Origin of the sequence: Pseudoalteromonas lipolytica (assembly GCF_900116435.1) — a bacterium.
Classification (GTDB): domain Bacteria; phylum Pseudomonadota; class Gammaproteobacteria; order Enterobacterales; family Alteromonadaceae; genus Pseudoalteromonas; species Pseudoalteromonas lipolytica.
The window spans coordinates 1-57,671 of the sequence record NZ_FPAZ01000022.1; the positions used below are offsets into that span (position 1 = coordinate 1).

Sequence of the window (57,671 nt, forward strand, 5' to 3'; positions counted from 1 at the left end):
TGCGTATAATACATCCTTAATTTTTCGAGTCAACACTTAATTTTAAACTTTCTTTCGAAGACTTAAAACCGAAGTTTTACTTAACTCTCTGCTACTTTTACTTAACTCTCTGCTACGTTGTTCAGCGTCTTTCGTTGCTGCCCGCCGTGTCAGTGGATGCGCATTATAGGGATTATCTGGAGGCCGTCAACGCTTTATTTCAGTTTTATTTAATTAATTTCAATTTTGTACAATAACCATACAAATTAAGGGCTGCAGGAGTGTTTCAGCTCAAAAATCAGTCACTTTTATGTTCATTAAAAGGCAAATGAAAAAGCGATATACTTTAAAATCAGTCTATCGCTTTTATTTTACTAGTTGGATTACTTAGTGGAAATTTCCCACACAGCGATTGAGCCCGAGATTTCATTACCTACGACAAGTAATGCTTCATTCGTTGCACTTTGTTCTGCAGGTATAAATGCCATCCCCTCAGGGGCAAGATCACCGGTTATTTCTGCATCGGCTTCTAAGCCACGGTTAAAAAAGTAATCTTGGAATGTCACATTGTATGGATTTGTTATATCAAACAACATAATGCCACCCATACGCTCTAAACCAATAAATGCAAATGTACGCTCACCAATAGTACCCAGTGCTAATGCTTCAGGTTCAGCCCCTTTGTCATCTGAGCGGGTATCACCGGCATTTTCATCTTCATTATTGTTAAATGCTTCGCCGTGAACTGATGCGGTAATACGTGAAATTTGGTCACCAGAATCAAAAACCACCATGCCATTACTATCCCAAATAGAAAATGAGCGGGCTCCGTATGCATAGAGTGACTCGTATTCACCATCATTATCTTCATCACCTTTAACTGTGGTCACTTTTAGGCGGCCAATATCAGTGTTGTCGTTGTTCAGGTAATCAAAATTGCTTGCCAGCGTTAAGTCTTTAGCTCTAGTTTCATCTATATAAGATAAGCAGCCATCATCTTCATCATAGTCAAGACCACCTTTTGCTATACAATCAGCTTCGTCGGCTGTGTCAAAGAAGTATTCTCGTGCATCGCCTTCGTTAGCTGTAACGATGAAATTTGCACCTTTCCAGCTGAAACTAGCGATAGTATCGGGTTGATACATACCATATAAGCCTGGGTATGATTTAAAGTTCACCCCTCCATCTTTATCTGATGCATCAATGAGTAAATTAGACCAGTCTTTGAAGCCTAACCCTTTTAGCTCTAAGCTATTATTTTCCAAATTAACGATAGCCAGGGCATTATTTTCTTGTAGTGAAACGTAGGCAAACTTATTGTCTTTAGAGATGCTGATGTACTCAGGCTCTAAATCCATAGCTACGGTTGTATTAATTAGCTTGCCGTTGATTGTACGACCTGTCGGATTAGCAAAAACAATCCCTAATTCTTCAAGCTCTGCTTGTTTATCGTTATAGGCTGCGAAGGTGATGCTAATAGCAGTGTCAGCAATCACGCCATCATTGATGTTAATGATGCTAATTGAGCCTTCAGGATCAATACTGTAATCCCCATTCGGTTCGCCTTCGTTTGCAACCAGTACTTTATTACCATCATGGCTAAAGGTAACCATGTCGGGCAGGGCGCCTACAGATACATTCTTAATAAACTGAGGCTCGTCGCCACTAATATCATAAAATGCGATAAGCCCTGCATCACCCGTTGTTTTTGCAGCCATAGCTACAGCAAGTAATTCGTTATTTTCATCGATGGCGATACTGTTTGCATCACCCGCACTGTGCTCATTAAGAGACACGGTAATTGCAGAGGCCAAATTAGTGCCGTTTACAACGCCTTCGTTATCCTTTACGAGCGCAGCTCTGTCAAAGCTATCAGCCGGAATGATATTAACCACAGCAGAATCACCCGAACTATTAATTGCAAAAATTCTTTTTTTAGCCGCTTGATAGGCCACAATCTCTGCGGCACCTTCTGGGCTTTGTGCATTTAATACTGCACGGCCAATAAGATGAATATTTAAAGCTGAATGTGCATTAGTGCCATTAACACCATCTTGCCCTGCGGGACCTTGCTCACCTTGTAAACCATCTTTTCCATCATCTCCCTCTAATGAGCAACCCGTAAGAATAGACAACAGTGACAGAGCAAGCATTGATCTTTTTAACATTATTATTTTTCCTTTGTGTTGTATTTACTACATAACAACACACAGGCATGACAACAATATGGCATTTTTATGTGGACAAAATCCGGGCATAAAAAAAGCGAGTGTGAACTCGCCTTTTTCAATTAGGTATAATGCAGCTTACTGTTTTTTAACAGGGCGCTTCCAACCACTGAGATTACGCTGTTTACCACGCGCTACCGCCAGTTGTTCATCTTCAACAGTATTAGTGATCACAGAGCCCGCACCAATTGTTGCTGTTGAACCAATATTCACAGGAGCGACAAGCGATGAGTTTGAACCAATAAAGGCGTTATCACCGATGATGGTTTTTGATTTATTTACACCGTCGTAGTTACAGGTAATGGTACCCGCACCAATATTTACCTTTTCGCCGATTTCAGCATCACCTAAATAAGTAAGGTGGTTTGCTTTTGAGCCCTTACCTAAGCGGGTCTTTTTCATTTCGACAAAATTACCAATGTGAGAATCTTCTTCCATAATGGCACCAGGACGCAGTCGTGCAAATGGACCTAAAGTACATTTAGTCGCAACAGTTGCTTCTTCGACTAATGAATTGGCTTTAATAATAACGTTATCACCAATGGTGCAGTCTTTAAGTACGCAATTAGGACCTATTTGTACATTATTACCCAGTGTTACTTTACCTTCAAAAATAACATTAACATCAATAAGTACATCTTCACCCGTTGTTACTTCACCGCGTACATCAATGCGTGCTGGGTCGGCAAGGGTGGCACCGTTTAACATCAGCTCCTCGGCTTGCCATGCTTGATAAGCACGCTCAAGTGCCGCTAGTTGTACACGGTTGTTTGCGCCTTCAACTTCCATTGGATGCTCAGGTTGTGCAGAGGTGATTTCAACGCCTTCACTGTGAGCCATGGCAACAATATCTGTTAGGTAGTATTCACCTTGAGCATTGTTATTCGATAGGTTACTTAACCAACGTTTCAGTAATTCACCATTGGCAGCCATAATGCCAGTGTTGATTTCTTTAATCGCTAATTGCTCAGCGGTCGCATCTTTTTGCTCAATAATACCGACTAATTTGCCATTTTCACGCAGCATACGCCCATAACCAGATGGGTCGTCTAATGTTACTGTTAATACTGCAAGTCCGTTTTTAGGCGTAACAGCAAGTAACTTTTCTAACGTCGCACGTTTTGTAAGGGGAACATCACCGTATAAAATCAACACGGTATCATCATCAGCGATATGCTCTTTAGCGACCGCGACAGCATGGCCAGTACCAAGCTGTTCTTCTTGTAGCACCCAATTTACTTGATTATGAGAAAGGGCGGCTTGTAATTGATCGCGACCGTGGCCATAAACTAAGTTGGTCTCACGTGCACCTAAGGCCGTGGCATTATCAATTACATGTTGCACCATCGGCTTTCCAGCCACTTTATGAAGCACCTTTGGGAGTGCTGAACGCATACGAGTACCTTTACCCGCAGCGAGAATAACGGTTGTCAGAGACATTAAAACAATATCCTTCTTTCTTTGTTTTAGTTGAGCTGTTAATGAGTGTAATAAGTAAGTCAACCTTGGTTAGGTAAGTCACGTCATGTGCAAATACTCAATCCTAATAAAGAGGACTGAACCTTAGATGAAATACTTATTCACATTTAATACACCACATTGTAACGGGCTTTGATGAAGGATATAAGTACTAAACGAAGAATAGGGCGCTTTAAACGAGTTTGCTTATACCATTGTGCTTAATTAAGTGGTCTATAATAATACTTAATCACTCAAAATGATTCAGTATTATTGCGGATTGATATTACATAAATGTTGAGTAAATTACAGGCACAAAAAAGCCCACATTAAGTGGGCTTTTACAAAACCGAGTAGGCTTACTTTTTGCGTAATTGTTGAATTACGCGAAGTTGAGCGATTGCTTCAGCAAGTTGCACTGCAGCTTGTTGATAATCTAACTCAGCAGTTGACGTATTCGCCATTTGCTCTTCAGCATCACGTTTCGCTTTTTCAGCCGCTTGCTCGTCCAGATCTTCACCACGTACTGCTGTATCAGCAAGAATCGTAATACGATCAGGTTGAACTTCTAGCGTACCGCCAGCAACATACATCACGTCTTCGTGACCAAATTGCTTAACTAAACGTACCATACCAGGTTTTAGGGCAGTTAATAATGGAGCGTGGCCATAGTTAACACCAAGGTCACCTTCACTACCACTTACTTGAATCGATTCAACCAGACCAGAGAACAAGCTCTCTTCTGCGCTTACTACGTCAAGATGTACAGTCATAGCCGCCATACTACCCTCCTAATTACATGCTTTTGGCTTTTTCTTGAGCTTCTTCAATAGAGCCAACCATGTAGAACGCTTGCTCTGGCATATCATCAAACTCACCGTTTAAGATACCTTTGAAGCCAGCAATTGTGTCTTTAAGTGACACGTATTTACCAGGCGCGCCTGTAAATACCTCAGCAACGAAGAACGGCTGAGATAAGAAACGCTGGATTTTACGTGCACGAGATACAACTTGCTTATCTTCGTCAGAAAGCTCGTCCATACCTAGGATTGCGATGATGTCTTTCAGTTCTTTATAACGTTGAAGAACTGTTTGAACGCCACGCGCTGTATCGTAGTGCTCTTGACCAATTACTAATGGGTCAAGTTGACGTGAAGATGAATCAAGTGGGTCTACCGCAGGGTAGATACCAAGTGACGCGATATCACGAGAAAGTACTACTGTTGCATCTAAGTGGGCAAACGTTGTTGCTGGAGATGGGTCAGTTAAGTCATCCGCAGGTACGTATACCGCTTGGATTGATGTGATTGAACCCGTCTTAGTTGATGCGATACGCTCTTGAAGTACACCCATTTCTTCAGCAAGTGTAGGCTGGTAACCTACCGCTGATGGCATACGACCTAGAAGTGCTGATACCTCTGTACCCGCTAGTGTATAACGGTAGATGTTATCAACGAAGAAAAGTACGTCACGACCTTCGTCACGGAACTTCTCTGCCATCGTAAGACCTGTTAACGCTACGCGTAAACGGTTACCCGGTGGCTCATTCATTTGACCGTATACTAGTGATACTTTATCTAGTACGTTTGAGTCGTTCATCTCATGGTAGAAGTCATTACCCTCACGTGTACGCTCACCAACACCTGCGAATACTGAGTAGCCGCTGTGCTCGATTGCGATGTTACGGATAAGTTCCATCATGTTTACGGTTTTACCTACACCGGCACCACCGAATAGACCAACTTTACCACCTTTAGCGAATGGACATACAAGGTCGATTACCTTGATACCCGTCTCTAAAAGTTCAACTGAACTTGATTGTTCTTCATAAGAAGGCGCTGCACGGTGAATAGACATACGCTCTTCTTCACCAATTGGACCAGCTTCATCAATAGGGTTACCAAGTACGTCCATGATACGACCTAGTGTCTTCGTACCTACTGGAACGTGGATTGGCTGACCTGTACCTTCTACTGATGTACCACGACGTAAACCGTCAGTAGTACCAAGTGCGATACCACGTACCACACCGCCACCTAGCTGTTGTTGAACTTCTAAAGTTAAACCCGCTAAGTCGCCATCTGTTACTTTTAGTGCGTCATATACGGCTGGCACGTTGTCTTGTGGAAATTCGATATCCACAACGGCGCCGATAATTTGGACGACCTTACCTAAACTCATGTCTATTCCTCTCATTAAACTTTGCCGAAGCGTTAAACTGCTGCCGAGCCGCCAACAATCTCACTGATTTCTTGTGTGATTGCAGCTTGACGAGCCTTGTTATAAACAAGCTGTAACTCATCCATAAGGTCGCCAGCATTATCAGTTGCAGCTTTCATTGCAACCATACGGGCAGCCTGTTCAGAGGCAGCGTTCTCAACTACACCTTGGTATACTTGAGACTCAATAAAGCGTACTAACAGAGCTTCTAAGATAGCTTCTGGGTTTGGCTCATATAAGTAATCCCAAGAATGTTGAGATACTTCTTCTTCAGCTTTTGGCAAAGGGAGTAACTGATCGATTGTTGGCTCTTGCTTCATCGTATTAACAAACTTGTTAAATACGACGTATAAGCGGTCAATTTTGCCTTCAGAGTATGCATCTAGCATCGTTTTTACAGGACCAATAACGTCTTGTAATGAAGGTGTATCTCCTAAGTTCGCCTTTTTAGCGACTAACTTACCGCCGAAACGTTGGAAAAAGCCTGCTGCTTTGCTACCTAAAGTAGTAAATTCAGCATCAACGCCTTTTTCTTTCCACGCTTTCACATCTAGGGCAACTTTTTTGAACTCGTTAGAGTTCAAGCCACCACATAGACCACGGTCAGTAGAGATAACAATATAACCAACTCGTTTTACTTCACGCTCTTCTAAAAAAGGGTGAGTAAAATCAAGATTTGCTTGAGCAACACGACCAATCACTTTGCGTAAGTTTTCAGCGTATGGACGGCTTGATGCCACACGTTCTTGCGCCTTTTTCATTTTAGACGCAGCAACCATTTCCATTGCGCTGGTGATCTTTTGAGTATTCTTGATACTCCCGATCTTGCTTTTAATCTCTTTTCCGCTGGCCATGACTCTCTCTCCGAATCAGGTGGGCTTTAGTTGCCTAAAGCTCACCATTCATAACTAAATTACCAAGTTTGCGTCGACTTGAACTTCTCTAGAAGTTCTTTAAGTTGCGCTTCAATCTCAGCGTTGTAGTTACCAGTTTCATTGATTTGAGCCATTAGCTCTGCGTATGTGCTGTTTGCATAAGAAATTAAGCCCGCTTCAAAGTCACCGATTTTCGCGATTTCGATGTCTTTTAGGTAGCCTTTTTCAGCTGCGAATAGCGACAGAGACATTTCAGCAACAGACATTGGTGCGTACTGTTTCTGCTTCATTAGCTCTGTTACGCGCTCACCATGCTCTAATTGAGAACGTGTTGCATCGTCAAGGTCAGACGCGAACTGCGAGAACGCAGCTAATTCACGGTACTGAGCTAACGCTAGACGGATACCACCACCTAGTTTCTTAACGATTTTAGTTTGCGCTGCACCACCAACACGCGATACCGAGATACCAGCGTTAACAGCTGGACGGATACCTGAGTTGAATAAATCAGTTTCTAAGAAGATCTGACCATCGGTGATAGAGATAACGTTTGTCGGTACGAACGCAGAAACGTCGCCGCCTTGAGTTTCAATGATTGGCAATGCCGTCAGTGAACCTGTTTTACCTTTCACTTCACCATTAGTGAACTTCTCAACGTAATCAGCATTTACACGTGATGCACGCTCTAGAAGACGAGAGTGAAGGTAGAATACGTCACCTGGGTATGCTTCACGGCCTGGTGGACGCTTAAGTAGCAATGAGATTTGACGGTAAGCAACAGCTTGCTTAGATAAATCATCATATACGATTAATGCGTCTTCACCACGGTCACGGAAGTATTCACCCATAGTACAACCAGCAAATGGTGCTAGGTACTGAAGTGCCGCAGATTCAGAAGCCGATGCAACCACAATAATTGTGTTTTCAAGTGCACCGTGCTCTTCTAATTTACGTACTACGTTAGCAATTGTAGATGCTTTTTGACCAACCGCTACGTACACACACTTAACGCCTGTGTTCTTTTGGTTGATGATTGCATCGATAGCTAAAGCAGTTTTACCTGTTTGGCGGTCACCGATTACAAGCTCACGCTGACCACGACCAACTGGGATCATCGCATCGATAGATTTATAACCAGTTTGAACTGGCTCATCTACTGATTGACGCTCGATTACGCCTGGTGCGATTTTCTCAACAGGTTCAAAACCGTCGTTATCTAAAGCGCCTTTACCATCGATAGGGGCACCTAGAGTGTTAACAACACGACCAAGTAGACCACGACCAACAGGAACTTCTAAAATACGACCAGTTGATTTAACTTTTACGCCTTCTTTAAGGTCTGCGTATGGACCCATAACTACTGCACCTACTGAGTCACGCTCAAGGTTTAGTGCGATAGCATAACGGTTGCCAGGAAGCTCAACCATCTCACCTTGCATACAGTCAGCTAGACCGTGGATGCGGATGATACCGTCAGTAACAGATACGATAGTACCTTCGTTACGAGCTTCACTTACAACTTCGAACTGCTCAATACGTTGTTTGATCAGATCTGAAATTTCAGTGGAATTAAGTTGCATGCTCTTTTTCCCAATTACGATTGTAGTGATGTAGCTAAGCGGGCTAACTTGCCGCGTACTGAGCCGTCAATTACAGTGTCACCCGCCTTAATAATAAGGCCGCCAACAACTGTAGCGTCTTCACTACAATTCAGCTTAACTTTGCGTGCGAAACGTTTTTCAAGTGCCGCTACCAATGTTGCTTGCTGCTCAGCAGAAAGCGGTGTTGCAGAAACCACGTCTACGTCGGTTTCTTTATCGTAATCCGCTTTTAATTCAGCGAATAACTCTGCAACAGCAGGCAGTGCAACTAAACGACCATTTTCAGCCATTACCTTAACTAGGTTTTGGCCTTGTTCGTTGAGCTGCTCTGCACAGATCTTAATAAAAAGACCTGCTTTTTCAGTAGCAGTAGGCAATCCAGCTAGCGCAGCAGCGGCTTGCTCGTTGCTGGCAACTTGGCCAGCAAAGAACAGCATGTCGTTCCAACTTTCAACAGTGCCTTTTTCAACAGCAAGTTCAAAAGCCGCTTTAGCGTATGGGCGAGCGATAGTAGCCAATTCAGACATGCTCATACCCTCCTAATTACAGCTCAGCGACAAGTTTTTCAACGATGTCACTGTGTGCGGCTTGATTGATTTCGCGCTCTAGAATCTTCTCAGCACCAACCACGGCCAGAGTTGCTACTTTCTTACGTAGCTCTTCTGTTACACGGTTACGCTCTGCTTCGATTTCAGAGTGCCCTTGAGCAATAATTTTTTCACGCTCTTGTTGACCACGAACAGTTTCTTCGTCAACGATAAGCGTGGCACGCTTTTTAGCTTGTTCAATGATATCAGCCGCTTGAGCTTTTGCCTCTTTAAGCTGCTCAGCAGCTTTCTTTTGCGCAAGTTCTAAGTCTTTTTCGGCTCTATCAGAGGCAGCTAAACCATCTTCGATTTTCTTCTGGCGAGCTTCAATTGCACCATTTAGTGGTGGCCATACGTATTTCATACAGAAAAGTACGAATACCGTAAATGCAATTAATTCACCGATAAGAGTGGCTGTTAAGTTCACGACCGCTCCTCCTTAAAATAGTAAGCTGTTCAAAAAATAATATTAAAGTACGAACAACAATACCATTGCGATACCAACACCGATCATAGCTACGGCATCGATTAGACCAGCAAGGATGAACATCTTAACTTGTAGTGAAGGTGCAAGCTCTGGTTGACGCGCACATGCTTCTAGGAATTTACCACCCATGTTACCGAAGCCGATAGCAGTACCGATTGCACCGAAGCCGATAAGTAGAGCAACAGCGATATACTTAAGACCTAATACTAGTTCCATTTTTTTCTCCAAAGTTTCAATTGTAAATTAAAATTAAATTTTAAAAGTGTAAAAATTAGTGATTATCTGAGCTTGCCATGCTTAGGTAAACGATTGTAAGCATCATAAATACGAATGCTTGTAGCACGATTACTAAGATGTGGAATGCGGCCCAAATAAAGTGCAACGGTAGTTGCATTAAACCAACAGCGCCGATCAAGATGAAAATCAACTCACCAGCATATAAGTTACCGAATAAACGCAGTGCTAACGAGAACGGCTTAGCAACTAAAGCGATTGTTTCTAGTAATAAGTTACATGGGATTAAGAACACCATCATCAGCTTGTTTTTAGAGCTAAATGGGTGCAGTGTTAGTTCCGCTAAGAAACCGCCAATCCCTTTGATTTTAATTGCGTAACCGATCATCAGAATGAATACACCAATAGCAAGTGCAGCAGTCATATTGATGTCTGTTGTCGGTACAATTTTCATGTATACGTCGTGAGAGTCCATACCAAATGCTTGCTCACCAACGAAGCCAGCGAATGCAGGTAGGAAATCAACCGGGATCAAGTCCATTAAGTTCATTAAGAACACCCAAACGAAAATCGTTAGAGCTAATGGAGCAATTAAACTACTTTTGCCGTGGTAAGTATCGCGTACGTTGTCGCCAACGAATTCAACGATCATTTCAATGAAGCATTGAAATTTACCAGGTACACCGGTATTTGCTTTTTTAGCGGCACTACGGAAGATCCATAAAAATACAAGACCTAAACCGATTGACCATGCGAGGGTATCTATGTTCCATGTCCAGAAGCCACTGTCCGCACACGCTTTATTGAAGGCTAGACCAGCGTCGGTCGAGCACATCTTAGCATTGGTTAAGTGGTGCTGAATATGGCTTGATAGAGTTACTTCTTCTGCAGCCATGTTATATCCCAAAAGTTAATGATTAAAAAAAACGGGTGCGAACAATCCGCTAAATAACACCAATACATACACACAAAAAAACGGTAATAAAACGACCGTGTAAGACTTCAGTATCAGTGCAAACAACACAATTGTTAGCATAAATTTTAATCCGTTGCCGCGCTTTAGCGAGGCATACACTTGATTTGTCCGACTTGCACCCATATATCTGAATGCATAAACGACAAATACAAAATTAGGGAGTAGTGCAACAGCTCCGCCAGCAAGCGCTGACTGGCCGGCATTGACTCCCCAACCTACAAAAACAATTACTGCAGCGATTATCGCTACGATACCCTGAAGACAAATTAATTTAAATGCGGCAAGCCTATATGGCTTTGCTAACCTATTAGTCACGTTTTATTAACCTTAAGAACGTTCATATTGTCAGGGTATGAAAACTGGCGAAATTATACTGATTCCTACCAGTTTTGCAACTTGAGTCGACCCTTTGTAGCGCAAAAACACCACAAATGTCTCTTTTTGGACATGTTATTAATTAATGACGGGAATAGTCTTAATTTATACGGCTTAAAATGCCATCTAACTCATCAAAGCTTGTGTACGAAATAACCAGCTTGCCTTTGCCTTTTTTGTTGTAGTTAATTTCTACTTTAGCCCCTAAATTCTCGGCAAGTTTTTGCTCTAACTGTTTGACATCTGGATCTTTTTCGAGCACTTCTTTTTGAGGTGCGGGCTCTAAAATTGAACGAACAAGCTTTTCAGTTTCACGCACAGTTAACGCTTTTGCGACAGCTAATCGCGCCGCATCTGACTGCGCTTCACCTTCAAGTGCTAATAAACAACGTGCATGACCCATTTCAATGTCGCCATGCTCTAACAGTATTTTAACATCTTCGTTAAGATTATTTAGGCGTAGTAAATTAGTCACTGTGGTACGAGATTTACCAACAGCTTCGGCCACTTGCTGATGAGTAAGCTCAAACTCATTCAATAAACGATTAAGTGCAATGGCTTCTTCCATTGCATTTAAATCTTCGCGTTGAATATTTTCAATAAGTGCAATAGCAACAGCCGCTTCATCAGGTACGTCTTTGATAATACAAGGTACGCTATCTAATTTAGCTAATTGAGCAGCACGCCAACGACGTTCACCAGCAATAATTTCGTATTTATTTGCACCAATAGGGCGCACAACAATAGGTTGAATTATGCCTTGCGCACGAATCGAGCTTGCAAGCTCTTCCAATGCTTCTTCAGACATGTCTTTACGTGGTTGATATTTACCTGACTGTAAAAACTCAATCGCTAATTTTTGCAGTTCACCTTTATTTTGCTCTGCCACAGCATCTGATACAGGCTCTGTTGTTACTGCATTTTGTTGCTGATTATCTGCACTTGGGGCAGGTTTTGATGAACTTAATAAAGCGTCGAGTCCTCGGCCTAAACCGCGTTTTTTAGCAGACATGTTATTTTTTTACCTCAAAGTTAGGCTACTGCTGAAGATGTTTTCTCTTTTCTACGTAACATTTCACCGGCAAGGGCTAAGTATGCTTTTGCACCACTTGATGCGCGGTCATAATACATGGCAGGGGCACCAAAGCTCGGCGCTTCTGCTAAACGGACATTACGTGGGATAACGGTACGATAAACTTTATCGCCAAAATGTTGTTTTAATTGTTCAGATACGTCATTTGCAAGGCGATTACGCGGATCATACATGGTGCGTAAAATACCTTCAATTGTTAACGCCGGATTGACCAACTTCGACAGCTGAGTAATGGTGTCCATTAATGCAGTTAAACCTTCAAGGGCATAATACTCACATTGCATAGGCACTAAAATAGAATCAGCTGCTGCCATCGCATTAACCGTTAGCATATTCAGTGAAGGTGGGCAGTCAATAAAAATGAAGTCGTATTGGTCTTGCACTTTTTCAAGGGCATTACGTAAACGCACTTCACGGGCAAATAATTCCATCAATTTAACTTCAGCTGCTGTGACATCGCCATTAGCTGCAATTAAATGATATTCACCTGACGTTTCTTTATTGATTACTTCTTCGATTGGGGTTTCTTCTATCAATAAGTCATAAATAGTTGCAACGTCACCGTATTTATCGACACCGCTGCCCATGGTCGCGTTCCCTTGTGGGTCAAGATCGATTAATAACACTTTACGCTTTGTCGCGGCCATAGAAGCCGCAAGATTTACAGCGGTGGTTGTTTTACCAACCCCCCCTTTTTGGTTTGCTAATGCGATGACTTTTGCCACAGTGCTCTGATCCCTAGTCTTTAGATAGAATAATTAAATGCCTTTGCGCATCTAACTCAGGTACTTCCAAGCTAATTTTTTCGTCAAACTTTATACCCGCTGGTAATGAGTCAAGTTCGTCGCTCGGAAATACACCTTTTAAGGCGATAAATTTACCCGAATGATCAATCAAGTGCGAACACCAGTCAACCATATCTTGCAAAGAGGCGAATGCACGACTTAATACACCATCTAATTTAACACTTGGTTGATATTCTTCAACTCTAGACTGTACTGGGGTTACATTTTCAAGACCCAGTGCGTGTTTTACCTGCATCAAAAAGCGTACTCGCTTACCTAAACTATCTAACAAAATAAATTGTGTGTCAGGTAAAGCAATGGCTAATACGATACCCGGTAAACCCGGACCGGTGCCAACATCAATGTAATGTTTGCCTTTTAGGTGTGGCGCAACAACTAAGCTATCCATAATATGCTTAATCATCATCTCTTCAGGTAAGCGCACCGATGTTAAATTGTACGCTTTATTCCACTTGTCTAATAATTCAACATACTGAACGAGTTGCTGCTGTTGTTTTTCTGTTAGCGCAATATCAGTTTGCGCTAACAGTGACGTTAATTGTTGTTGTAACACTGTATTCCTTACCAACTACGCAGTCTTACGTAGTAAGCCTTGCTTTTTCAGATATACTAATAATAGCGAAATAGCAGCAGGGGTGATACCTGAAATACGTGACGCTTGACCAATCGTGTCTGGACGACTATCTGTTAATTTAGCAACAACTTCATTTGATAAACCAGAAACCGTTGAGTAATCAAAGTCTTTTGGTAATACAGTTTGCTCATGACGCAATTGTTTATTGATCTCGTCTTGCTGACGAGCAATGTAGCCTGCGTATTTTGTATGGATCTCAACTTGCTCAAGCGCAGCTTGGTTATTAAATTCAGATCCTAATCCTTCAATGGCCATTAAATCGTTATAACGAATTTCAGGGCGACGGATCAGATCCTCTAAACTCGCTTCACGTGTCAGTGGCGTTTTTAATAATGCGTTTACTTGATCAACCGCAACATGATCCTTATGGATCCACGTTTCTTTTAGGCGTTGCGATTCTTTCTCGATAATCTCCATTTTTTCATTAAATGCAGCCCAACGAGCATCATCAACCAAGCCTAATTCACGGCCTTTTGCAGTTAAACGAATATCAGCATTATCTTCGCGAAGTAATAATCGGTATTCAGCACGGCTAGTAAACATACGGTAGGGTTCTTTTGTACCTAGCGTCGCTAAATCGTCAATTAATACCCCTGTGTATGCTTCATCACGACGCGGAGTCCAAGGCTCTTTACCTTGTACTTGCAATGCGGCGTTCATACCAGCAATCAACCCTTGAGCACCCGCTTCTTCATAGCCCGTGGTGCCATTAATTTGGCCAGCAAAGAATAACCCGTTGATAAATTTAGTTTCTAATGATTGTTTCAAATCACGAGGGTCAAAGAAGTCATATTCAATTGCGTAACCAGGACGACAAATATGTGCATTCTCAAAGCCAGTAATTGATTGCACAATTTCAAGCTGAACATCAAACGGTAAACTGGTAGAAATACCATTTGGGTATAATTCGTATGATGTTAAACCTTCAGGTTCAACAAAAATTTGGTGTTTGTCTTTATCAGCAAAACGAACAATTTTATCTTCAATAGAAGGGCAGTAACGTGGGCCAATACCTTCAATAACACCTGAATACATAGGTGAACGATGTAAGTTATTACGGATCACGTCATGCGTTTTTTCATTCGTATAAGTGATATAACACGGGATCTGCTGTGGATGATCCGATTGCTTACCCATAAATGAAAACACGGGTATTGGTGTATCACCTGGTTGTTCTTGCATTTTACTGAAATCAACAGTACGCGCATCAATACGTGGAGGTGTCCCCGTTTTTAAACGATCGACTCTAAAAGGTAATTCACGTAAACGTTGTGCCAGTGCAATTGATGGTGGATCACCTGCGCGACCCCCTTTAAAGTTTTCTAAACCGATGTGGATCTGGCCACCTAAGAAAGTGCCCACTGTAAGCACAACAGTAGGGGCGCTGAAGCGAAGTCCCATTTGGGTAACAACACCGAGTACACGTTCACCTTCAACAATAAGATCATCACATGATTGCTGGAAGATCTTTAAATTTTCTTGGTGTTGTAAAGTATGTTGAATAGCCGCTTTATACAAAGCACGATCAGCTTGTGCACGAGTTGCTCTAACCGCAGGGCCTTTTGATGAATTTAAAGTACGGAATTGAATACCGCCTTTGTCAATGGCTTGTGCCATTGCACCACCGAGTGCATCAATTTCTTTAACCAAATGACCTTTGCCAATGCCCCCAATAGCTGGATTGCATGACATTTGACCAAGGGTATCCATATTATGTGTTAGCAATAGGGTATTCATACCCATGCGAGCAGAGGCTAATGCGGCTTCAGTACCTGCATGTCCACCACCGACAACAATAACATCAAAACTTTCGTGAAAAATCATTTATGGATCCTACTTAATCGACCAGCAAAACTTTGTAAAGGGAGCGTATTCTACCTAGAAATTTAGAGAAGATAAATGATTAAACAGTGCTCAAGATCTAAGTGGGTGATCTCTAATAATATAAAGGATCTTTTAAAGAGATCTTTTATTACTCTTACTACTACTGAAGCGGTTTTCTGTTGATAATGTTTAGTTCTATATTTAAAACATGATCTTAAGTCAGATCCAAAGGTGTTAATATGATCGGATCTAACCGCTAACAAGCTCTGATCAAAAGACCTATTTATACACAGGGCAATATCGAATGGATCTTATCCAATGGATAAACTAGGTTAAAAACGCAGGTAAATCAGTGTTTATCCACAATCTGATCTAAATTATCAGTAAATTGTGGGTAACTTTTTTAATAGATCTTGCCACTCTATACTTTAAAGACCCACAGACTTGATCCAGCTGGGTAGCCAGGCTAAGGCCGTATCTTCTGGCAGTTGTTCATCTAATATATTTAGCTCTAAACGTTCTGCTACGCGGCTTGCGCCTTTACTTATAAATAAATCATCAATATGACGGCCTGCGTAGTTATATGTGTCGTAACTGGTGTCACCTAAACCTATAACACTGTACTTTAATCCTTTTAAATCAATTTGTTGGTTAACTGATTCAATAAAAGGAAGTAAGTTTTCAGGGTAATCACCGGCACCATAAGTCGATGTGCATAATAGCCAGATAGTGTCTTGTTGATCGATATCATTGAAAACGGGTTGTTCATGAAGCTTTACTTGAATCCCTTGTTGTTCAAGGGATTCAGCGAGCTGCTCTGCAACATATTCGGCAGATCCCATTTGACTACCCACAATGATATTTACTGATTGCATGTCGTTGATCGTGTAATGAGTTAAGTGGGCACATAATAACGAACTTGTAGTGTGAGTAAAGTGTTGAATTACGATCTGAATAAGTTTTTATGTTCAAAAATCACTCTTTAATTTTTATTTTGTTTTAAGTTTTTGATTTATAATGTTTTTAATTTATTTCGCTAATTTAAAGTCGTTGATCAAGCTGTTAGTAAATTTGGGGAAAGTTCTGATCAAGGCTATTTTCTAGACGTGCATAACTTTGCTAAGTGATTGATCTTTAAATATCTGAATTGAAAGAATCGCTCAGATCGGGGGGAGGTATTTGGTGAGATCGTTTTGTGGATAGATCGCTTGTTGATAACGATCGAATTGTATTTTTCGATCGGTAAATTCGATCGAAAAAAACGAAAAATAAACGAAAAAATTAGTTTTTAAAGGTAAAAACCTCTAAAAAACTGCCATATTTACTCTGAATAACAAAAATGACAGTGATAAATAGTGATCGTTTAGCTGTTTAGATCTAAAAACAGGCCAAATGTGGATAACATTTTTACCAATCGCCGATCTAAATTGTATTTAAGATCAGCTTTATGGCTGGTGGCTCGTTATTTCCAAGCTGTGTTAAGTGTTTTTTTAGCGTTTCACCAACAAGATCATATAGAGAATTCCCCAAAGAAAATCGTTTAACCCCACCAGCAAATGCTATTTTTGGGCAGTTAAAATCTGCCATTGCCATCACATTTATTGGAATATTAAGTGCGTTAACCAGCATTTTTATCTGTTCAATTTTGCAAAGTCCAGGTACAAACACACCGTCTGCTCCTGCATTTTCATAGGCTTTTGCTCGTGCTAATGTCAGCTCATAGGGATCTTTTTCTATTAAATATGTGTCGGTTCTGGCATTAATAAAGAGCTTTTCGAAGCCATTTTCATCCAGAGTTTGCTTTATTTTCTCTATAATAGTGCACTGTTGATCAAGCGATCTTAACTGTGATGTTACTTTGTCAGAGTCTTCTATATTTATACCTACAACCCCTAACTTGGCTAAGCTAAGTACATGCTGGCTAATTACGTGTGCGTCGTTACTATAGCCTGACTCAATGTCTACAGATAAAGGGATAGTGAGGTGATTGATGAGTGTTTTGACCAGCGATAGTAGGTAACTAAATGGGATCTTCTCACCATCTTGTAAGCCATAACTTGCGGCAATTCCCCAACTTGTTGTTGCAAGGGCTTTTGCTCCTGAAGCTTGAATAAATTGCGCTGAGCTTAGATCCCATGCATTAGGTAATACAAAGCCTGTTTGTTGCTTATGTAATTGATGAAAAATGTGATATTTATCCATGATGTCCTCCTATAAATGACATCAATAGATTAATGAGTGTAAGATTTATTGCTGGCTGTATTCGGCACTGAACCTGTTAATGAAAGTGCTGTTTATGAACAAGAAAAGAGTCTTGCGACTCTTTTCTAATAATGATGACCGGCGTTTATTTACCGATACAGAACGAGCTAAATATTTTGCCGAGCAAATCATCAGACGTGAATTCACCTGTAATTTCATTTAGGAACTGCTGAGTTAAGCGTAACTCTTCAGCTAATATTTCACCGGCAATATGCTGTTCAAGTTGCTCTTTACCTGTATGCAGATGATGCGCTGCATGGTGTAGTGCATCGAGATGACGACGACGGGCCATAAAGCCACCTTCGGTTGCGCCTTGAAAACCGATACATGCTTTTAAGTGAGTACGAACTAACTCTATACCTTCAGCATTTTTGGCGCTTAATCGAATGACAGGGTATTGATCATGTTCATCCATACCGACATTTTCACCCGAAATATCGGCTTTATTTCGGATCACCGTGACGCCCATGCCTTGTGGTAACTTAGACATAAACTCTGGCCAGATAGCATGTGGATCTGTAGCGTCGGTGTCGGTGCCATCTAACATAAATAACACGCGATCGGCTTGATTAATTTCTTCCCAGGCGCGTTCAATACCAATTTGCTCTACCTTGTCTGGACTTTCTCGAAGGCCGGCTGTGTCGATAATGTGAAGCGGCATACCATCTATATGAATATGTTCTCGCAGTACGTCTCGTGTGGTGCCGGCTATGTCGGTAACAATGGCTGCATCACGACCCGCTAACGCATTTAATAAACTTGATTTACCCGCATTCGGTCGACCTGCAATGACTACACGCATACCTTCGCGCATTATCGTCCCTTGCTTTGCTTGTTGCGTGACATTATCAAGTTGTTGAATGATGGCATCGAGATCATTTGCTACTTTTCCATCTGTCAGAAAATCGATTTCTTCATCTGGAAAATCTATGGCTGCTTCAACATACATACGTAAATGAATGACTTTTTCCACCAGCATCTCTATGTGTTTTGAGAACTCACCTTGAAGAGATTGCAGGGCGCTTTTTGCAGCTTGCTCACTGGTTGCGTTAATGAGGTCGGCAATTGCTTCGGCTTGTGTTAAATCAAGCTTGTCATTCATGAATGCACGTTCTGAGAATTCCCCTGGTTTTGCTAACCGTACACCTTCAATATGGCTAATTTCTTTTAATAGCATATCGAGTACAACAGGACCGCCATGTCCTTGTAGTTCAAGTACATCTTCACCGGTAAAAGAATTTGGTCCTTGGAAGAAAAGGGCAATACCTTGATCTAGCTGTGCGCCGTCTAAGCTCTTAAAAGGCACATAGTCTGCGTAACGTGTTTTAGGACAGCGACCAATAATATGCTCTGCTACCGTTTTGGCTAAGCTGCCAGAAACGCGAATAATACCAACGCCACCTCGTCCGGGTGCGGTCGCTTGCGCTGCAATTGTATCTTGATTAATCATGCTTTTAGTATTGCCAATATTGAAAATGATGCTGGTTTGTATTGTAACCTATGGCTTAATTTCATGCGAATAGCGGTGTATAAAAATACCAACTTAGTCGTTGCTATTAGTTTTACTTTATTCAACATTAATAAATAATAAACACTAATTGCAAATGATAATTATATTCATTAAGGTATTTGCATCTTACTTTATAATTTAAAAATATATGCGCTATTCTCCTTTATTATTAGCTGTTCTCGCGAGTTTTTCTGGTTTTTCAGTTGCTGAGAATCAACAAACGTCAGATCAAAATGAAATCGAAAAAATCGATGTAATAGGGCGTGCTTTTTCTTTATATCGACCAACCGAGTCAAGCTTCGGGACCCGCACTAATACGCCGATTGAAAAGATCCCACAGTCTATTCAAATTTTGCCACAGGAGCTGATTAACGATCAGGCTGCCCGACAGATTACCGATTTATACAGTAATATTGCCGGTGTAAATGGTTTTAGTTATTCAGGTGTAACATTTCGTGGTTTTCGCCAAGATGAAATTTTATATGATGGTGTCAAAGGCGATCCATTCAACGGCTTTGCTGTTCCACAATTATTTAATATTGAACAAGTTGCGGTGTTAAAAGGGCCTGCGGGTGCTATATACGGTAGCGGTAATCCAGGTGGTATTATTAATTATGTAACCAAGAAGCCAACCTTTACTGAAAAGCACAGTATTGAAGTTGAGCTTGGTAATGATGACTTTATTAGTGGCGCATTAGAAAGTACAGGGCCCTTGAGTGACTCATTAGATAATCATGCTTATCGTGTTGGTTTGTATCGTGATTCAGAAAAGCCATTTCGCGCTAATACCAGCAGTGATAATACGATTGTTGATCTTGGTTATACTTGGCTGATAAGCAGCGCAACAGAGCTTACAACGCAATATACGTATATAGAGCAAGAATTAGGAGGAGCACGCCTTCGTGGGGTGCCTGCTGATGATAATGGGCATTTTATTACGGATATTAGCTGGAATCATAATGAAGCGACTGATTTCCAAAATGTTGAGGCGCATGTTTATCAAGCTATTTTAAAACACGACATTAATGATGTATGGCGTACGGATATTACAGCACGTTATTTTGATAATAAAGAAGTGCAAAATTACCATGAGCCGAGAGGGCTTGTGGATACCAATGGCGATGGCATTGTTGATTGGAGTCACCGCGAATTTCGTGATCAACTTCGTGAAAATACAGGGTTTAGCTTAACCGCTAATGCGGTAGCTGAGTTTATATTTGTTAATATGCAACACCAAGTCTTATTTGGTAGTGATTGGTATGAGCATGATTTCGAAAGTGTTTACCGCACAGCTACGCAACAAAGTAAAGGAGGGCCTGTCCCTGGGCTTGACCTTCAAGATCCCGAGTATGGTTTAACGTCTCGCGATGATTATGATCTCAATGCTATTACACCCAGACTTGGCAGTACTCATAGCACACGCTTTGGTGCTTATGTGCAAGACCAACTTGATGTCACTGCCAACTGGAGCATAACCGCGGGGTTAAGATACGATCGCTTTGAAGACAAAGATGAGTTAAATCAGACCGAGTTTTCTGATAGCGATGTCACTTATCGTGTCGGCACCAGTTACAATATTAATGATACTTTCTTTCCTTACGCCTTATATGGTACTGGTTTTGTACCACAAAGTGCCAGCGATCAAGAAACAGCCAAGGGCGGACCTTTTGCTCCTGAAACAAGTCGTATAAATGAGGTGGGCTTAAGAACGAAGCTTGTTGATGATAGCTTAGCTGTAAATATGGCCGCTTATGACATTGTGCGCAAAAATATTCTGCAACCCAGTTTGTTGGGTGATGTTGCAGGCGATGGGGTTGATGATTTAGTGGCCGTCGGCGAAGTGCAAAGTAAAGGGTTTGAACTCGAAGTGGTTGGTGATATTACCGAGCGTTGGGTTGTGACAGCAAGTTATGCCTATAATGATACCCGTATCACTAAAGCCAATGACAGCATACGTAATCAAATTCCTAACAGTGATAAGTTTGCCAATGCGCCGCAAAATACCCTGGGTATTTGGACACGCTATGAACTACCTCGCGTATCGTCATCTATTTCTGCAGGTTTAGACTATGTTGATGAGCAGCTTAGCTTGGGCGGACAACGTGTTCAACCTTACACTATCTACAATATGGCATGGCAAACGACCTTAAATAACTGGCAATGGCAGCTATCAGTTAAAAATGTGTTTGATAAAGAATATGCAAGCAGTGGCTTTATTGAACGTACGGGGCATTTTCCCGGTGAGCCACGCCGTGTTTATTTAAGTGCTAAATACAGCTTTTAATGGTGGCGTGTGAGCGCTAAGCAGTGGTTTAACTTACATTCGTGGGCAGGACTCGTTGTTGGGGTCCTGCTTTTTGTTATTTGTGTGTCCGGTACGTTAGCAACCCTTAGTCACGAGATAGAGTACCTGACTGGAAGTAAATATCGTGCTTTAAGCTCTTCACCCATGACTAACTATCCCGCGATAGAATCCAGTCTTAATAAGCATTATCCCAATGCACAAGTACTGTATATCCATCGTCATAAGCAAGATTATTTAGCCACAGAAGTTGCGCTAAAAATTAATGATACATTTCGGTTTGTTTATCTTGATGCTGCCTCAGGAGAAGTATTAGGAGAAGGAGAGTGGGCACGAATATCGCGGTTTTTACGTAACTGGCATATGAATTTATCCATGGGCTGGACTGGTAAGTTGATTGTGACAAGCTTAAGTATCTTAGTACTTATATTACTGGTCTCGAGCTTTTTTGTTTACCGACGCTGGTGGCAAGGCTTTCTTAAAAAGCCAGCCCCACTTTTATTGCATAAACGCAATGGTTGGGCAGACTGGCATAAGCTTGTAGGACTTTGGAGTACGTGGTTTATTGCTGTTATGGCGGTAACGGGTCTTTGGTATCTGATAGAGCATGGATTGCAAACAGCCAAAGTAGATCATTATGTTGCAGAACCTACAAAGGTTATTGCGCTAAAACAAAGCGCGTCGACAAGTAATATGATGCCAATATCTTTAACGGCCGCATACGAAGCAGCACAACAGGCTTTTCCTAGTTTAGATATTCGTTATATTGGTTACGGACAAAAAGCAGCACAGCCTATCGAAGTTCGTGGCTATAATAACGATATTTTACTACGCCTACGCGCTAATCGCGTCTATATAAATGCAAGCACAGGGGCCGTGTTAGGCATTCAAAAAGGGCAAGACTTGCCGTTTGTTCCACGTATAAAAGACACCGCTGATCCACTGCATTTTGGAAACTTTGCAGGTCTAGGCACAAAGTTTATTTGGGCTATTTTTGGTAGCTTGATGAGCGGTGTTAGTGGTGTTGGAATTTACATGAGCTGGCTGAGAGTTAAACGCAAAGCAACCGTTTCTAGCTGGTTAGGTGTATCAGGTTATATAGCCATAGGCTTGGTTATAGGCTCTGTGGTAATAACAAGCGTTAGCGTTAGTGAACGTAGCGTGCCAAAGCAGCTTTATGCACCTGTACTCGGTTAAAAATAACTGGGCATTAAAAAAGGCGACCTAAGTCGCCTTTTTTGTGCGTAAGGGTTTTAGCCTCTTACTTTAATGCCTTTTTTCTCCATTCCACGGTAGATGATAAGCATCTGCGCGATAGAGATAAGGTTCGATACTAACCAGTAAAGTACAAGGCCAGATGGGAACCATAAGAAGAATACAGAGAAGATTACCGGCATAAACGTCATCATTTTTTGCTGCATTGGATCTTGAACCGTCATCGGTTGCAGCTTTTGTGTGATGAACATACTTGCACCAAATAAAATTGGTAATACGTAGTATGGGTCTTTCGCTGATAAGTCAGTTAACCATAATACAAACTCAGCATGGCGTAATTCTGTTGATTCTAAGAATACGTAGAATAGTGCTAAGAAGATTGGCATTTGTAGTAAAAGCGGTAAGCAGCCACCCATCGGGTTTACTTTCTCTTTGCGGTACATTTCCATCATAGCTTGACCGAACTTTTGACGATCATCGCCAAATTTCTCTTTTAGTGCAGCCATTTTAGGTTGTAATGCGCGCATTTTCGCCATTGACGTGTATTGTGCTTTTGTCAGTGGGTACATTGCAGATTTAACAATGACAGTAATAGCGATGATAGCTAGACCCCAGTTACCTAGGATACTGTGCAACCATTTAAGTAGCACGAATAATGGTTGCGAGATGAACCATAACCAGCCGTAATCAACCGTAAGGTCTAAGTCTGGGTGAATTGCTTCAAGTACATCAGACTCTTTCGGGCCCATATAGTAAGTCGAAGCAAGGGTTGTTTGTGTGCCAGCTTGTACGTTAACAGCTTCACCTTTAGTACCAATGATGGCAGCATTACCAGCCACTAATTTGCTGTATAGCGTATTTTGTTGGTCTTGCTGTGGAACCCATGCACTTACAAAGTAGTGTTGAATAAACGCAATATAACCACCAGCCGTCGTAACATTTAGGTTTTTGTCGGCCATATCAGAGAAGCTGTATTTTTCGTAAGGCTCTTCTTCAGTACCGTATGCAGCCCCTAAGTAGTTTTGATCAACTAAGCTACCTTTATCTTGTACTGTACGCTTCACTTGCGTGTAAAGCTGCACTTGAATCGGATCCGCTGTTACGTTATTTACCGTGTACTCTAAATCTACAGCGTAGTCGCCTTTCTTGAAGATATAAGTTTTGGTAAATGTCACACCTTTGCTGTCGGTAAACTCGAGTGGTACACGAAGCTCATCGCCATTTAAGGTGAACGATTTTTGTGTGGTTTTATAAACAGGGCGACCAGCAACAGTTGCATCTGGGCCGTTTAAACCAATTAAGCCACTTTGTGAGAAGTATTGATTACCGTCAAACTCACCAAGTAGCATAAAAGGTGTATCACTGCCTTTTGTCTCTTCGTATTGAAGTAAGTCTGCTTCAATAATGTCACCACCGCGGGTGTCAATTTTTACAGTGAAGACATCAGTTGTTACATCAATAACTGAGCGCTTTGCTGTTGTAGCAACAGGAACTTCACCGTCAGATGATGCTGGAATAAAGTCATCTGACTCTGATGTTGTTGCGCCTAGTGTTTGTGTTGTGGCACTTGGATCAGCTTTTGGTGCATTGTAGTCGTTATTCCACTCTTGGAATAATAAAAACGACACAAGCATCAAGCCGATTAATAAAAACGTGCGTTGCGATTCCATAACAGCTCTTATTTCTCGTGTTGGTGGTTAATATGATTTTTTGCAGGAACGGGATCATCCCCACCTGCATGTAAAGGGTGACATTTTAATATGCGTTTAACTGCTAACCAACTGCCTTTTACACTTCCATGCAAATTAATTGCTTGAATAGCATAATGAGAACAGCTTGGATTAAAGCGGCAATGTGGACCTAATAGCGGGCTTATCCAATTTTGATAGCCACGAATTAGCATGACTAAACAGCGCTTTGGAATAGCAACAAGTGGTTTAAGTAACCTCATGGTGTGTCTGCCCCTGCGTTAATTTAGTCAATGGAATACCATGAATTTAAATTCCCAAGATAGAATTTTAAATGCATGATTAAAAGGTGAGCTAAAGATACCTTAATTATGCCCGTAATTCTATTGATATCAGGCTTGTTTATTAGATTTTGCTGATTTATTAGGGCGTTTTTTGAAAGGGGGTGGTTTTGGTGCACCCGGCTTGCAGCGTTCGTTAATTTTTCGCCACAATTTATTTAATTGTTTTGTTAACTCTTCGTTTGACTGCTCATCAATGCCACTTTTAACCATAAGCACAATATCAATGTTATCGATTTTGTGTTGATTTAAACGAAAACTTTCGCGAGCAAGTCGTTTAATACGATTACGTTGGCAGGCTTTTTTAACACGTTTTTTAGCGACAGTAAGACCTAGTCGAGGACTTGTTTGGTCATTGGGTTTTGCTAATAAGGTAAAGAAAGGAGTCGCAGCGCGAGCTGGTTCATTAAATATACGAGAGTAATGCGAGGGAGTTAACAAACGTAACTCCCTGCTGAAGCTAAAGTCTTCCACTTATATTAAGCAGAAAGAACTTTACGGCCTTTAGCACGACGACGAGCTAATACTTTACGGCCATTTGCTGTTGCCATACGAGCACGGAAACCGTGTGTACGTTTGCGTTTTAAAACGCTAGGTTGAAAAGTTCTTTTCATAACAATTCCATCCGATCGGTTAAGGTTAAAACATCCTATGCAGGTCGCGATCCTGGCACAGGTGCCATTGCGAGCGCGAGATATTATAGATGAAGACAACAAAAGTCAATCATAATTACACGGCTAACACAGTAATTATAAAGGATCCTGTCGCTCGATCATATAGGATCATCATAAATAAGAAGTTTTCCACAGCCTCTGTATAAAAAGTGAATAAAAGCTTGGGAAAAGCAAATTAGATCGTAGAATTTAATCGCGATCTAGCTGCGAATTTGCTATGATCACTATTCGGATGTAAAAAATAAACCCTATAAAAATCATGTGGTTGTCTTTTTATGAAGACGAGATCATATTTTTCAGAAAAATCAATCTTGTACTTGTGGATAAAGTGCCTTCATAATACTCGGTCTAGGCCAAGAAAATTGGTCAAAGATTAGTAATAAATGTATGATTTTCCATCATTAAAGATGAACGGGAATAATAATTAAATCTCTGGGAGTTTAATAGTGTATCTGTCGGTTTGGCAAAGTTGTTTATATGTATTGCAAGATGAACTGCCGTCACAGCAGTTCAGTATGTGGGTAAGACCACTACAAGCAGAAAGTACCGAAGATACGTTAACTATATATGCGCCGAATCGTTTTGTTCTTGATTGGGTGAGAGAAAAGTATTTAAACCGTATAAATGAACTGCTCGTTGAAATTTGTGGTGATGAAGCGCCCGAGTTACGTTTTGACGTAGGCAGTAAACCTATTTTAAATGCGCAAGCCGCCGTGCCAGCTGCGAGTGCTCCTGTTAGTGCTCAACACACATCTGAGAAACAACAGCCTAAACCTGAAAAAGCGAATGTAGAACCTGCACCAAAATCGGGTTATAAATCAAATATTAAAGAAAATTATACGTTTGATAGTTTTGTTGAAGGTAAATCAAACCAGCTAGCAAAAGCAGCCGCAACTCAAGTTGCAGACAACCCAGGGTCTGCCTTTAATCCCGTGTTTATTTATGGCGGTACAGGTTTAGGTAAAACGCATTTATTGCATGCTGTAGGCAATGGCATCATGGCGAATAAACCGGATGCAAAAATTGTTTATATGCATTCCGAGCGTTTTGTCCAAGACATGGTTAAAGCACTTCAAAATAACGCAATAGAAGAGTTTAAACGTTATTACCGAAGCGTTGATGCATTGATGATTGATGACATCCAATTTTTCGCTAATAAAGAACGTTCTCAAGAAGAATTTTTCCATACCTTCAATGCATTACTTGAAGGAAATCAACAGATTATATTAACTTCAGACCGCTATCCAAAAGAGATAGAAGGGGTTGAAGATCGCCTTAAGTCTCGCTTTGGATGGGGGTTAACGATTGCCATTGAGCCTCCTGAGCTTGAGACGCGCGTTGCTATTTTGATGAAAAAAGCGCAGCAGAGTAAAATTAATTTACCGCATGAAGTGGCCTTTTTTATTGCCAAGAAACTACGTTCAAATGTGCGTGAGTTAGAAGGGGCATTAAACCGTGTGATTGCAAATGCGAACTTTACCGGTCGTCCAATATCAATCGATTTTGTAAAAGAAGCGTTGCGCGACTTACTCGCATTGCAAGATAAGCTCGTAACCATCGATAACATTCAGCGCACAGTCGCAGAGTATTACCGTATTCGTGTTTCAGACCTATTATCTAAGCGCCGCAGTCGTTCTGTAGCACGACCGCGCCAGGTTGCTATGGCTTTATCTAAAGAGCTCACTAATCACAGTTTACCTGAGATTGGTGATGCGTTTGGCGGGCGTGACCATACAACGGTACTGCATGCCTGTCGTAAAGTTAAATCACTGCGTGATGAAAGTCACGAGGTGAAAGAAGATTATCAAAACTTAATAAGAACCTTGTCATCTTAAGGCTGACTTTATTATGCAAATAACAATATCAAGAGAGCAATTTTTAAAACCTTTAGTTCAAGTGTCGGGTGCGATTGAACGCAAGCACACCTTACCGATTTTATCGAACGTACTGTTAGTTGTAGAAAATGGACAACTATCAATGACGGGTACCGATCTTGAAATTGAGTTAGTAGCAAGCGTATTTGTAGGTGAAGACACCGCAGATACAAAATTAACCTTGCCAGCTAAAAAGTTACTCGATATTTGTAAAAGTTTACCCGATGGCTCTGAGCTTACTTTAAGTAGCCAAGATCATCAGTTATTACTAACCAGTGGTAAAAGTCGCTTTTCATTGACCACATTAGCTGCAGAAGATTTTCCGAATCTTGAACAATGGGATGGCGAAGTTGAGTTTCAGTTAACTCGAGTAGAGTTACGTAAACTACTTGAAAGTACTCATTTTTCAATGGCGAACCAAGACGTACGCTATTATTTAAATGGTATGTCGTTTGAAGTCGACAATGCCGACATTAAAACAGTGGCAACAGACGGTCACCGTTTAGCGATTGCACAAAAGCAGTTAGCTCAGTCGCTTAATACACAGCGTCAGCTTATTATTCCACGCAAGGGTGTGCAAGAAATCATGCGTTTAATGGTGGCTGATGATGAGTTAGTAACAATTCAATTTGGCGCTAATCATATTCGTATTATTGATACCGAGTTTACGTTTACAAGTAAATTGGTAGATGGTCGTTTTCCTGATTACCGCCGAGTATTACCACGTGGTGGCGATAAAGTTATTACTGCCAATAGAGAATGGTTACGCAGCGCATTTCAACGTGTGTCTATTTTATCGAATGAGAAATTTCGTGGTGTGCGTTTAAATCTTTCTGAAGGCTTGTTGAAAATAACTGCCAATAACCCTGAGCAAGAGCAAGCAGAAGAAGTGGTTGAGGTTATGTATCAAGGTGGTGAGCTGGAAATTGGTTTTAATGTTTCGTATGTACTCGATGTTTTGAATACATTAAAAACAGAAGATGTCACTTTTACCCTTGCAGATTCAAACAGTAGCGCGCTAATAGAAGGTGCTGGTGACGAAGAAGCGATGTATGTTGTTATGCCGATGCGCTTATAACCTTTTATGAGTTTAAGTCATTTAAGCCTCAATAATTTTCGTAATATTGAGGCGCTGACACTTGAGCCGATAAATGGAATTAATATTATTTATGGCGAAAATGGCAGCGGAAAAACCAGCCTTTTAGAGGCTATTTATTTCCTTTCACATGGTAAATCATTTCGAACCGCCAAGCATAAAAGTATCATTCAGCATCAGCAAGACAAGTTTGTTATTCATGGTCGTAAGGCATTACATGACTTGTCGATTCCGGTTGGAATAAGTAAAAACCAAGCGGGTGAAACATCATTAAAGATCCAGGGTAAAACGAGTCGAAAGATCTCAGAGTTGGCGCAGCTAATTCCTGTGCAAGTGATTACACCTGAAAGCTATTCTTTATTTTTCGGTGGACCAAAAGAGCGTAGAAAATTTTTAGATTTAGGATTGTTCCACGTGGAACATGACTTTTTTTATTTATGGCAATCATTCAATAAAGTATTAAAACAACGTAATGCATTGCTGAAGAGTAAACCTAGGAATTATTTCGAGCAGATCAAGTTTTGGGACAAAGAATTTGTTAGACTAGCAGAACAAATAAATAATTTAAGAATCGCGTATATAAGTAGGTTTAAGCAGCAATTTTTTGATAAAATGTGTGCAGAATTAACGCTTATACGCGATTTAGAAATTAGCTTTAACGCGGGGTGGAAAGAGAGCGAATCGCTCTCAGAGGCTCTTGAACAGAGCTTTGAACGTGATGCCAAACAGGGTTTCACAAGCAAAGGCCCGCATAAAGCTGATTTTAGTTTTAGCGTTTCTGGTAATAGTGTGGAAAATACATTTTCACGCGGTCAATTGAAGCTCTTGCTTTATGCGTTGAAAGTAACGCAAAATAGCTTAATTGAATCAGAAACTGATAAGCAATCTATATTGCTAATAGATGACTTACCTTCGGAGTTAGGTGAAGATACAAAGGAAAAAGTGGGTCAGCTTTTATCGCATTGCGATTCACAACTTTTTATCTCATCTATTTTATCTGAAAGTATTTCTGCTGTGGTGGAACCCATGCAACGAGAACTAAAAATGTTCCACGTGAAACATGGCAACCTAATAACAAGATAAGTGGGATTAACCATGTCTGAGAATTACGATTCGTCGAGTATTAAAGTACTTAAAGGATTAGACGCAGTAAGAAAGCGTCCTGGAATGTATATAGGGGACACCGATGACGGTACAGGCTTACACCATATGGTGTTTGAGGTTGTTGATAACTCTATCGATGAAGCCTTAGCTGGTCATTGTGATGATATTTATGTAACGATTCACTTAGACGGTTCAGTCTCTGTAAGAGATAACGGTCGTGGTATTCCTACTTCAATCCATGAAGAAGAAGGTGTATCAGCTGCTGAAGTTATCATGACGGTACTTCATGCTGGTGGTAAATTTGATGATAACTCTTATAAAGTATCGGGCGGTTTACACGGTGTAGGTGTTTCTGTTGTAAATGCTTTATCGGAAAAACTAAAGTTAACTATCCGTCGCGAAGGTAAACTTCATCAACAAACGTATACAATGGGTGTGCCAGATGCACCATTAGCTGTTATTGGTGACGCGACTGATACAGGCACTGAATTACGTTTTTGGCCAAGCGGTGAAACATTCACTGACCTAAACTTCCACTACGATATTTTAGCGAAGCGTTTACGTGAGCTGTCTTTCTTGAATTCGGGCGTAAGTATTATTCTTACCGATGAGCGTGAAGAAGCGAAAAAAGACCATTTTAAATACGAAGGGGGTATTCAAGCCTTTGTTGAGTATTTAAATCGCAATAAAACACCTGTCCATAAAAGTGTTTTCCACTTTACGCATGAGCGTGAAGAAGACGGCATTAATGTTGAAGTGTCTATGCAATGGAACGATGGTTTCCAAGAGAGCATCTACTGTTTCACAAATAACATTCCACAACGTGATGGTGGTACGCACTTAGCTGGCTTTAGAGCTGCACTTACGCGTACACTAAACAATTACATGGAAAAAGAAGGCTTTAATAAAAAAGCTAAAACAACAAGCAACGCCACGGGTGATGATGCTCGTGAAGGTTTAACAGCCGTTGTGAGTGTTAAAGTTCCTGATCCAAAGTTCTCATCACAAACGAAAGATAAATTAGTATCAAGCGAAGTTAAATCTGCTGTAGAACAAGCCATGGCAGAAAAACTAACAGAGTTTTTATTAGAAAACCCTGTTGATGCTAAAACTGTTGTTGGCAAAATTATTGATGCAGCACGAGCGCGTGAAGCAGCGCGTAAAGCACGTGAAATGACTCGTCGTAAAGGCGCTATGGATTTAGCTGGTTTACCGGGTAAGTTAGCAGACTGCCAAGAAAAAGATCCTGCACTTTCTGAATTATACATAGTGGAGGGTGACTCTGCGGGTGGTTCAGCTAAGCAGGGTCGTAATCGTAAAAACCAAGCAATCTTGCCATTGAAAGGTAAAATATTAAACGTTGAAAAAGCACGTTTTGATAAAATGCTATCTTCGCAAGAAGTTGCGACTCTTATAACCGCATTAGGATGTGGTATTGGCCGTGACGAATACAATCCAGAAAAACTGCGTTACCACCGTATCATTATCATGACCGATGCGGACGTGGATGGTTCTCACATTCGTACACTATTACTTACTTTCTTCTACCGTCAAATGCCAGAGATTGTAGAACGTGGTTATATTTATATTGCACAACCACCACTTTATAAAGTGAAAAAAGGTAAGCAAGAGCGTTATATAAAAGACGATCCAGCACTTGTTGATTACTTAACATCATTGGCGTTAAATAATGCTGCGCTATACACAAGTGAGGGTGCAACCGCACTCGAAGGTGAAGCATTAGAGTCTATTGTTCACGATTATCAAAACACGGTAAAAGTGATTGAGCGCTTAAAACGTAAATACCCGAACACGGTTATGGAACGTTTAATCTATCAAAGTGAGTTAAAAGAAGCTGACCTTGCAGATGAAGCGAAAGTAAAAGAGTGGACTAACATATTAGTTGATGACTTAATTGCTCGCGATGAAGATGCGACTATTTTCCATGCTGGAACAGAACATGATGCTGAGCGTAATTTATATTACCCTGTAGTGAATATTCGTCAGCACGGCGTAGATAAAGCACACGTATTAAACTACGACTTCATTACTTCACGTGATTATAAGCGTATCGCTGTAACAGGTGTAAACATTGCTAATATCCTTGAAGAAGGCGCCTATATTCAACGTGGAGAAAAAACAATTCCAGTTGATAACTTTGTCGATGCATTAGAGTGGTTAATCAGTGAGTCTAAACGTGGCTTGTATATCCAGCGCTATAAAGGACTGGGCGAGATGAACCCAGATCAGTTATGGGAAACAACCATGGATCCTAGTGCTCGTCGTATGTTGAAAGTAACAATTGAAGATGCCGTTGCTGCTGACCAATTATTCGCAACATTAATGGGCGACCAAGTTGAGCCGCGTCGTGAATTTATTGAAACGAACGCGCTACGTGTAGTAAACCTAGACGTATAAGCTAAAACACATGATGAAGAAAGGAGCCTATTGGCTCCTTTTTTTATTGCTGAAAAAGCACAAACTGCTTAAAACCTTACTGCACACAAGGTATACTGAGAGCAATTTTCAGACTAAACGCACCAGATACTATAAGCCAAATATGCAAAAATATGACGTTAAAACCTTTCAAGGTTTGATCCTGGCTTTACAGGACTATTGGGCACAGCAAGGCTGTGTGATTGCTCAACCACTCGATATGGAAGTGGGAGCAGGGACATTTCATCCGTTAACTTTCTTAAAGTCTATTGGCCCAGAGCCAATGTCGAGCGCGTATGTTCAACCATGCCGTCGCCCAACTGATGGTCGTTATGGTGAGAACCCAAACCGCTTACAACATTACTACCAATTCCAAGTGGTATTAAAGCCATCACCAGAAAACATTCAAGAGCTCTACTTAGGCTCGTTAGCTGCTGTGGGAATTGATACGCTAACTGATGAAGTGCGCTTCGTAGAAGACAACTGGGAATCACCTACACTGGGTGCATGGGGTCTTGGTTGGGAAATCTGGTTAAACGGCATGGAAGTGACTCAGTTCACTTATTTCCAACAAGTAGGTGGCCTTGAGTGTTCTCCAGTAACAGGTGAAATTACTTATGGTCTTGAGCGTTTAGCGATGTATATTCAGGGCGTAGATAGTATCTATGACCTAGTATGGGCAGATGGTCCAATGGGCCGTGTTACATACGGTGATGTATTCCATCAAAATGAAGTTGAGCAATCAGCGTATAACTTCGAACAAGCTGACGTTGCATTCTTATTCTCTCAATTTGATCACTGCGAAAAAGAAAGTCAAAAGCTAATTGAGGCTGGCTTACCGCTACCTGCTTACGAGCAAGTAATGAAAGCGTCACACGCGTTTAACTTATTAGATGCGCGCCACGCTATCTCAGTAACCGAACGTCAACGTTATATCTTACGTGTACGTGCTTTATCTAAAGCGTGCGCACAGAGTTACTATGATGCACGTGAAGCACTTGGTTTCCCGCTTTGTAAGGATTAAGAATTAGCATGTCAGCAGAAAATTTATTAGTAGAAATTGGCACTGAAGAATTGCCACCAAAAGCACTTCGTAAACTTGCTGAGTCGTTTGCTGAAAACTTAACAGCAGAGCTTGCAAGTTTAGAGCTAGCCCATCAAGGCGTAAATTGGTATGCCTCACCGCGCCGTTTAGGTTTACGCGTTACAGCACTTGAAGCAAAACAAAGTGACAAGGTTGTAGAAAAACGTGGTCCTGCTGTTGCGGCAGCATTTGATGCCGATGGCAACCCAACCAAAGCTGCAATGGGTTGGGCACGTGGTTGTGGTATTGATGTAAGCGACGCCGAAACCGTTGAAACAGACAAAGGGGCATGGCTACTTCATAAAGCACACGTTGAAGGCCAAGCAACCACCGCGTTAATGAGTGATGCGGTAAACAAAGCGCTTGCTAAATTACCGATCCCGAAACCAATGCGTTGGGGCGCGAATAAAACGCAATTTATTCGCCCTGTACATACGGCAACGATTTTATTTGGTAATACACTAATCGAAGGTGAAATCCTTGGTAAGCAAGTAGGTAACCAACTACAAGGTCACCGATTCCACCACCCAGAAAAGGTCACTATCAATCACGCTGACGAAGTATTTGATGTACTAAAATCTGCGTATGTCGTGGCTGACTTCGAAGCGCGTAAAGCACAAATTCGTGAACAAATTGAAGCTGCAGCGGCTGCTGTCAACGCAAAAGTTGCGATGGATGAAGACTTGCTTGAAGAAGTAACGTCACTTGTTGAATGGCCAGTAACGCTAACAGCAACCTTCGAAGAAGCCTTTTTAGATGTACCCGCTGAAGCGCTTATCTACACCATGAAGGATGATCAAAAATACTTCCCACTACTAGATCAAGAAGGCAACTTACTTAACAAGTTCCTGTTTGTTTCTAATATTGAAAGTAAAGATCCAAGTGTGGTTATTGCCGGTAACGAAAAGGTGGTTCGTCCACGTTTAGCCGATGCACAGTTCTTTTTTGAAACCGATAAAAAGAAAACACTTGAGAGCCGTTTAGAATCATTAGACACGGTATTATTCCAAAAGCAACTTGGTACACTTAAAGACAAGTCAGAGCGTATTAGTGAACTTGCTGGTTACATTGCTGAGCAGTTAGGTGCTGATGCAGAACTTGCAAAACGTGCTGGTCTTTTAAGTAAAACAGATTTAATGACTGAAATGGTCATGGAGTTTACTGACGTACAAGGTGTAATGGGTATGCATTACGCACGTCACGATGGTGAGGCCGAAGAAGTTGCACTGGCGCAAAATGAGCAATATATGCCACGTTTTGCAGGCGACAACCTACCAACGAATGTGATTAGTTGTGCTGTTGCTATTGCTGATAAATTCGACACGCTAGTGGGTATTTTTGGCATTGGCCAAGCACCGAAAGGTGACAAAGACCCATTTGCACTTCGCCGTGCAGCCATTGGTGCGTTGCGTATCATGGTTGAAAAGTCACTACCACTGGACATTCTAGACCTTGTTGCTAAATCACAAAGCTTGTTTGGTGAAAAGCTAACAAACCTAAATGTTTCAACGGATGTGTTTGAGTTTATGCTAGGTCGCTTCCGTGCATGGTATCAAGATGAAGGGATTGAGGTTGATGTTATTCAAGCTGTACTCGCGCGTCGTCCAACTAAACCGGTTGACTTCGATCGTCGTGTTAAAGCCGTTAGTCACTTCCGTACATTAGACGCTGCAGAAGCGCTTGCAGCAGCAAATAAACGTGTAAGCAACATCTTGGCTAAGAATGACATCACAACGCAAGGTGATGTAAATGAGAGCCTATTAAGTGATGACGCAGAAAAAGTACTCGCGTCTCATGTTGCTAAGTTCTCTGTAGAGCTTGCACCACTTTATGCTAACGGCGATTATCAAGAAGCGTTATCACAACTAGCGGGTATCCGTGAGAGTGTCGATAACTTCTTTGATAACGTCATGGTAATGGCCGATGACGACGCGGTTAAGCAAAACCGTTTAGCATTATTAAGCCAGTTAAGCCGCCTGTTTTTAGATATTGCTGATATTTCTGTGTTGCAGAAGTAAGTAATACACACGTTAATAAAAGCCAGCTCAGTGCTGGCTTTTTTGTAAAAGAGGAACAGTTATGAAACGTATACTAACTTTAGCTTTGGCTGGTTTATTAACGGCATGTTCTAGCCAAATTCAAATGCCGAATATCGATGATATTCTGCCCAGTAAAGACTTAGACCGTACCATGTATTTACGGGGTGACTTTACCTTGTGGGATGCAGAACCTCAGTACCAATTTTACCAAGTTGCTCCGGGGATTTTTCAAACGGATGTGAAGTTTTCTACACCTGGCAAAGTGTATGAGTTTAAAGTCGCCGATGCTGATTTCAGCCAAGGCTATAACTGTGGTTTCAGTGATACCGACCCAGCAGGTCAAGCACTCATTTTAGGTGAGGCTGCAAGCGCCGATTGCAACACAATCTATAACTACTTCAGCTTTAAACCTGCGGCAAAAGGGGTTTATGTAGTGAGTTTTGATTACCGCAATAGCAATCAACCAAAAGTAACAGTCACGAAAAAATAACGCTAAGAGTTGAGTGACGCTAAGTGTTGAGTGGGCGATTGATTATTTACATCAAAGTTGACAAAGCCCACTCTGATTTTATTTTTTAGCTCGTAGCTCGTAGCTCGTAGCCTACAATCCTTTCTTCACCAAGTATCGATACGGTGCTTGCTCTACCTCTTTCGCCACGAGTGTGTGATCCATAAAGGTACAAAAGCTGGGAATGTCGCGGGTGGTTGATGGGTCATCAGCGATGATAAGTAAAGTCTCGCCATCTTTCATTTTGCGCACAGCACCACGCACCATCATCACCGGTTCTGGACAACGAAGGCCAAGTGCATCTAATTGGTGATCGGGATTATCAAAGCTCATGGCAGACCTATAAAATGAAAGTAACGAATAGTAAGGGGCTATTTTAGCTTTCAATCACTATTGGTTTCAATAACCGAATTCAAAGCAAATAAAAAAGGTGTACTGTGCGTGACAGTACACCTTTTTATCACCAAGATGTTCGGCTAATGAGCGTGTTATTCAACGCGCTCAAATACAGTTGCAATACCTTGGCCTAGACCAATACACATGGTTGCTAAACCGTATTTTGCATTCTTGTCTTCCATTAGGTGAACAAGCGTTGTGCTGATACGAGAGCCTGAACAACCAAGTGGGTGACCAAGCGCGATTGCACCACCATTAAGGTTCACTTTTTCATCTACTACATCCATCAGACCGAGGTCTTTTAATACCGGTAGTGATTGTGCTGCAAACGCTTCGTTAAGCTCAGCAACATCGATATCATCAATTGTGATACCCGCTTGTTTAAGCGCTTTTTGTGATGCTGGAACTGGGCCGTAACCCATAATAGATGGATCGCAACCTGCAACCGCCATTGATTTAATGCGCGCACGAATAGGTAAACCAAGTTCTTTGGCTTTTTCTTCGCTCATTACCAGCATGGCTGATGCACCGTCAGACAGTGCAGATGAAGTACCTGCTGTTACGCTACCTGATGCAGGGTTGAACACAGGACGAAGCTGAGATAAACCTTCAACAGTTGTCTCTGGGCGAATTACTTCATCGTCTTCAACAAGAATTAATGAACCGTCTGCGTCGTGACCTTCCATCGGTAGGATCTCGCGACGGAAACGACCTTCAACAGTCGCAGCGTGTGCGCGTTGGTGTGAGCGGTAAGCAAACTCATCTTGCTGCTGACGGCTAATGCCGTGAAGCGTTGCAAGGTACTCAGCTGTTAAGCCCATAACACCTGCAGCTTGTGCAACAGACGTTGATAAACCAGGGTGGAAATCATTACCGTGAGTCATCGGTACATGACCCATATGCTCAACACCCCCGATGATATAAGTATCACCCGCACCCGTCATAATAGCGCGTGCCGCATCGTGCAATGCTTGCATTGATGAGCCACATAAACGGTTAACTGTTACTGCAGGTACTGAGTGTGGGATACCGGCTAATAATGCTGCGTTACGGGCAATGTTAAAACCTTGCTCGAGAGTTTGCTGCACACAACCCCAGTAAATATCATCAATCGATGCTGGGTCTACGGCTGGGTTACGCTCTAACAAACCTTTCATTAAGTGAGCACTTAAATCTTCCGCACGTTTATGTTTGAATACGCCGTTTTTTGAACGGCCCATTGGTGTGCGGATACAATCTACGATTACTGGATTATTCATGTTCTTATCCTTCCACCTTATAGAATACACGGCCTTCTTCGGCCCATTTGCGAGTTTCATCTGATACTTGGTAAATCGCACCTAGGTGAGCATATTTGTCTGCTGTTGCAACAAAGTTTGCTAAACCAGTTTGATCTAAGTAACGGAATGCACCGCCTCTAAATGGAGGGAAACCAATACCGTAAATGAGCGCCATATCTGCTTCTTGCGGCGACGCTACAATACCTTCTTGAAGACAAAGTAGTACTTCGTTGATCATCGGTACCATACAACGGTCAATGATTTCTTGCTTGTCGAAGTCTTTAGGTGCATCGGTAATAGCACTTAAAAGTTCAACCGCTTTTGCATCGTGTGCCTTTTTCAAGCGACCACGGCGGTCTGGTGCATATTGGTAAAAACCAGCCCCATTTTTCTGACCAAAACGTTTTTCATTAGCAAATACAGAAACGGGATCTTTCTCTTGGCGAGCCATTCGCTCAGGGAAACCATCAGCCATAACGCCAGTACAGTGGTAAGCCGTATCAATACCCACAACATCAAGCAGATATGCAGGACCCATTGGCCAGCCAAACACGTTTTCCATTACTTTATCTACTTTGGCGAAATCAGCGCCTTCAACAACAAGTTTGCTGAAGCCTGCAAAGTAAGGGAACAATACGCGGTTAACAAAGAAACCTGGGCAGTCGTTTACAACAATAGGTGATTTACCTAGTTTTAAGGCGTAATCAACCACTGCATTGATTGTTGCTTCTGATGTCTTTTCACCACGGATGATTTCGACAAGTGGCATTTTTGGCACTGGGTTAAAGAAGTGCATGCCACAGAAGTTTTCTGGTTTTTCAAGCGCTGAGGCTAACTCATCTATACGAATAGTTGATGTGTTTGACGTTAAAATAGTGCCCTCTGGTAGGTCTTTTTCAAGGCCCGATAAAACAGCTTGTTTTACCTTAGGGTTTTCAACAACGGCTTCAACTACAATATCAACACCTTGAAGGTCAGCATCGTTTAGCGTCGGTTTGATTTTACCTAACGTGGCAACCATCTTGTCCATTGCCATGTGGCCACGTTGTACTTTTTTGCCAAGTAATTTAGAGGCTTCGCCCATACCTAAATCAAGCGCATCTTGATTAATGTCTTTCATGACAATCGGCGTGCCTTTATAAGCAGACTGGTATGCAATACCGCCACCCATAATACCTGCGCCTAATACAGCCGCCTGTTTAATTTTAAGCTCGCTGTTTTTGGCTTGTTTCTTCGCTTTACCTTTGATGTATTGGTCTGCTAAGAAAATACCTGTTTGTGCAGCAGCTTCGCTCGTTGCGGCAAGTTTGGCAAAGTTCGTGTTCTCAATTGCCATCGCTTCGGCACGTTCACAGTTTGCCGCTGCTTTAATGGTTTTTACAGCCATAACAGGTGCTGGGTAGTGACCTTTAGTCTGACCCATTACCATGCCTTCGGCCATTGCAAAGCTCATACCTTGCTCAACACGGTTCATTTTCAGTGGTTGTAATTTTACTTGTCGTTTTGCTTGCCAATCTAGCTTGCCAGAAATAGCTTGCTCAAGTGTTGCAATACTTGACTCTAAAAGTTTGTTAGTACTAACTACCGCATCAAATGCACCTACTTTGAGTGCATCATTCGCGCGGTTTTCTTTGCCTGTTGTGATCCATGTCATCGCATTATCAGCGCCAATCAGGCGTGGAAGACGAACAGTGCCACCAAAACCAGGCATAATGCCTAATTTTACTTCAGGAAGGCCAATTTTAGCCTCAGTGCTAGCAACACGGTAATCGGTAGCAAGTGCCCACTCACACCCGCCGCCAAGCGCCATGCCATTTACAGCACTTAACGTTGGGAAAGGTAAATCTTCAATTGCGTCAAAAACGTCTGTTGCATTTTTGATCCATGCAACCAATTCTTCTTGAGGTTTAGTGAAAGTCGGTAAAAATTCGAAGATGTCGGCGCCGATAATAAAGTGATCTTTATCGCTGGTGAACACCATGCCTTTGATATCTGAGTTTGCTGCTAATTCTTTTAATGCCGAAGCGCAATCTTGCAAGGTTTGCTGAGAAAGTTTGTTTACTGAGCCATCAGCACAGAACTTAAACTCGGCGATGTTGTCCTTGATGAAAGCAACTTCAAATGAATCGCTTTTATATAACATTATTATTCTCCCTAGTTTATTAACTAAGACTGGTACGATGAGTTTGCATTTCAATCAGTGTGCTTGCTTTAAAATAAAAATGCAACGAAAAATTTACTGCGCTTTATCGCGATTGGTTAAAATATAGCTGGTTTGCTGCTAAGGTGTAGGGGAAGTTTTTATTATTAATTCTTTAATTTTTGTTAAAGGCCATCATGAAAAAACAATTTCTTGGTTGGACGGCTGCCGCATTACTTTTTCCTTTTTTTGCAGCTGGTGCCAACGATAAACATGACGCTTTTTTAAAAGCTGAAAAAAAGGCGCGGTACGGTAACTATGAAGACATGAAAAAGGTGACAGGGGAGCTTGATCATCCCTTAAAACCTTATGTCGAAAAAGCCTATTGGCAGCGTAACCCAAGTCTGCAACACCAAACTGAAATCGAAAACTATTTAAACGTCTATCAAAATACGCCACTTGAATGGCCTGTTCGAAAAGCGTGGCTTGAATACCTAAAGAAGCAGAATAAAAAAGCGGCGTATATTCGTAATTATCGTGAAACCAGCAATAATGAGCTGACGTGTCCCTATTTAAGCTTTCAATTAGATTTAGGGGCACCTGAAAATGCCATCATGAATCAAGTAAGCGACTTATGGGTGGTCGGTAAATCGCAACCTAAAGAGTGCGATAGCTTATTTTCGCTGTGGAAAAAAAAGGGGTACCAAACTCCTGATCGCGTATGGCAACGAGTCACACTGGCCGCAGAAGGCGGTGCGTCGAGTTTATTGCCTTATTTAAAAACCTTATTACCCGAACATGAGCAATATTTAGCTGACTTATATTTAAAAGTTCGCAAAGACCCGAGCGCGTCTGCTGGACTTTACCGCTATAAGAAAAAATCAGCCAAAGAAGGGCAAATTGCGTTGTATGGCGTAAGACGTTTGGTGTGGCGCGACAAAGAACTCGCGCTTAGAGCGTGGGAAAAGATTGAAAAAATGTTCTCCTACACTGACGAGCAAAAGGCTGATGTGTATTACAATTTTGCACTATCTTTAGCATCTAGTGGTCATAAAGAAGCTCGCTTTTGGCTAAATAAGGTGCCGAAAGACCGCCAAACTAGCAAGCTTATGCAGTGGCAATTAGCAAACATGCTTGAGCTACAAGACTGGTCTGGCATTGTGGCTTTTTTTACCGGCAAAGAAAATTTAACGCTAGGGCAGCAATACTGGTTAGCTTATAGCTTGAATCAGCGTGGTGAAGTAGAGCGCGCGCGACAAATTTGGCAAACGGTGGCCAAAGAGCGTGATTACTATGGTTTTCTTGCGTCTGCGCGGTTAGGTATACCTGTTAGTTTAAATAATAAAGAGCTGAATATTAGCGATAAACTCAAGCTTGAGGTTGCGAATGCGCCAGGCTTTAAGCGTGCCCGTGCTTTGTACGAATTAGATCGTTTTACAGCAGCTCGCCGCGAATGGAATTATTTAACCGATACCTCAACCAAAGAAGAAAAACTGGCAGCATCAATGCTAGCAGCAGATCTTGATTGGTACGACAGCACTATTTATACCTTGGCACAAATTAAAGAGTGGGATTACGTTGATTTACGTTTTCCGTTCGCATTTCGAAACTTGTTCGAAAACTACAGTAACCGTAGCCATATCGATGTTGCATGGAGTATTGCCATTTCTCGCCGTGAAAGCTCGTTTGCGCCAGATGCTCGTTCACATGCGAATGCTCATGGCTTAATGCAGTTATTACCTAGCACAGCCAAATATATGAATAAAAGCACGGTGTCACGTAGTGTACTTTATCAGCCTCGTACTAATATTCGTCTTGGTAGTGAATACCTGAAGTATTTGAAGAAAAAAAATCATGGTAATGAAATTTTAGCGACGGCCTCTTACAATGCTGGCTATCATCGCATTAAGCGCTGGCTACCAGAGCAAGCAATGCCTGCTGAGTTGTGGATTGAATTGATCCCCTTCACTGAAACACGTAACTACGTTAAAAATGTGTTCGCTTACAGGCAGGTATATCACACCCGCCTTGGTCGAGATGGTAATGTACTTGCGCCCATTCTCGATATGAAAATGGGTGGCTAAATTAAAATACAAACGAGGCTCATCCCCCCTCAGTTGGGGGTTATGGCCGACTATGATAGACTGCAAGTAAGTTAAATTTACTAGAGATGGGTTTACTATGGATAAATTAGCGGTGTTATATGCCGAACATATTGCAACCTTGCAACAGCGTACTCGTACTATTACTGAACGTGAGGGTTTAGAAGGGCTCGTAATTCACTCAGGCCAAGCTAAGCGTCAGTTCTTAGATGACATGTATTATCCGTTTAAAGTGAATCCGCAATTTAAAGCTTGGTTACCTGTTATTGATAATCCGCATTGTTGGATTGTCGTCGACGGTGCATCTAAGCCGAAACTAATTTTTTATCGTCCAGTGGATTTTTGGCATAAAGTGCCTGATGAGCCGCGTGATTTTTGGGCTGAGTATTTTGATATTGAGCTTTTAGTACAACCTGATCAGGTTGAAAAACTACTCCCTTATGATAAAGCAAATTATGCATATATCGGTGAGTACTTAGAGGTCGCACAAGCGCTGGGTTTCAGCATTATGAATCCTGAGCCAGTGATGAACTACTTACATTTCCATCGAGCTTATAAAACGCAGTACGAACTTGAGTGTCTTCGCCAAGCGAACCGTATCGCCGTAGAGGGTCATAAAGCGGCGCGTGATACGTTCTTTAATGGTGGTTCTGAGTTTGATATTCAGCACGCTTATCTAATGGCTACACGCCAAAGTGAAAACGAGATGCCTTACGGAAATATCGTTGCACTGAATGAAAATTGCGCCATTTTACATTACACGCATTTCGAGCCAACTGCGCCTCATACACATCACTCATTTTTAATTGATGCAGGTGCAAACTTTAACGGCTATGCTGCGGATATTACTCGTACCTATGATTTTAAAAAGTCAGGTGAGTTTAGCGATCTCATTCAGGTTATGACTGAGCATCAAATTGCCTTAGGTAAGGCATTGAAACCCGGTCTCTTATACGGCGAGTTACATTTAGAGTGTCACCAACGTGTCGCACAAGTACTGAGTGATTTTAATATTGTAAAATTACCAGCTGCTGACATTGTTGAACGCGGTATTACTTCAACGTTTTTCCCTCATGGATTGGGTCATCACCTTGGCTTACAAGTTCATGATATGGGTGGTTTTATGGCTGACGAATCAGGGACGCACCAAGCTCCGCCTGAAGGTCATCCATTCCTTCGTTGCACACGTTTAATTGAGAAGAACCAAGTATTTACGATTGAGCCTGGTTTATACTTCATCGATTCATTATTGGGCGACCTTGCTCAAACCGATAATAAACAGTTTATTAACTGGGAAAAAGTTGAAGAATTTAAGCCATTTGGCGGTATCCGAATTGAAGATAATATTATCGTTCATGAAGACAGTCTCGAAAATATGACCCGTGATCTACACTTAGATTAACGGCGAGCAAAATAGAGTATAGGGGCCACATGGCCCCATTTTTTTAGATAAAACAATATGCCTGAATATCAATACCCGGCCGAACCGGTTTTTTATCAAGAAGAAATAAAGAAAAGTACATTTATAGTGCACATTGCGCATACTCCAGACCTCGCGTGTGCAAAAGCGTTTATTAAAGAAATACAAGATAAATACAGTGACGCGCGTCATAACTGCTGGGCACATGTTGCAGGAAACCCTGGCGGGAGTCATGTTTATGGCTTTTCGGATGATGGTGAGCCCAATGGTACGGCGGGTAAACCCATGCTTAATGTGCTGACAGGTTCAGGTATCGGTGAAATTACTGCGGTAGTAACACGCTACTTTGGAGGAATTAAGCTTGGTACGGGGGGACTTGTGCGCGCATACGGTGGCAGTTTAAATAACGCTATGCGCGAGCTAAAAACTGTGACTAAAGTACCGAGTGTTGAACTTATAGGGCAAAGTGACTATAGCGCACAAGGTGCAATTGAGCAGTTACTAAAAAGCCAATATCAGGTGTTAAAAATAGACAAGCAATTTGCCGAGAACATTACTTGGCACATTACCATTGATAGCCGCCAAGCAGAGCAGGCAATCACTGATGTACACGAACTTACTCATGGCGCCGTTGAGCTAAAAATGGGAAAAGGATGAGTAAGGAAAATAAATACATAGCGTTTACTTACAATTAAGCCTGTAAGACAATAAACTGTATTAGCTAAATCATTTAATAAGAAAGCGATACGCCTAGATGCAATTTCGTACCATAATAAAAATTCTCGGCCAGCTGGTGGCGTTATTTAGTATCACGATGGTCCCACCGGCACTGGTGTCTTTAATTTATAAAGACGGTGGGGGTGTGCCGTTCGTTCTTGCGTTTATTTTTAGCGTTGTTATTGGTTTAGCTGCATATTACCCAAACCGTCATGAGCATGGTGATTTAAAAGCCCGCGAAGGCTTTTTAATTGTGGTGTTGTTCTGGCTGGTACTTGGCAGCTTTGCTGCTGTGCCTTTAGTGTTCTTACAGGAACCAAACCTATCTCTCGCTGACTCGGTATTTGAGGCCTTCTCGGGGCTGACTACCACAGGAGCAACCGTTTTAACGGGAATTGAATACTTACCCAAATCAGTGCTTTTTTATCGTCAGCAACTGCAGTGGCTAGGTGGTATGGGGATCATTGTATTGGCCGTCGCTGTATTACCGATGCTAGGTGTTGGTGGTATGCAGTTATACCGTGCTGAAACTCCAGGGCCTGTTAAAGACTCGAAAATGACCCCGCGGATTGCCGATACCGCCAAACACCTTTGGTACATTTATGTGTCGCTGACCATCGCATGTACGCTTGCCTATTGGGGAGCGGGTATGGATTGGTTTGATGCGATTTGTCATGCTTTCTCAACCATCGCAATTGGGGGATTCTCTACATACGATGCGTCTATGGGGCAATTTGACAGCCCATTAATAAACTTTATTTGTGTGGTGTTTTTGCTGATTGCGGCGATTAACTTTTCGTTGCACTACGCTGCGGTCTCCTCGCGCAGTATTCGTGTTTACTTGCGCGACCCTGAATTTAAAGTGTTTTTACTTATTCAGTTAGCGCTAGTGATTATTTGTTTTACGGTACTCTCTTCTAATAATATTTATGCAGATGGTGATGAAACGCTCGATCAAGCAATGTTTCAAGCTGTCTCTATGAGTACTACCGCGGGCTTTGCGACAGATAATTTTTCTGCTTGGCCATTGTTCTTACCTATCTTACTTATTTTTTCGAGCTTTATCGGCGGCTGTGCGGGCTCGACGGGCGGCGGTATGAAAGTTGTAAGGGTTTTCCTTCTGTACTTGCAAGGGATACGTGAATTAAACCGCTTAGTTCACCCGCGGGCTATATACTCTATAAAGCTCGGTCGTAAAGCGCTCCCCGATAAAGTGGTCGAAGCCGTTTGGGGGTTCTTTTCTGCTTATGCACTGGTTTTTGTTATTATCATGCTGGCCTTAATGGGCACAGGCATGGACAATATAAGTGCTTTTTCAGCGACGGCGGCGTGTTTAAACAACTTAGGCCCAGGTTTGGGTGAAGTCGCGGCGCATTATGGCGCGATATCTGATACGGCAAAGTGGTTGTTAACAATCGCGATGGTGTTTGGTCGTCTTGAAATATTCACTTTATTAGTTTTATTTACCCCAACATTCTGGCGCGGTTAAGGTTTTATTTGGTTATTTTTCAAGGAGTAGAGAAACAATGCCAAAAACGCAGCAGCAACTTAATTTAGAAAAACTAACCTATATACCCGCAGGGAGTGTGGTCGATGTTGAAATAATAACTGCGACAGAAAGTAAGCGTGTCAAAATTGAATTTATTGGCTTACTTAACGAGCAGTACATCATACTTAACTATCCCCCTGTAAAACGTTTGCCGAATGCGGGTGACTTTATCAAAGAGGGGGTTATGGTGATTGTTCGGGCTGTTTTAGAAAGCGGGGGTGGGCAGGTTATTGCATTTCGTCAGCAGATAAAAGCCGTTGCTTCACACCCTTGTCGATTGATATTTTTACATTTTCCCCAACAAGTACAACTCTTTAGCTTGCGCAGCGAAGCGCGGATCCCCACTTTGTTTCCCGCCAAGCTTGTTATAGATGAACAAGTATATGAAGGCGTAATTAAAGACATTTCACTTGCCGGTGTGCAATTTGAGATTAACAGCGAGGCCGACCTTAGTCATTTGAAAGCACAAGCGTGTCAGGTGGTGCTCAGTAAACGTGAATTTACAGGCAAGGTATGCAGAGTCCGCAAACGAGAGTCGGGCTATCAGTTTGGTGTGCAGCTCAATACCAGTGAAAATGAAATGAACGTCTTTATGAAAGAGCACCTCATAGACCTTTCGGTATTAGAGATAACGAGTTAACGAGCATTGATTCGCCATTTTGCAACAAAATGACTGTTTTTCACTTTTTCTCTAAAAATTAATCAAAAATAATCGATATAAATATATAAAACCCATTTAAATCAGATGATTAAGCGTTAAAAATATTTTTATTTTTTTTGAGGCGTGTTGCCATTCATCTACGGTTTAGCCCCCACACGCAATATTTTCTCTGTTTTAGTGACAAAAAACGGCAGATGTCTCTGTTTTTGCTTTTTTAACTTATTGATTAATAGATAAAAAATTTTCTCACCTCATTGCTTGTTGCTAAAAAGCAACAAAATAACAGCCAGTTTTCCCCTAATTTACTAAAAAACAAACTTAACCTCATGATTTATAGCGTTTTTTAAACTTTGGCATTGAAGTTGAAATAGTTAAAGCGAACACAGAGAAAGTTGATTTAGGAATTAGTCCTCTATCGCAGTTTAGACAACATTGAAGGAATAGTGATTATGAAAACGTTACACAAAACATGTGCACTTATTGCCCTTGTCGCTTCATCAACTGCATTTGCAGCGGTGGATTTTGAAACGCTAGATGTCGATGGCGATGGAGCAATCAGTAAAAGCGAAGCATCTGTAAGCTCACCGTTAATGAGCCAGTTTAAAGAGCTTGATACCGACGGTAATGGCGAACTATCAAAAGAAGAGTTCGCGAAAGCATAATTTCAGTGTAAGGACACATTGAAAAGGACTTCTTACTTAAAGCTACTATTTGAAGGATTACATTATGAACACAGTAAATAAAACATTAGCCCTTGTGGCACTTATCTCTTCATCAGCCGCATTTGCGATGAGCGATTTCGAAACGCTAGACGTTGATGGCAATGGCGTTATTAGCCAAAGCGAAGCATCCGTCGATGCAGAGCTAATGAGTAAGTTTAGCGAATTAGACACTGACGGTAACGGTGAGTTATCAAAACAAGAATTTTCAAAAGCTTAATGAAATTAAGCAAGCCAAGTTATCTAGCTGATTAGTTCTGAGCTGCCAAAGACAGCCTAAATGGATAAGGGAATCCATGACAAAGAACAACCAGGAGCGTGTGATCAGCTAACACTTTTTTAGTTAAATATTGAAGGAATATGATTATGAAGACAGTAAATAAAACACTAGCCCTAATTGCACTTGCATCTTCTTCAGCTGTTTTTGCTGCCACTGACTTTGATACATTGGATGTAGATGGCGATGGCGTGATAAGCAAAAGTGAAGCATCAGTCGACGCAAAAATCATGTCACAATTTAAAACACTGGATGTCGATGGTGATGGCGTACTGACTGAAACAGAATTTTCAGCGGCCGAGTAACAAAGCCAATTTCCACTAAACAGGGATCTCAGAAACGGACTTCACTCTTTTCAAATTTTGAGGCAGTTATTATGAAACACATCAACACAACATTGGCTATTTTAGCATTAGCAACGTCATCAGCAGCGTTTGCTCAAGGCGTCAGTTTTTCTACATTTGATACCAACGGCGATGGCGTGATCAGCAAAGAAGAAGCATCAGTAAATATGCAGCTTGAAAAACTATTTCCTGAGCTTGATAGCGATGGTAACGGAGAGCTTTCAAAAGAAGAGTTCGCACAGATTCAATAGGTTCGTAACCAGAGACTCTGGTTAACTACTTTCACTTCAAGAGTCGTAAAGCAGCCGTCATGGCTGCTTTTTTATTTTCATGTTTTTGGTCTATAAGAAAATAGCACTGACTTGGAACAGCTTTTCAACAACCGTGATGTGTTTCTTGTCGATTAGGAACATGATCACATGGTCACCCGACTGAATCACCGTATCATCATGAGCAATGAGTACATCGTCATTACGCACAATTGCACCAATAGTGGTGCCTGCGGGTAGCTTGATATCGGCAATCGCGCGGCCAACAACTTTCGATGTATGTTCATCGCCATGGGCTACGGCTTCAATTGCTTCAGCCGCGCCTTTACGTAATGAATAAACGTTAACGATATCACCGCGGCGAACATGCGTTAACAGAGCTGAGATAGTCGCTTGTTGTGGTGAAATGGCAATATCTATTTCACCGCCTTGAACGAGGTCAACATAGGCGCCGCGTTGGATCAGCACCATGGTTTTTTGTGCGCCCATGCGTTTAGCAAGCATGGCCGACATAATGTTTGCTTCGTCGTCGTTTGTAACAGCAATGAACACATCAACTTGTTCAATGTGCTCTTCTGAGAGCAGTTCTTGATCAGAGGCGTCACCACAGAACACAACGGTATTGTCGAGTAACTCAGAGAGCTGTGCCGCACGTTCTTTATTACGCTCAAGAAGTTTAACACTGTGATTTTTTTCTAGTGAGCGCGCCAAACCTGCACCAATATTACCCCCACCTGCAATCATGATTTTCTTGTATGAGCGTTCAAGTTTTTGCAGCTCATTCATGACCGCTCGAATGTGTTTTGTTGCGGCGATAAAGAACACTTCATCGTCAGCCTCAATCACGGTTGTGCCGAGTGGTTTAATTGCTTTACCTTGTCGGTAAATTGCTGCTACACGGGTTTCTACATTGGGAATATGTTCTTTCAATGCCGACAGCGCATACCCAACTAATAAGCCACCATAGTAAGCTTTTACTGCAACCAGTGATAACATACCATCAGCGAACTGCAGCACTTGTAAAGCACCCGGATAGTCTATTAATCGACGAATATACTTAGTCACTAAGGCTTCTGGAGCAATGTAGTGATCAACCGGTAAGTCGTCATTATGGAACAGCTTTTCGCGGTACTTTAAGTATTGCTCTGAGCGAATACGCGCAATTTTGGTGGGCGTATTAAAAATACTGTAGGCGACTTGGCAGGCAACCATGTTCACTTCATCAGAACTGGTTACCGCAATAATCATATCGGCGTCTTCTGCGCCTGCGCGACGCAGTACATCTGGGTGAGCACTGTGACCAGTAACCCCCTGTAGATCGTACTTATCTTGCAGCTCGCGTAAGCGGTTACCGTCGATATCAACCACTGTGATCTCGTTTTGCTCACCAACGAGGTTTTCTGCTAATGTGCCGCCGACTTGTCCGGCACCGAGTATGATTATTTTCATGGTGTATTCTTATGAATGTTTTTTAACTAGCTTTGCATAGTAGAAACCATCGCTCTCACCCGGTAGCAATTGCAAGCCAGGTAACGTTGGAGTATCGTTTTCATGCAGTGGTATATGCTCTGCATTGCTGTTGTTAGCAAGAAACGTGGCAACTTGTTGCTGATTTTCTTGTGGTAACACTGAGCAGGTTGCATACACTAACGTACCACCCGGTTTAAGCAGAGGCCAGATACTGTTGAGAATATCACCTTGTAAGTGTGCAAGGTCTTCAATATCTGATGCTCTACGCAACCATTTAATATCAGGGTGGCGACGAATAACACCGGTGGCAGAACAAGGCACATCAAGTAAAATTCGATCGAACTGCTTTTCGTCCCACCAAATATGCGGCTGTGATGCATCGGCACACTGCAAATCAGCGGCAAGGCCAATACGTACTAAATTTTGCTTTACACGCTCTAAGCGTTCACTGTCGCTATCTAGTGCTAATACATCGGCATCAGCAAGCTCCAAAATATGGCAGGTTTTACCGCCTGGCGCTGCACAGGCATCAAGAATCAGCTCATCATCTTGTGGATCTAAAAAACGTGCTGCTAACTGCGCCGCCGCATCTTGAACAGAGCATGCACCTGTTTCAAACTCAGGTAAAGAAAATACATCGCATGGCTTGGCAAGTTTAATACCATCTGGAAAATCAGCATTGAGGCTGTGTTCAATGTCATTTGCTTTGAGCATGTCGCTGTATTCTTGCGTGCTATATTGTGCTTGATTTACACGTAACCACATTGGAGCTTGTTGTTGGTTTGCTTCAAGAATATCTTGCCAGTTATCAGGGTAGGCTGCTGTAACGTGCTTAATAAACCACCCTGGGTGGTTGTATTGGCAAACAGGGATTTGCTTGGCTTTTTCTTCAAGCTCGGCTTGTTCACGTTGGAAACTTCGTAAAATAGCGTTGATTAAGCCTTTTAAACCTAGCGCACGCATTTGTTGTAATGCATTAACGGTTTCACTGATAGCGGCATGCGGTGGAACACGCATATGCTGAAGTTGGTAAATGCCCACATACAGCAAGAACTGAAAAATACGGCGCTTGCCTTTTAGCGGTTGATCTAAAAGTTGCTGACAGTAATTTTCGAGGCTAGGTAAATAACGCAGCACACCGTAGCAAATTTGTTGTAGTAAGGCTTTATCTTTTGGCGATAAACCTTGGCTTGCAAAGGGCAATTCTTGGTTTAACGATGCACCTTTATCAACCACGTTATACAGAGTTTCAGCAGCAAGTGCTCTAACATTACTCATTGTTTTGCCCTAATACTGAGCCAGGTTCAACCCAGTCGCTGCGGCCATTTAAAAAATCGCTCACTGCCATTGGTTTTTTGCCTTGCGGTTGAAGTAGGGTGATCTTAAGTGCATCTTGACCGCAGGCAACGGTAACACCTTGCTTATCAGCGGCGATAATTTTACCTGCTTCAGCGGTGTGAGAGACGATTTCAGCCTGCCAAATCTTTACCGTTTGACCTGCCATTTGGGTAAAGCAAACAGGCCATGGATTAAAGGCGCGAATATTACGCTCAATTTGTGCTGCGTCCTGGGTCCAATCAATGTTTGCTTCGTCTTTAGAGAGCTTTTTCGCATAATTGGCAAGATTGTCATCTTGTTTTTCAGGTACTATCTCACCGGCAGCAAGGCGGTTTATCGTACTAATGAGCGCATCAGGTCCAAGTGCCGCAAGCTTGTCGTAAAGTGAACTGCTGGTTTCTGCGCTATCGATTGGACAGCGACTAATATGGAGCATATCGCCGGTATCTAAGCCTTCATCCATCTGCATTATGGTTACGCCGGTTTCATTGTCGCCAGCCCAAATTGCACGTTGAATCGGTGCTGCACCGCGCCAACGCGGTAAAATCGAACCATGAACATTTAAGCAACCAAGGCGAGGTGTCTCTAAAACTGCTTTAGGTAGCAATAAGCCATACGCGACCACAATCATGATGTCGGCGTTAAGGGTTTGTAGCTCAGCGAGCGCCTCATCTGACTTAAGAGACTCAGGTTGAAAAACGGGCAAATTATGAGCAACAGCCAGCTCTTTTACTTCGCTTGCTTTTAGTTTTTTACCGCGACCCGCAGGGCGGTCTGGTTGGCTGTACACGCCAACAATGTCATGCTCTGAATCAATCAGTGCTTGTAAATGGCGCGCAGCAAAGTCTGGCGTACCAGCAAAAATAATGCGTAATGGTTGTGTCACAGAAATTCCTATCGATAAACTTATTATTTAGCAGCGAGCTTTGCTTCTTTTTCAAGCTTTTTACGGATACGTTGGCGCTTTAATGGCGATAAATAATCAATAAACAGGGTGCCTTTAAGATGATCAAGCTCATGCTGAATACAAATAGCCAGTAATTCATCAGCATCTAAACTGAATGCTTCGCCATGTTCGTTAAGCGCTTTAACAGTGACTGTTTCTGCACGGTCAACTTTCGCATATGAATAAGGAACAGATAAACAACCTTCTTCGCTCACTGTTGAGCCATCTTTTTGAGTTATTTCTGGATTAATTAATACCAGTGGTTGGTCACGTTCTTCAGAGACATCGATGACCACGATTCGCTGGTGGATATCTACTTGCGTAGCTGCTAAGCCGATACCGTTTTCGTCATACATCGTTTCAAGCATATCTTTGACGATTTGACGAACTTCGTCGTTTACTTCTGGTACTTCTTTCGCGATTGTACGTAAACGCTCATCCGGAAATCTTAAAACTTCTAACCTAGCCATAGTTACCTTTTACACTTGTGATTCATTTAGGGTATTGTATGCTCTTATTTTAGCCATTCGTGTTCACCTTTAACAGGTTTTGGTTGATAATAATCTAAAAACAACACAAGGAAGCCAAATGAGACATCCATTAGTTGCGGCTATGTTAGCCATTAGCTGCGCTTTTACAGCATCTGCTGATGTGTTAACAATAAAAAAAGATGCTCCAAAACAATATGTTGTGAAAAAGGGTGATACGCTTTGGGACATTTCTGGCGTGTATCTCAATGAACCATGGCAGTGGCCTGATTTATGGCAAATGAATCCGCAAATTGCTAATCCACATTTAATCTACCCCGGTGATGCGCTCACTTTAATCTACGATAAAGATGGAAATCCGCGTCTCGTGAAGAATGCGCGCTATAAAAAGCTGTCTCCTGAAGGGCGAATAACTCCGAAAGGTAAGCAGGCCGTACCGACTTTACCCCTGGAATTATTGCGTCCTTACTTAAGTTATGAGCAGGCTATTAGCGCGGATGTGATTGCTGAAAAACCGTATATCTTAGGTGCCAGCGTTAATACTAAAATGAACACGATGGATCATATTCTGTACGTAAAAGGGGACTTAAACCTAAATGAAGCGTATGCAGTATATCGTAAAGGCTCTGAGTTAATTGACCCGACTTCACAAGAAGTGTTGGCTAATAAAGCAGAGTTGGTCGCCATTGTGCGTGCATTTAGAAGCGGTGATGTTGCTAATGGGATCCCGGCTTCAGTGAAAATTGAGTTGATTAAACAAGAAATTAGACCAAATGATTTCTTGATGCCAGCAATGGATGGTCAATTGCTGCCGGCATACTTCACAATGAAACGCCCTGATACCACAATGAATGGCACAATTATTTCGTCTGCCACTGAACTTCGTGAATTTAGTACAATGGATATTGTTGTGCTAAATTTAGGGTCAGACCAAGTTAAACCTGGTTTTGTACTTGATATTCAACGTCAGTCTCCAGAAGTGTTTGATGGCGCAAATGGTCCGCGCTATCGCGAAGATTCAACCAGCCTTGAAAAGTTAATCACTGATACGAATGACTTTTTAGGTGTAGAGGCGGACGAAGACAGTAAAGTATGGCATATGCCAAAGGAGAAAGTCGGTGAGCTAATGGTATTTAAGGTTTACGATACCGTCAGTTATGCACTGATTGTAAAAAATCAGCATCCTATTAGAGTTGGAGATTATGCCGTCATAAACTAACTCCTCTGAGGACGCTCTAAGGAGGGAGCATGGAACAGTATTCAGGCAAGCTAGCTCACTGGCTTGCCTTTTATTTATGTAAAGGGATAGGGGTTAAAACCCTTATAGCGCTAAGCCAAAAACACGAACTGAGTGAACTCTTCGCTCTGACTAACGCACAATTGCAGAGTTTAGGCTTAACACAAAGCCAAGCTAATAACCTCACCAATACCGATTGGCATCAGGTTGAACATTACCAAACCCTTATTAAGCAACAGCAATTAACCGTAATTTGTTACTTTGATGATTGCTATCCGCCTTTATTGAAACACATTGCCAGTGCGCCTTTACTGTTATTTTGTTTGGGTAACGTTGCATTATTAACGTCGCCACAAATAGCAATAGTGGGCAGTCGCAATGCAACCCCTACGGGGTCAGAGATTGCTGCTGAGTTTGCGCATCAGTTGTCATTACTCGGTATGACGATAACGTCGGGTATGGCGCTGGGGATTGATGGATCAGCGCATAAAGGGGCTTTAGCGGGAAGTGGTAATACAATTGCAGTGCTTGGGACGGGGCTTGATATTACCTACCCTAAACGTCATAAATTATTAACTAAGCACGTGGCAGAACGCGGCTTGTTGGTGTCGGAGTTTTTGCCAGGAACCGCTGCCAATGCGACAAATTTTCCGCGTCGTAATCGCATTATCTCTGGTTTGTCATTAGGGGTATTAATTGTAGAAGCGCAAATAAAAAGCGGCTCTTTAGTCACTGTGCGTTATGCCTTAGAGCAAAATAAAGAAGTGTTTGCAGTACCGGGTTCAATTAAGAACCCTCTCTCAGAGGCGAGTCATTTTTTAATTAAGCAAGGGGCTAAATTAGTTGAAAATGTGAGTGACATTCTTGATGAAGTGAGCTTTTTTTGTGAAAACAGTCTATATAATATAGAACAGCCTATTGCAGATGAACTCGACTGCCCAGTGTTCAAAAGTATAGGGTTTGAGGTAACCAGCGTGGATGTAATAACTCAACGCAGCCAACTACCAATCGATGAAGTACAAGCTCGGTTACTTGACCTAGAGCTCGCCGATAAAGTCGAACGAGTGCTAGATGGTTATATAAGACTTGGAGGACATAAATATGTTTGACATCCTCATGTATCTTTTTGAAAACTATATCCATAGCGAAGCTGAAATCTTCACGGAAGAAAACGAGCTCACCGATGAGTTGGTGCGTGCTGGTTTTAACAAACCTGAAATCTACAAAGCACTTGATTGGCTTGAGCAGCTCGCAGATCTGCAACAAAGTGATGTGTGCCCTTATTTAAATGCGCAGCCACAACATGCTACGCGCATCTACACAGATAGCGAATGCCAAATGTTGAGCACAGAATGCCGAGGCTTCTTAATGTTTATTGAGCAAATCGGTGTCATCAATACAATAACCCGTGAAATGGTTATTGATAGATTGTGCGCCCTTGATAAACCATTTATCCATTTAGAAGATTTAAAATGGGTGGTGTTAATGGTGCTATTTAATGTGCCCGGCTCAGAGCAAGCATATGCGCAAATGGAAGACCTGATCTTTGACGAACCAGCCGACGTGCTTCATTAATGCATTGCCGCTGGCAGAGCATGGTGGCTCGTCGCTTTCGACTTTGCTTGTATCTTTGCTTAGTTTGGGTATATTAAGCGAAAATTAGCCAGCCTCACAGGAATCTTATGAGTAAAATCGACCATTCTCTTTTTTCTGCAGATAAACATGCGTTAGAAAAAGAGTATGAGGTTTGCCCTAAATGTGGTTCTGAATTGGTTATGCGACACTCTAAATCAGGCCCATTTTTAGGGTGCGCCAGTTACCCTAAATGCGACTATATTCGCCCACTTGCTCATCATGACAGCCAGCAAATTAAAGTACTCGAAGACAGTGCATGTCCCGAGTGTACTAGACCGCTTGTGATCAAGAATGGTCGTTACGGTATGTTTATAGGATGTACAGGTTACCCTGACTGTCACTACATAGCGCATGATGAAGATGCTGACGATGCACCCACTTTGCCCGCGTGCCCTAAGTGTAAAAAAGGGCAGTTGGTTGCGCGTAGCAATAAATTTGGCAAGACCTTTTATTCCTGTGACTGCTACCCTCGATGTAAATACACACTGAACCATAAACCCGTTGCTCAGGTATGCCCAGCGTGCCAGTGGCCTGTTATGACTGAAAAGAAAATGGCCTCGGGTGTTGTGCTACAATGCCCTCAGAAGTCGTGTATGCACAAGCTTATAGAATCTTAATACACTCGTTATTTGCTTAAATTAGGAGAGTTTCTTTGTCTGATCCTGTTGCTCAACCTGCCAATGCCATTGATGCATTACAACAAGGCGGTGTGATTGTTTACCCAACCGAAGCAGTATTCGGTCTTGGCTGTGACCCTGATAATCAAGCTGCTGTAGAAAAGCTACTAGCAATCAAACAACGCCCCGTTGAAAAAGGCTTAATTTTAATTGCTGATAATTATGGTCAGTTATTAAAGTATGTTGATGATGCTAAGATCCCGATGGATAAACGTGCTGATATTTTTTCGCAGTGGCCGGGTGCAATTACATGGGTCATGCCAGCGGCAAAAGAGACACCTAAGTGGTTAACAGGCCAGTTTGATAGTATTGCTGTACGTGTCACTAATCATCCAACTGTTAAAGCCCTTTGCCAGCAGTTTGGTAAACCAATGGTTTCAACCAGCGCAAACTTAACCGGCCAGCCTACAGTGATGAGTATTACGCACGCTAAAAGTGAGTTCGCTGATCGTGTTGATTTTTATGTCGATGAGCCACTCGGTGGCAATAGTCAACCTAGTGTGATTAAAGATGCAATGACCGGCAAAGTATTCAGAGGATAAACATGCAAAGCGAGCTACTCCAACAAGTAAAAACATACCTAATGGCCCTACAAGATAGCATTTGTAAGGGCCTTGAAAACGCCGATGGCAAAGCAACATTTGTTGAAGATAATTGGCAGCGCGAAGAAGGCGGCGGTGGTCGTACGCGGGTGATTCAAGGGGGAGATATTATTGAGCAAGGAGGAGTCAACTACTCGCATGTATTTGGTGCTTCGATGCCAGCATCAGCGACGGCTCATCGTCCAGAACTTGCTGGTCGTAGTTTCCATGCGTGTGGTGTATCGCTGGTGATCCACCCAAAAAACCCACACATTCCAACTAGTCACGCTAATGTACGCTTTTTTATTGCTGAAAAAGACGGGGAAGCGCCTATCTGGTGGTTTGGTGGTGGTTTTGATTTAACACCTTATTACCCTGTTTTTGAAGATGTACAGCATTGGCATCAAGTTGCGCATGATTTATGTCAGCCGTTCGGTGACGGTGTTTACGATAAATATAAAACCTGGTGTGATGATTATTTCTACTTAAAGCACCGCAGTGAAACTCGCGGAGTAGGTGGTTTATTTTTTGATGACCTAAATGAGCTTGGCTTTGAGCAAAGCTTTGCTTTCATGCAAGCCGTTGGTAATGGGTTCTTAGACGCTTATTTACCTATTATTGAGCGTCGAAAAGAGACACCAACAACAGAGCAACAGCGAGATTTTCAACTTTATCGCCGCGGCCGTTATGTCGAATTTAATTTAGTGTGGGACCGAGGCACCTTATTTGGTTTACAAACCGGCGGGCGTACAGAGTCTATTTTGATGTCGATGCCACCATTAGCGCGCTGGGAATATAACTATGCACCTGCGGTGGATAGTCCTGAAGCGAAGCTATATCAATATTATTTACGCCCACAAGCATGGCTTAACACAACAGAAGAAGCGCTTATTGCTCGTCAGTGGCAGCTTTAATCGAGTGCTGAAATAACTCTAAACAACTTTGCGTTGTCATTATCTACGGTGGTGACAACGTTTTTTCTGCTTGGCAGCTCTGCCAAAATGCTAAATAAAATTTCGCTTTTCAAAATAGCCAGCTCATGCTCAGAAGTCTTAATGGGAGCACTGATTTGCGTTAGACACTTTGTGTTATCACACGCATAAAAGTCGAGCTTCACTTCATAAAATTCAGGGTGCTGAATCAATGTGTCAAAGCCTTTTATAATGAGCTGTTCATAATCATCACTTTTAGTTGTTTTATCTGAAGTAAGCAGTGAGTTGGCAATAAACTGAATATCATCGTGGTAAAGCAGGTCGTTTGAGTAGGCCGTTTCAGTGAAGGGATGTGAGTCTCGAGAGAATGAAGCATACAAAACGGCAATAAGCCCAGCACACACTAAACCTGCACACACTAAAAGAGTAGGGGTATATTTCATTTAAACGTCCATATCTGTCGCGAAATAGTGTTCTCTACTCTATCAGTTGTGCATAAAGTGCGCAATTTAGCTTAATTTAAAACGCCTTACTTGCTCATCTAAAGAGCGTGCTAACGAGACTAACTCTTCACTGACTTTTTGATTTTCATGGGCATCAACCAAGGAATGTTCGGCATTATCACTAATCGCGACAACACTTTGGTTTATTTCTTCTGCGGCTAAATTTTGCTGCTCTGTGGCATCGGCAATTTGCACGTTGAGTTGGTTTATTTCACTCATCTGTGCAGAGATATCACGCAGTGCTTTTGCCACTTGTTTTACTTGCACAGCCCGTTCATCGGCTTCTGCACTCGAATTATTCATGGTATTGACCGTTTGTGCCGCCTCGTGTTGTAACTTATCAATAGTGCGGCGAATTTCGTCTGTTGAGTCGTGTGTTCTATTCGCCAACGTTCTTACCTCATCAGCAACAACCGCAAAGCCTCGTCCAGCTTCACCTGCACGTGCCGCTTCAATGGCTGCATTCAAGGCCAGTAAATT

55 protein-coding genes (1 of these 55 running past the window's edge) are annotated in these 57,671 nt (G+C 42.0%); 24 read left to right on the plus strand and 31 right to left on the minus strand.

The genetic code is table 11. The features are described 5' to 3' along the window. Nucleotides 1-362: 362 nt before the first annotated feature. The 18 genes from BM378_RS18290 to mnmE all read right to left on the minus strand — a co-directional run bounded on the left by BM378_RS18290 (nt 363) and on the right by mnmE (nt 19,089). Nucleotides 363-2,147, minus strand: a complete 1,785-nt coding sequence (locus BM378_RS18290; RefSeq protein ID WP_074989743.1) for a choice-of-anchor I family protein — start codon at nt 2,145-2,147, stop codon at nt 363-365. A 138-nt stretch (nt 2,148-2,285) separates the two neighbouring features. Further along, on the minus strand, nt 2,286-3,647 hold the full coding sequence (glmU, locus tag BM378_RS18295; RefSeq protein ID WP_065978286.1) for a bifunctional UDP-N-acetylglucosamine diphosphorylase/glucosamine-1-phosphate N-acetyltransferase GlmU: 1,362 nt from the start codon (nt 3,645-3,647) through the stop codon (nt 2,286-2,288). A gap of 377 nt (nt 3,648-4,024) precedes the next feature. Then, a complete protein-coding gene (locus BM378_RS18300; RefSeq protein WP_036973718.1) occupies nt 4,025-4,447 on the minus strand; it encodes a F0F1 ATP synthase subunit epsilon in 423 nt (140 codons plus the stop codon). A 13-nt stretch (nt 4,448-4,460) separates the two neighbouring features. Continuing rightward, nucleotides 4,461-5,846, minus strand: coding sequence for a F0F1 ATP synthase subunit beta (gene atpD, locus BM378_RS18305; RefSeq protein WP_036973717.1), 1,386 nt, complete (start codon nt 5,844-5,846; stop codon nt 4,461-4,463). Nucleotides 5,847-5,878: 32 nt separating this feature from the next. Continuing rightward, the gene (gene atpG / locus BM378_RS18310; protein WP_036973716.1) at nt 5,879-6,739 is read right to left on the minus strand and encodes a F0F1 ATP synthase subunit gamma; all 861 of its coding nucleotides are present in this window, start codon (nt 6,737-6,739) and stop codon (nt 5,879-5,881) included. A gap of 59 nt (nt 6,740-6,798) precedes the next feature. Beyond that, nucleotides 6,799-8,340 (minus strand): F0F1 ATP synthase subunit alpha, encoded by a 1,542-nt coding sequence (gene atpA / locus BM378_RS18315; RefSeq protein ID WP_036973715.1) that lies wholly within the window; start codon nt 8,338-8,340, stop codon nt 6,799-6,801. Nucleotides 8,341-8,354: 14 nt separating this feature from the next. Further along, nucleotides 8,355-8,888 (minus strand): F0F1 ATP synthase subunit delta, encoded by a 534-nt coding sequence (gene atpH, locus BM378_RS18320; protein WP_036973714.1) that lies wholly within the window; start codon nt 8,886-8,888, stop codon nt 8,355-8,357. A 16-nt stretch (nt 8,889-8,904) separates the two neighbouring features. After that, nucleotides 8,905-9,375, minus strand: coding sequence for a F0F1 ATP synthase subunit B (gene atpF, locus BM378_RS18325; protein WP_036973713.1), 471 nt, complete (start codon nt 9,373-9,375; stop codon nt 8,905-8,907). A gap of 42 nt (nt 9,376-9,417) precedes the next feature. Continuing rightward, nucleotides 9,418-9,651 carry a F0F1 ATP synthase subunit C gene (gene atpE, locus BM378_RS18330; protein WP_004335261.1) on the minus strand — a complete coding sequence of 78 codons (234 nt, stop codon included), beginning with the start codon at nt 9,649-9,651 and terminating at the stop codon, nt 9,418-9,420. A 55-nt stretch (nt 9,652-9,706) separates the two neighbouring features. Continuing rightward, the gene (gene atpB, locus BM378_RS18335; protein ID WP_036973712.1) at nt 9,707-10,564 is read right to left on the minus strand and encodes a F0F1 ATP synthase subunit A; all 858 of its coding nucleotides are present in this window, start codon (nt 10,562-10,564) and stop codon (nt 9,707-9,709) included. Between the two features lie 15 nt (nt 10,565-10,579). Beyond that, nucleotides 10,580-10,960 (minus strand): ATP synthase subunit I, encoded by a 381-nt coding sequence (locus BM378_RS18340; RefSeq protein ID WP_036973711.1) that lies wholly within the window; start codon nt 10,958-10,960, stop codon nt 10,580-10,582. Between the two features lie 160 nt (nt 10,961-11,120). After that, nucleotides 11,121-12,032: a ParB/RepB/Spo0J family partition protein gene (locus BM378_RS18345; RefSeq protein WP_036973710.1), complete on the minus strand. Its 912-nt coding sequence runs from the start codon at nt 12,030-12,032 to the stop codon at nt 11,121-11,123. A gap of 20 nt (nt 12,033-12,052) precedes the next feature. Continuing rightward, complete coding sequence (locus tag BM378_RS18350; protein WP_036973709.1) at nt 12,053-12,838, minus strand: ParA family protein; 786 nt, start codon at nt 12,836-12,838, stop codon at nt 12,053-12,055. 13 nt (nt 12,839-12,851) lie between these two features. Further along, the gene (rsmG, locus tag BM378_RS18355; RefSeq protein WP_036973708.1) at nt 12,852-13,472 is read right to left on the minus strand and encodes a 16S rRNA (guanine(527)-N(7))-methyltransferase RsmG; all 621 of its coding nucleotides are present in this window, start codon (nt 13,470-13,472) and stop codon (nt 12,852-12,854) included. A gap of 15 nt (nt 13,473-13,487) precedes the next feature. Further along, complete coding sequence (mnmG, locus tag BM378_RS18360) at nt 13,488-15,377, minus strand: tRNA uridine-5-carboxymethylaminomethyl(34) synthesis enzyme MnmG (protein ID WP_074989744.1); 1,890 nt, start codon at nt 15,375-15,377, stop codon at nt 13,488-13,490. A 428-nt stretch (nt 15,378-15,805) separates the two neighbouring features. Beyond that, nucleotides 15,806-16,252: an FMN-binding protein MioC gene (gene mioC, locus BM378_RS18365; protein ID WP_065978284.1), complete on the minus strand. Its 447-nt coding sequence runs from the start codon at nt 16,250-16,252 to the stop codon at nt 15,806-15,808. A 547-nt stretch (nt 16,253-16,799) separates the two neighbouring features. Next, a complete protein-coding gene (locus BM378_RS18370) occupies nt 16,800-17,579 on the minus strand; it encodes an isocitrate lyase/PEP mutase family protein (protein ID WP_074989745.1) in 780 nt (259 codons plus the stop codon). 145 nt (nt 17,580-17,724) lie between these two features. Then, nucleotides 17,725-19,089: a tRNA uridine-5-carboxymethylaminomethyl(34) synthesis GTPase MnmE gene (mnmE, locus tag BM378_RS18375; protein WP_065978282.1), complete on the minus strand. Its 1,365-nt coding sequence runs from the start codon at nt 19,087-19,089 to the stop codon at nt 17,725-17,727. 208 nt (nt 19,090-19,297) lie between these two features. Here mnmE and BM378_RS18380 point away from each other — a divergent pair, with 208 nt between their 5' ends. Next, on the plus strand, nt 19,298-21,433 hold the full coding sequence (locus BM378_RS18380; RefSeq protein ID WP_074989746.1) for a TonB-dependent siderophore receptor: 2,136 nt from the start codon (nt 19,298-19,300) through the stop codon (nt 21,431-21,433). 9 nt (nt 21,434-21,442) lie between these two features. Then, entirely contained in the window at nt 21,443-22,648 is a 1,206-nt protein-coding gene (locus BM378_RS18385) for a PepSY-associated TM helix domain-containing protein (RefSeq protein WP_036973697.1), read from the plus strand. Between the two features lie 56 nt (nt 22,649-22,704). Here BM378_RS18385 and yidC read toward each other — a convergent pair whose 3' ends face one another. The 4 genes from yidC to rpmH form a co-directional block, all read right to left on the minus strand. Beyond that, nucleotides 22,705-24,336 (minus strand): membrane protein insertase YidC, encoded by a 1,632-nt coding sequence (yidC, locus tag BM378_RS18390; protein ID WP_036973695.1) that lies wholly within the window; start codon nt 24,334-24,336, stop codon nt 22,705-22,707. Nucleotides 24,337-24,344: 8 nt separating this feature from the next. Then, the gene (gene yidD, locus BM378_RS18395; RefSeq protein ID WP_036973693.1) at nt 24,345-24,617 is read right to left on the minus strand and encodes a membrane protein insertion efficiency factor YidD; all 273 of its coding nucleotides are present in this window, start codon (nt 24,615-24,617) and stop codon (nt 24,345-24,347) included. Between the two features lie 129 nt (nt 24,618-24,746). Continuing rightward, nucleotides 24,747-25,169 carry a ribonuclease P protein component gene (gene rnpA, locus BM378_RS18400; protein WP_036973690.1) on the minus strand — a complete coding sequence of 141 codons (423 nt, stop codon included), beginning with the start codon at nt 25,167-25,169 and terminating at the stop codon, nt 24,747-24,749. A 5-nt stretch (nt 25,170-25,174) separates the two neighbouring features. Continuing rightward, nucleotides 25,175-25,309 (minus strand): 50S ribosomal protein L34, encoded by a 135-nt coding sequence (gene rpmH / locus BM378_RS18405; protein WP_008488847.1) that lies wholly within the window; start codon nt 25,307-25,309, stop codon nt 25,175-25,177. Nucleotides 25,310-25,815: 506 nt separating this feature from the next. Here rpmH and dnaA point away from each other — a divergent pair. The 7 genes from dnaA (at nt 25,816) to BM378_RS18440 (ending at nt 35,492) form a co-directional block, all read left to right on the plus strand. After that, nucleotides 25,816-27,204, plus strand: a complete 1,389-nt coding sequence (gene dnaA / locus BM378_RS18410) for a chromosomal replication initiator protein DnaA (RefSeq protein ID WP_036973688.1) — start codon at nt 25,816-25,818, stop codon at nt 27,202-27,204. A gap of 13 nt (nt 27,205-27,217) precedes the next feature. After that, nucleotides 27,218-28,321, plus strand: coding sequence for a DNA polymerase III subunit beta (gene dnaN, locus BM378_RS18415; RefSeq protein ID WP_036973687.1), 1,104 nt, complete (start codon nt 27,218-27,220; stop codon nt 28,319-28,321). Nucleotides 28,322-28,327: 6 nt separating this feature from the next. Then, complete coding sequence (gene recF, locus BM378_RS18420; protein ID WP_036973686.1) at nt 28,328-29,422, plus strand: DNA replication/repair protein RecF; 1,095 nt, start codon at nt 28,328-28,330, stop codon at nt 29,420-29,422. 12 nt (nt 29,423-29,434) lie between these two features. Continuing rightward, nucleotides 29,435-31,861, plus strand: a complete 2,427-nt coding sequence (gene gyrB / locus BM378_RS18425) for a DNA topoisomerase (ATP-hydrolyzing) subunit B (RefSeq protein WP_036973684.1) — start codon at nt 29,435-29,437, stop codon at nt 31,859-31,861. A gap of 142 nt (nt 31,862-32,003) precedes the next feature. After that, nucleotides 32,004-32,903: a glycine--tRNA ligase subunit alpha gene (gene glyQ, locus BM378_RS18430; protein ID WP_036973766.1), complete on the plus strand. Its 900-nt coding sequence runs from the start codon at nt 32,004-32,006 to the stop codon at nt 32,901-32,903. Nucleotides 32,904-32,911: 8 nt separating this feature from the next. Further along, the gene (gene glyS / locus BM378_RS18435; RefSeq protein ID WP_065978277.1) at nt 32,912-34,981 is read left to right on the plus strand and encodes a glycine--tRNA ligase subunit beta; all 2,070 of its coding nucleotides are present in this window, start codon (nt 32,912-32,914) and stop codon (nt 34,979-34,981) included. A gap of 61 nt (nt 34,982-35,042) precedes the next feature. Beyond that, nucleotides 35,043-35,492 (plus strand): early set domain-containing protein, encoded by a 450-nt coding sequence (locus tag BM378_RS18440; protein WP_036973682.1) that lies wholly within the window; start codon nt 35,043-35,045, stop codon nt 35,490-35,492. Between the two features lie 111 nt (nt 35,493-35,603). On the opposite strand, the gene tusA is transcribed toward BM378_RS18440, so the two are convergent. The 3 genes from tusA to fadB all read right to left on the minus strand — a co-directional run bounded on the left by tusA (nt 35,604) and on the right by fadB (nt 39,329). Then, complete coding sequence (gene tusA / locus BM378_RS18445; protein ID WP_036973681.1) at nt 35,604-35,843, minus strand: sulfurtransferase TusA; 240 nt, start codon at nt 35,841-35,843, stop codon at nt 35,604-35,606. A gap of 155 nt (nt 35,844-35,998) precedes the next feature. Then, nucleotides 35,999-37,165 carry an acetyl-CoA C-acyltransferase FadA gene (gene fadA, locus BM378_RS18450; protein WP_036973680.1) on the minus strand — a complete coding sequence of 389 codons (1,167 nt, stop codon included), beginning with the start codon at nt 37,163-37,165 and terminating at the stop codon, nt 35,999-36,001. A gap of 4 nt (nt 37,166-37,169) precedes the next feature. Then, on the minus strand, nt 37,170-39,329 hold the full coding sequence (fadB, locus tag BM378_RS18455) for a fatty acid oxidation complex subunit alpha FadB (protein WP_074989747.1): 2,160 nt from the start codon (nt 39,327-39,329) through the stop codon (nt 37,170-37,172). A 194-nt stretch (nt 39,330-39,523) separates the two neighbouring features. Between fadB and BM378_RS18460 the strand changes: the two genes are divergently transcribed. From BM378_RS18460 to BM378_RS18500, 9 genes are all read left to right on the plus strand, one after another. Continuing rightward, nucleotides 39,524-41,410: a transglycosylase SLT domain-containing protein gene (locus BM378_RS18460; RefSeq protein WP_074989748.1), complete on the plus strand. Its 1,887-nt coding sequence runs from the start codon at nt 39,524-39,526 to the stop codon at nt 41,408-41,410. Nucleotides 41,411-41,507: 97 nt separating this feature from the next. After that, complete coding sequence (pepQ, locus tag BM378_RS18465; RefSeq protein WP_036973676.1) at nt 41,508-42,830, plus strand: Xaa-Pro dipeptidase; 1,323 nt, start codon at nt 41,508-41,510, stop codon at nt 42,828-42,830. A 57-nt stretch (nt 42,831-42,887) separates the two neighbouring features. Next, nucleotides 42,888-43,505 carry a YigZ family protein gene (locus BM378_RS18470; RefSeq protein ID WP_036973675.1) on the plus strand — a complete coding sequence of 206 codons (618 nt, stop codon included), beginning with the start codon at nt 42,888-42,890 and terminating at the stop codon, nt 43,503-43,505. Between the two features lie 97 nt (nt 43,506-43,602). Further along, the gene (locus BM378_RS18475; RefSeq protein ID WP_036973674.1) at nt 43,603-45,054 is read left to right on the plus strand and encodes a TrkH family potassium uptake protein; all 1,452 of its coding nucleotides are present in this window, start codon (nt 43,603-43,605) and stop codon (nt 45,052-45,054) included. Between the two features lie 37 nt (nt 45,055-45,091). Continuing rightward, nucleotides 45,092-45,754 carry a flagellar brake domain-containing protein gene (locus tag BM378_RS18480; protein WP_036973673.1) on the plus strand — a complete coding sequence of 221 codons (663 nt, stop codon included), beginning with the start codon at nt 45,092-45,094 and terminating at the stop codon, nt 45,752-45,754. Nucleotides 45,755-46,224: 470 nt separating this feature from the next. Further along, complete coding sequence (locus BM378_RS18485) at nt 46,225-46,437, plus strand: EF-hand domain-containing protein (RefSeq protein WP_036973672.1); 213 nt, start codon at nt 46,225-46,227, stop codon at nt 46,435-46,437. Nucleotides 46,438-46,501: 64 nt separating this feature from the next. Continuing rightward, nucleotides 46,502-46,714 carry an EF-hand domain-containing protein gene (locus tag BM378_RS18490; protein ID WP_036973671.1) on the plus strand — a complete coding sequence of 71 codons (213 nt, stop codon included), beginning with the start codon at nt 46,502-46,504 and terminating at the stop codon, nt 46,712-46,714. Nucleotides 46,715-46,860: 146 nt separating this feature from the next. Continuing rightward, complete coding sequence (locus BM378_RS18495; RefSeq protein ID WP_036973670.1) at nt 46,861-47,076, plus strand: EF-hand domain-containing protein; 216 nt, start codon at nt 46,861-46,863, stop codon at nt 47,074-47,076. Between the two features lie 71 nt (nt 47,077-47,147). Continuing rightward, entirely contained in the window at nt 47,148-47,366 is a 219-nt protein-coding gene (locus BM378_RS18500; RefSeq protein WP_036973668.1) for an EF-hand domain-containing protein, read from the plus strand. Nucleotides 47,367-47,456: 90 nt separating this feature from the next. Here BM378_RS18500 and trkA read toward each other — a convergent pair whose 3' ends face one another. From trkA to def, 4 genes are read right to left on the minus strand one after another with little or no spacing between them, the layout of a single operon-like run. Beyond that, nucleotides 47,457-48,833, minus strand: coding sequence for a Trk system potassium transporter TrkA (gene trkA, locus BM378_RS18505; protein ID WP_036973666.1), 1,377 nt, complete (start codon nt 48,831-48,833; stop codon nt 47,457-47,459). A gap of 9 nt (nt 48,834-48,842) precedes the next feature. Further along, nucleotides 48,843-50,132, minus strand: coding sequence for a 16S rRNA (cytosine(967)-C(5))-methyltransferase RsmB (rsmB, locus tag BM378_RS18510; RefSeq protein ID WP_036973662.1), 1,290 nt, complete (start codon nt 50,130-50,132; stop codon nt 48,843-48,845). Continuing rightward, entirely contained in the window at nt 50,125-51,078 is a 954-nt protein-coding gene (fmt, locus tag BM378_RS18515) for a methionyl-tRNA formyltransferase (RefSeq protein ID WP_074989749.1), read from the minus strand. The genes rsmB and fmt overlap by 8 nt, the downstream gene beginning before the upstream one ends. A 23-nt stretch (nt 51,079-51,101) precedes the next feature. Beyond that, nucleotides 51,102-51,608 (minus strand): peptide deformylase, encoded by a 507-nt coding sequence (def, locus tag BM378_RS18520; protein ID WP_036973660.1) that lies wholly within the window; start codon nt 51,606-51,608, stop codon nt 51,102-51,104. Nucleotides 51,609-51,726: 118 nt separating this feature from the next. Between def and BM378_RS18525 the strand changes: the two genes are divergently transcribed. From BM378_RS18525 to hemF, 6 genes are all read left to right on the plus strand, one after another. Beyond that, a complete protein-coding gene (locus BM378_RS18525; protein WP_036973657.1) occupies nt 51,727-52,845 on the plus strand; it encodes a LysM peptidoglycan-binding domain-containing protein in 1,119 nt (372 codons plus the stop codon). A 29-nt stretch (nt 52,846-52,874) separates the two neighbouring features. Next, nucleotides 52,875-53,972, plus strand: a complete 1,098-nt coding sequence (dprA, locus tag BM378_RS18530; RefSeq protein WP_065978271.1) for a DNA-processing protein DprA — start codon at nt 52,875-52,877, stop codon at nt 53,970-53,972. Next, nucleotides 53,965-54,438 carry a DUF494 family protein gene (locus BM378_RS18535; protein WP_036973655.1) on the plus strand — a complete coding sequence of 158 codons (474 nt, stop codon included), beginning with the start codon at nt 53,965-53,967 and terminating at the stop codon, nt 54,436-54,438. Before dprA ends, BM378_RS18535 begins: the two co-directional genes overlap by 8 nt. 107 nt (nt 54,439-54,545) lie before the next feature. After that, complete coding sequence (locus BM378_RS18540; RefSeq protein WP_036973654.1) at nt 54,546-55,115, plus strand: DNA topoisomerase family protein; 570 nt, start codon at nt 54,546-54,548, stop codon at nt 55,113-55,115. Between the two features lie 35 nt (nt 55,116-55,150). Next, nucleotides 55,151-55,717, plus strand: coding sequence for an L-threonylcarbamoyladenylate synthase type 1 TsaC (gene tsaC, locus BM378_RS18545; protein WP_036973653.1), 567 nt, complete (start codon nt 55,151-55,153; stop codon nt 55,715-55,717). 2 nt (nt 55,718-55,719) lie between these two features. Beyond that, nucleotides 55,720-56,670 (plus strand): oxygen-dependent coproporphyrinogen oxidase, encoded by a 951-nt coding sequence (gene hemF, locus BM378_RS18550; RefSeq protein ID WP_074989750.1) that lies wholly within the window; start codon nt 55,720-55,722, stop codon nt 56,668-56,670. On the opposite strand, the gene BM378_RS18555 is transcribed toward hemF, so the two are convergent. Continuing rightward, nucleotides 56,667-57,131: a hypothetical protein gene (locus BM378_RS18555; RefSeq protein ID WP_074989751.1), complete on the minus strand. Its 465-nt coding sequence runs from the start codon at nt 57,129-57,131 to the stop codon at nt 56,667-56,669. The two genes, hemF and BM378_RS18555, sit on opposite strands and share 4 nt — an antisense overlap. Nucleotides 57,132-57,197: 66 nt before the next feature. Then, nucleotides 57,198-57,671, minus strand: partial view of a methyl-accepting chemotaxis protein gene (locus BM378_RS18560; protein WP_074989752.1) — the end only. The gene runs 1,122 nt beyond the window's last position; the window shows 474 of its 1,596 coding nt (coding positions 1,123-1,596); the start codon falls outside the window, past its right edge; it ends in the stop codon at nt 57,198-57,200.

Bases quoted from the DNA above. Each gene is read 5' to 3' on its own strand.
- BM378_RS18290 (WP_074989743.1), bottom strand. From the start codon at position 2,147: ATGTTAAAAAGATCAATGCTTGCTCTGTCACTGTTGTCTATTCTTACG.
- glmU (WP_065978286.1), bottom strand. From the start codon at position 3,647: ATGTCTCTGACAACCGTTATTCTCGCTGCGGGTAAAGGTACTCGTATG.
- BM378_RS18300 (WP_036973718.1), bottom strand. From the start codon at position 4,447: ATGGCGGCTATGACTGTACATCTTGACGTAGTAAGCGCAGAAGAGAGC.
- atpD (WP_036973717.1), bottom strand. From the start codon at position 5,846: ATGAGTTTAGGTAAGGTCGTCCAAATTATCGGCGCCGTTGTGGATATC.
- atpG (WP_036973716.1), bottom strand. From the start codon at position 6,739: ATGGCCAGCGGAAAAGAGATTAAAAGCAAGATCGGGAGTATCAAGAAT.
- atpA (WP_036973715.1), bottom strand. From the start codon at position 8,340: ATGCAACTTAATTCCACTGAAATTTCAGATCTGATCAAACAACGTATT.
- atpH (WP_036973714.1), bottom strand. From the start codon at position 8,888: ATGTCTGAATTGGCTACTATCGCTCGCCCATACGCTAAAGCGGCTTTT.
- atpE (WP_004335261.1), bottom strand. From the start codon at position 9,651: ATGGAACTAGTATTAGGTCTTAAGTATATCGCTGTTGCTCTACTTATC.
- atpB (WP_036973712.1), bottom strand. From the start codon at position 10,564: ATGGCTGCAGAAGAAGTAACTCTATCAAGCCATATTCAGCACCACTTA.
- BM378_RS18345 (WP_036973710.1), bottom strand. From the start codon at position 12,032: ATGTCTGCTAAAAAACGCGGTTTAGGCCGAGGACTCGACGCTTTATTA.
- mnmG (WP_074989744.1), bottom strand. From the start codon at position 15,377: ATGATTTTTCACGAAAGTTTTGATGTTATTGTTGTCGGTGGTGGACAT.
- mioC (WP_065978284.1), bottom strand. From the start codon at position 16,252: ATGCAATCAGTAAATATCATTGTGGGTAGTCAAATGGGATCTGCCGAA.
- BM378_RS18370 (WP_074989745.1), bottom strand. From the start codon at position 17,579: ATGGATAAATATCACATTTTTCATCAATTACATAAGCAACAAACAGGC.
- mnmE (WP_065978282.1), bottom strand. From the start codon at position 19,089: ATGATTAATCAAGATACAATTGCAGCGCAAGCGACCGCACCCGGACGA.
- BM378_RS18380 (WP_074989746.1), top strand. From the start codon at position 19,298: ATGCGCTATTCTCCTTTATTATTAGCTGTTCTCGCGAGTTTTTCTGGT.
- yidC (WP_036973695.1), bottom strand. From the start codon at position 24,336: ATGGAATCGCAACGCACGTTTTTATTAATCGGCTTGATGCTTGTGTCG.
- yidD (WP_036973693.1), bottom strand. From the start codon at position 24,617: ATGAGGTTACTTAAACCACTTGTTGCTATTCCAAAGCGCTGTTTAGTC.
- rpmH (WP_008488847.1), bottom strand. From the start codon at position 25,309: ATGAAAAGAACTTTTCAACCTAGCGTTTTAAAACGCAAACGTACACAC.
- dnaN (WP_036973687.1), top strand. From the start codon at position 27,218: ATGCAAATAACAATATCAAGAGAGCAATTTTTAAAACCTTTAGTTCAA.
- recF (WP_036973686.1), top strand. From the start codon at position 28,328: ATGAGTTTAAGTCATTTAAGCCTCAATAATTTTCGTAATATTGAGGCG.
- gyrB (WP_036973684.1), top strand. From the start codon at position 29,435: ATGTCTGAGAATTACGATTCGTCGAGTATTAAAGTACTTAAAGGATTA.
- glyQ (WP_036973766.1), top strand. From the start codon at position 32,004: ATGCAAAAATATGACGTTAAAACCTTTCAAGGTTTGATCCTGGCTTTA.
- glyS (WP_065978277.1), top strand. From the start codon at position 32,912: ATGTCAGCAGAAAATTTATTAGTAGAAATTGGCACTGAAGAATTGCCA.
- BM378_RS18440 (WP_036973682.1), top strand. From the start codon at position 35,043: ATGAAACGTATACTAACTTTAGCTTTGGCTGGTTTATTAACGGCATGT.
- tusA (WP_036973681.1), bottom strand. From the start codon at position 35,843: ATGAGCTTTGATAATCCCGATCACCAATTAGATGCACTTGGCCTTCGT.
- fadA (WP_036973680.1), bottom strand. From the start codon at position 37,165: ATGAATAATCCAGTAATCGTAGATTGTATCCGCACACCAATGGGCCGT.
- fadB (WP_074989747.1), bottom strand. From the start codon at position 39,329: ATGTTATATAAAAGCGATTCATTTGAAGTTGCTTTCATCAAGGACAAC.
- BM378_RS18460 (WP_074989748.1), top strand. From the start codon at position 39,524: ATGAAAAAACAATTTCTTGGTTGGACGGCTGCCGCATTACTTTTTCCT.
- pepQ (WP_036973676.1), top strand. From the start codon at position 41,508: ATGGATAAATTAGCGGTGTTATATGCCGAACATATTGCAACCTTGCAA.
- BM378_RS18470 (WP_036973675.1), top strand. From the start codon at position 42,888: ATGCCTGAATATCAATACCCGGCCGAACCGGTTTTTTATCAAGAAGAA.
- BM378_RS18475 (WP_036973674.1), top strand. From the start codon at position 43,603: ATGCAATTTCGTACCATAATAAAAATTCTCGGCCAGCTGGTGGCGTTA.
- BM378_RS18480 (WP_036973673.1), top strand. From the start codon at position 45,092: ATGCCAAAAACGCAGCAGCAACTTAATTTAGAAAAACTAACCTATATA.
- BM378_RS18485 (WP_036973672.1), top strand. From the start codon at position 46,225: ATGAAAACGTTACACAAAACATGTGCACTTATTGCCCTTGTCGCTTCA.
- BM378_RS18490 (WP_036973671.1), top strand. From the start codon at position 46,502: ATGAACACAGTAAATAAAACATTAGCCCTTGTGGCACTTATCTCTTCA.
- BM378_RS18495 (WP_036973670.1), top strand. From the start codon at position 46,861: ATGAAGACAGTAAATAAAACACTAGCCCTAATTGCACTTGCATCTTCT.
- BM378_RS18500 (WP_036973668.1), top strand. From the start codon at position 47,148: ATGAAACACATCAACACAACATTGGCTATTTTAGCATTAGCAACGTCA.
- trkA (WP_036973666.1), bottom strand. From the start codon at position 48,833: ATGAAAATAATCATACTCGGTGCCGGACAAGTCGGCGGCACATTAGCA.
- rsmB (WP_036973662.1), bottom strand. From the start codon at position 50,132: ATGAGTAATGTTAGAGCACTTGCTGCTGAAACTCTGTATAACGTGGTT.
- def (WP_036973660.1), bottom strand. From the start codon at position 51,608: ATGGCTAGGTTAGAAGTTTTAAGATTTCCGGATGAGCGTTTACGTACA.
- BM378_RS18525 (WP_036973657.1), top strand. From the start codon at position 51,727: ATGAGACATCCATTAGTTGCGGCTATGTTAGCCATTAGCTGCGCTTTT.
- dprA (WP_065978271.1), top strand. From the start codon at position 52,875: ATGGAACAGTATTCAGGCAAGCTAGCTCACTGGCTTGCCTTTTATTTA.
- BM378_RS18535 (WP_036973655.1), top strand. From the start codon at position 53,965: ATGTTTGACATCCTCATGTATCTTTTTGAAAACTATATCCATAGCGAA.
- BM378_RS18540 (WP_036973654.1), top strand. From the start codon at position 54,546: ATGAGTAAAATCGACCATTCTCTTTTTTCTGCAGATAAACATGCGTTA.
- hemF (WP_074989750.1), top strand. From the start codon at position 55,720: ATGCAAAGCGAGCTACTCCAACAAGTAAAAACATACCTAATGGCCCTA.
- BM378_RS18555 (WP_074989751.1), bottom strand. From the start codon at position 57,131: ATGAAATATACCCCTACTCTTTTAGTGTGTGCAGGTTTAGTGTGTGCT.